The 55,394-nt window shown below is 72.2% G+C and carries 58 protein-coding genes and 3 tRNA genes (2 of these 61 running past the window's edge); 38 read left to right on the top strand and 23 right to left on the bottom strand.

The annotated features are described in order from the left end of the window. Window positions 1-764 carry the 5' portion of an NAD(P)H-quinone oxidoreductase gene (locus K415_RS0105565; RefSeq protein ID WP_024286098.1) on the bottom strand. The gene continues 220 nt to the left of window position 1, outside the view, so only the first 764 of its 984 coding nucleotides appear in the window; the start codon lies at window positions 762-764; its stop codon lies off the left edge, out of view. A gap of 192 nt (window positions 765-956) precedes the next feature. On the opposite strand from K415_RS0105565, the gene K415_RS22530 reads away from it, so the two are divergent. The 15 genes from K415_RS22530 (at window position 957) to K415_RS0105490 (ending at window position 13,111) form a co-directional block, all read left to right on the top strand. Beyond that, window positions 957-5,477, top strand: a complete 4,521-nt coding sequence (locus tag K415_RS22530; RefSeq protein WP_081784897.1) for a nitrate- and nitrite sensing domain-containing protein — start codon at window positions 957-959, stop codon at window positions 5,475-5,477. 49 nt (window positions 5,478-5,526) lie between these two features. Next, a complete protein-coding gene (locus K415_RS0105555) occupies window positions 5,527-5,976 on the top strand; it encodes a roadblock/LC7 domain-containing protein (RefSeq protein WP_024286096.1) in 450 nt (149 codons plus the stop codon). Between the two features lie 7 nt (window positions 5,977-5,983). Further along, entirely contained in the window at window positions 5,984-6,409 is a 426-nt protein-coding gene (locus tag K415_RS0105550) for a DUF742 domain-containing protein (RefSeq protein WP_051480409.1), read from the top strand. Then, the gene (locus tag K415_RS0105545; RefSeq protein WP_024286094.1) at window positions 6,390-6,998 is read left to right on the top strand and encodes an ATP/GTP-binding protein; all 609 of its coding nucleotides are present in this window, start codon (window positions 6,390-6,392) and stop codon (window positions 6,996-6,998) included. Before K415_RS0105550 ends, K415_RS0105545 begins: the two co-directional genes overlap by 20 nt. Window positions 6,999-7,119: 121 nt before the next feature. After that, window positions 7,120-7,530: a PIN domain-containing protein gene (locus K415_RS0105540; RefSeq protein ID WP_024286093.1), complete on the top strand. Its 411-nt coding sequence runs from the start codon at window positions 7,120-7,122 to the stop codon at window positions 7,528-7,530. 67 nt (window positions 7,531-7,597) lie between these two features. Next, a tRNA-Ser gene (locus tag K415_RS0105535) sits at window positions 7,598-7,687 on the top strand. 113 nt (window positions 7,688-7,800) lie between these two features. Then, window positions 7,801-9,030, top strand: a complete 1,230-nt coding sequence (locus tag K415_RS0105530) for an MFS transporter (protein ID WP_024286092.1) — start codon at window positions 7,801-7,803, stop codon at window positions 9,028-9,030. Window positions 9,031-9,109: 79 nt separating this feature from the next. Continuing rightward, on the top strand, window positions 9,110-10,381 hold the full coding sequence (locus K415_RS0105525; protein WP_024286091.1) for a threonine/serine exporter ThrE family protein: 1,272 nt from the start codon (window positions 9,110-9,112) through the stop codon (window positions 10,379-10,381). 78 nt (window positions 10,382-10,459) lie between these two features. After that, window positions 10,460-10,548, top strand: a tRNA-Ser gene (locus K415_RS0105520). Window positions 10,549-10,650: 102 nt separating this feature from the next. Then, window positions 10,651-10,723: transfer RNA gene (locus K415_RS0105515), tRNA-Arg, on the top strand. Between the two features lie 460 nt (window positions 10,724-11,183). Further along, entirely contained in the window at window positions 11,184-11,381 is a 198-nt protein-coding gene (locus K415_RS0105510; RefSeq protein WP_024286090.1) for a ribbon-helix-helix protein, CopG family, read from the top strand. Continuing rightward, window positions 11,378-11,764 carry a type II toxin-antitoxin system death-on-curing family toxin gene (locus K415_RS0105505; RefSeq protein WP_024286089.1) on the top strand — a complete coding sequence of 129 codons (387 nt, stop codon included), beginning with the start codon at window positions 11,378-11,380 and terminating at the stop codon, window positions 11,762-11,764. The genes K415_RS0105510 and K415_RS0105505 overlap by 4 nt, the downstream gene beginning before the upstream one ends. 14 nt (window positions 11,765-11,778) lie before the next feature. Then, window positions 11,779-11,991 (top strand): hypothetical protein, encoded by a 213-nt coding sequence (locus K415_RS23855; protein WP_024286088.1) that lies wholly within the window; start codon window positions 11,779-11,781, stop codon window positions 11,989-11,991. A 149-nt stretch (window positions 11,992-12,140) separates the two neighbouring features. Next, window positions 12,141-12,356 carry a hypothetical protein gene (locus K415_RS23850; RefSeq protein WP_024286087.1) on the top strand — a complete coding sequence of 72 codons (216 nt, stop codon included), beginning with the start codon at window positions 12,141-12,143 and terminating at the stop codon, window positions 12,354-12,356. Window positions 12,357-12,559: 203 nt separating this feature from the next. After that, window positions 12,560-13,111, top strand: coding sequence for a ferritin (locus K415_RS0105490; protein ID WP_024286086.1), 552 nt, complete (start codon window positions 12,560-12,562; stop codon window positions 13,109-13,111). A 379-nt stretch (window positions 13,112-13,490) separates the two neighbouring features. On the opposite strand, the gene K415_RS0105485 is transcribed toward K415_RS0105490, so the two are convergent. From K415_RS0105485 to K415_RS0105470, 4 genes are read right to left on the bottom strand one after another with little or no spacing between them, the layout of a single operon-like run. Then, window positions 13,491-14,252 carry an ABC transporter permease gene (locus K415_RS0105485; RefSeq protein WP_024286085.1) on the bottom strand — a complete coding sequence of 254 codons (762 nt, stop codon included), beginning with the start codon at window positions 14,250-14,252 and terminating at the stop codon, window positions 13,491-13,493. Next, on the bottom strand, window positions 14,249-15,076 hold the full coding sequence (locus K415_RS0105480) for an ABC transporter ATP-binding protein (protein WP_024286084.1): 828 nt from the start codon (window positions 15,074-15,076) through the stop codon (window positions 14,249-14,251). The genes K415_RS0105485 and K415_RS0105480 overlap by 4 nt, the downstream gene beginning before the upstream one ends. Further along, complete coding sequence (locus K415_RS0105475; protein ID WP_024286083.1) at window positions 15,073-15,441, bottom strand: DUF1048 domain-containing protein; 369 nt, start codon at window positions 15,439-15,441, stop codon at window positions 15,073-15,075. Before K415_RS0105475 ends, K415_RS0105480 begins: the two co-directional genes overlap by 4 nt. A gap of 1 nt (window position 15,442) precedes the next feature. Further along, window positions 15,443-15,784, bottom strand: a complete 342-nt coding sequence (locus K415_RS0105470; protein WP_024286082.1) for a PadR family transcriptional regulator — start codon at window positions 15,782-15,784, stop codon at window positions 15,443-15,445. Between the two features lie 117 nt (window positions 15,785-15,901). On the opposite strand from K415_RS0105470, the gene K415_RS0105465 reads away from it, so the two are divergent. The 3 genes from K415_RS0105465 (at window position 15,902) to K415_RS0105450 (ending at window position 17,935) form a co-directional block, all read left to right on the top strand. Next, window positions 15,902-16,648: an ion channel gene (locus K415_RS0105465; RefSeq protein WP_024286081.1), complete on the top strand. Its 747-nt coding sequence runs from the start codon at window positions 15,902-15,904 to the stop codon at window positions 16,646-16,648. 203 nt (window positions 16,649-16,851) lie between these two features. Then, complete coding sequence (locus K415_RS23315; RefSeq protein ID WP_081784896.1) at window positions 16,852-17,286, top strand: helix-turn-helix domain-containing protein; 435 nt, start codon at window positions 16,852-16,854, stop codon at window positions 17,284-17,286. A 64-nt stretch (window positions 17,287-17,350) separates the two neighbouring features. Beyond that, window positions 17,351-17,935, top strand: a complete 585-nt coding sequence (locus tag K415_RS0105450) for a hypothetical protein (RefSeq protein WP_024286079.1) — start codon at window positions 17,351-17,353, stop codon at window positions 17,933-17,935. Between the two features lie 65 nt (window positions 17,936-18,000). On the opposite strand, the gene K415_RS0105445 is transcribed toward K415_RS0105450, so the two are convergent. The 5 genes from K415_RS0105445 to K415_RS0105425 form a co-directional block, all read right to left on the bottom strand. Further along, window positions 18,001-18,681 carry a response regulator transcription factor gene (locus tag K415_RS0105445; protein ID WP_024286078.1) on the bottom strand — a complete coding sequence of 227 codons (681 nt, stop codon included), beginning with the start codon at window positions 18,679-18,681 and terminating at the stop codon, window positions 18,001-18,003. Beyond that, window positions 18,678-19,892, bottom strand: a complete 1,215-nt coding sequence (locus K415_RS0105440) for a sensor histidine kinase (protein WP_024286077.1) — start codon at window positions 19,890-19,892, stop codon at window positions 18,678-18,680. The genes K415_RS0105445 and K415_RS0105440 overlap by 4 nt, the downstream gene beginning before the upstream one ends. A 41-nt stretch (window positions 19,893-19,933) precedes the next feature. After that, window positions 19,934-20,809, bottom strand: a complete 876-nt coding sequence (locus K415_RS24995) for an ABC transporter permease (RefSeq protein WP_024286076.1) — start codon at window positions 20,807-20,809, stop codon at window positions 19,934-19,936. Beyond that, window positions 20,809-21,768: an ATP-binding cassette domain-containing protein gene (locus tag K415_RS0105430; RefSeq protein ID WP_024286075.1), complete on the bottom strand. Its 960-nt coding sequence runs from the start codon at window positions 21,766-21,768 to the stop codon at window positions 20,809-20,811. The genes K415_RS24995 and K415_RS0105430 overlap by 1 nt, the downstream gene beginning before the upstream one ends. A 141-nt stretch (window positions 21,769-21,909) precedes the next feature. After that, complete coding sequence (locus K415_RS0105425; protein ID WP_024286074.1) at window positions 21,910-22,443, bottom strand: hypothetical protein; 534 nt, start codon at window positions 22,441-22,443, stop codon at window positions 21,910-21,912. Between the two features lie 195 nt (window positions 22,444-22,638). Between K415_RS0105425 and K415_RS0105420 the strand changes: the two genes are divergently transcribed. Next, window positions 22,639-23,118, top strand: coding sequence for a hypothetical protein (locus K415_RS0105420; protein WP_024286073.1), 480 nt, complete (start codon window positions 22,639-22,641; stop codon window positions 23,116-23,118). A 172-nt stretch (window positions 23,119-23,290) separates the two neighbouring features. Beyond that, window positions 23,291-23,809: a Rieske (2Fe-2S) protein gene (locus K415_RS0105415; protein WP_024286072.1), complete on the top strand. Its 519-nt coding sequence runs from the start codon at window positions 23,291-23,293 to the stop codon at window positions 23,807-23,809. On the opposite strand, the gene K415_RS21455 is transcribed toward K415_RS0105415, so the two are convergent. Continuing rightward, the gene (locus tag K415_RS21455; protein ID WP_024286071.1) at window positions 23,781-24,206 is read right to left on the bottom strand and encodes a hypothetical protein; all 426 of its coding nucleotides are present in this window, start codon (window positions 24,204-24,206) and stop codon (window positions 23,781-23,783) included. The genes K415_RS0105415 and K415_RS21455 overlap by 29 nt on opposite strands. Before the next feature lie 131 nt (window positions 24,207-24,337). Here K415_RS21455 and K415_RS0105405 point away from each other — a divergent pair, with 131 nt between their 5' ends. Together K415_RS0105405 and K415_RS21450 are read left to right on the top strand one after the other, a co-directional pair. Beyond that, the gene (locus tag K415_RS0105405; RefSeq protein WP_024286070.1) at window positions 24,338-24,859 is read left to right on the top strand and encodes a sigma-70 family RNA polymerase sigma factor; all 522 of its coding nucleotides are present in this window, start codon (window positions 24,338-24,340) and stop codon (window positions 24,857-24,859) included. Beyond that, window positions 24,856-25,740: a zf-HC2 domain-containing protein gene (locus K415_RS21450; protein ID WP_024286069.1), complete on the top strand. Its 885-nt coding sequence runs from the start codon at window positions 24,856-24,858 to the stop codon at window positions 25,738-25,740. The genes K415_RS0105405 and K415_RS21450 overlap by 4 nt, the downstream gene beginning before the upstream one ends. On the opposite strand, the gene K415_RS0105395 is transcribed toward K415_RS21450, so the two are convergent. From K415_RS0105395 to K415_RS25095, 3 genes are all read right to left on the bottom strand, one after another. Then, entirely contained in the window at window positions 25,737-26,708 is a 972-nt protein-coding gene (locus K415_RS0105395; RefSeq protein ID WP_024286068.1) for an IS481 family transposase, read from the bottom strand. The two genes, K415_RS21450 and K415_RS0105395, sit on opposite strands and share 4 nt — an antisense overlap. 105 nt (window positions 26,709-26,813) lie before the next feature. Further along, window positions 26,814-27,557 carry a tRNA (guanosine(46)-N7)-methyltransferase TrmB gene (trmB, locus tag K415_RS0105390; RefSeq protein ID WP_024286067.1) on the bottom strand — a complete coding sequence of 248 codons (744 nt, stop codon included), beginning with the start codon at window positions 27,555-27,557 and terminating at the stop codon, window positions 26,814-26,816. Window positions 27,558-27,579: 22 nt separating this feature from the next. Further along, window positions 27,580-27,948, bottom strand: a complete 369-nt coding sequence (locus tag K415_RS25095; protein ID WP_024286066.1) for a heavy-metal-associated domain-containing protein — start codon at window positions 27,946-27,948, stop codon at window positions 27,580-27,582. A 233-nt stretch (window positions 27,949-28,181) separates the two neighbouring features. Here K415_RS25095 and K415_RS0105380 point away from each other — a divergent pair, with 233 nt between their 5' ends. Then, window positions 28,182-28,676: a septum formation family protein gene (locus tag K415_RS0105380; protein WP_024286065.1), complete on the top strand. Its 495-nt coding sequence runs from the start codon at window positions 28,182-28,184 to the stop codon at window positions 28,674-28,676. A 25-nt stretch (window positions 28,677-28,701) separates the two neighbouring features. On the opposite strand, the gene K415_RS0105375 is transcribed toward K415_RS0105380, so the two are convergent. From K415_RS0105375 to K415_RS0105365, 3 genes are all read right to left on the bottom strand, one after another. Then, window positions 28,702-29,646, bottom strand: coding sequence for an alpha/beta hydrolase (locus K415_RS0105375; protein WP_024286064.1), 945 nt, complete (start codon window positions 29,644-29,646; stop codon window positions 28,702-28,704). 38 nt (window positions 29,647-29,684) lie between these two features. Beyond that, window positions 29,685-30,080, bottom strand: a complete 396-nt coding sequence (locus K415_RS0105370) for a universal stress protein (protein ID WP_024286063.1) — start codon at window positions 30,078-30,080, stop codon at window positions 29,685-29,687. 141 nt (window positions 30,081-30,221) lie between these two features. After that, entirely contained in the window at window positions 30,222-31,172 is a 951-nt protein-coding gene (locus K415_RS0105365) for a DUF3153 domain-containing protein (RefSeq protein WP_081784895.1), read from the bottom strand. A 169-nt stretch (window positions 31,173-31,341) separates the two neighbouring features. Here K415_RS0105365 and clpB point away from each other — a divergent pair, with 169 nt between their 5' ends. The 5 genes from clpB to K415_RS0105340 all read left to right on the top strand — a co-directional run bounded on the left by clpB (window position 31,342) and on the right by K415_RS0105340 (window position 40,462). Beyond that, window positions 31,342-33,960 carry an ATP-dependent chaperone ClpB gene (clpB, locus tag K415_RS0105360; protein ID WP_024286061.1) on the top strand — a complete coding sequence of 873 codons (2,619 nt, stop codon included), beginning with the start codon at window positions 31,342-31,344 and terminating at the stop codon, window positions 33,958-33,960. Between the two features lie 41 nt (window positions 33,961-34,001). Beyond that, window positions 34,002-34,718, top strand: a complete 717-nt coding sequence (locus K415_RS0105355) for a beta-phosphoglucomutase family hydrolase (RefSeq protein ID WP_024286060.1) — start codon at window positions 34,002-34,004, stop codon at window positions 34,716-34,718. 65 nt (window positions 34,719-34,783) lie between these two features. Beyond that, the gene (locus K415_RS0105350) at window positions 34,784-37,192 is read left to right on the top strand and encodes a glycoside hydrolase family 65 protein (RefSeq protein WP_081785182.1); all 2,409 of its coding nucleotides are present in this window, start codon (window positions 34,784-34,786) and stop codon (window positions 37,190-37,192) included. Between the two features lie 7 nt (window positions 37,193-37,199). Continuing rightward, window positions 37,200-37,817, top strand: coding sequence for a TetR/AcrR family transcriptional regulator (locus tag K415_RS0105345; protein ID WP_024286058.1), 618 nt, complete (start codon window positions 37,200-37,202; stop codon window positions 37,815-37,817). A 119-nt stretch (window positions 37,818-37,936) separates the two neighbouring features. Continuing rightward, entirely contained in the window at window positions 37,937-40,462 is a 2,526-nt protein-coding gene (locus K415_RS0105340) for a beta-glucosidase (RefSeq protein WP_024286057.1), read from the top strand. 15 nt (window positions 40,463-40,477) lie between these two features. Here the strand turns inward: K415_RS0105340 and K415_RS0105335 are convergent, their stop codons facing one another. From K415_RS0105335 to K415_RS0105325, 3 genes are all read right to left on the bottom strand, one after another. Further along, window positions 40,478-41,143: a septum formation family protein gene (locus tag K415_RS0105335; RefSeq protein ID WP_024286056.1), complete on the bottom strand. Its 666-nt coding sequence runs from the start codon at window positions 41,141-41,143 to the stop codon at window positions 40,478-40,480. Next, a complete protein-coding gene (locus tag K415_RS0105330) occupies window positions 41,143-41,862 on the bottom strand; it encodes a DUF4190 domain-containing protein (protein WP_081784894.1) in 720 nt (239 codons plus the stop codon). The genes K415_RS0105335 and K415_RS0105330 overlap by 1 nt, the downstream gene beginning before the upstream one ends. Window positions 41,863-41,940: 78 nt before the next feature. Then, a complete protein-coding gene (locus tag K415_RS0105325; protein WP_024286054.1) occupies window positions 41,941-42,762 on the bottom strand; it encodes an exodeoxyribonuclease III in 822 nt (273 codons plus the stop codon). A 103-nt stretch (window positions 42,763-42,865) separates the two neighbouring features. On the opposite strand from K415_RS0105325, the gene K415_RS0105320 reads away from it, so the two are divergent. From K415_RS0105320 to K415_RS0105305, 4 genes are all read left to right on the top strand, one after another. Next, complete coding sequence (locus tag K415_RS0105320) at window positions 42,866-43,669, top strand: SDR family oxidoreductase (RefSeq protein WP_024286053.1); 804 nt, start codon at window positions 42,866-42,868, stop codon at window positions 43,667-43,669. Between the two features lie 116 nt (window positions 43,670-43,785). Next, window positions 43,786-44,391: an orotate phosphoribosyltransferase gene (pyrE, locus tag K415_RS0105315; protein ID WP_369795270.1), complete on the top strand. Its 606-nt coding sequence runs from the start codon at window positions 43,786-43,788 to the stop codon at window positions 44,389-44,391. Window positions 44,392-44,394: 3 nt separating this feature from the next. Next, complete coding sequence (locus K415_RS0105310) at window positions 44,395-45,072, top strand: hypothetical protein (protein ID WP_024286051.1); 678 nt, start codon at window positions 44,395-44,397, stop codon at window positions 45,070-45,072. Between the two features lie 16 nt (window positions 45,073-45,088). After that, a complete protein-coding gene (locus tag K415_RS0105305) occupies window positions 45,089-45,673 on the top strand; it encodes a LemA family protein (RefSeq protein ID WP_024286050.1) in 585 nt (194 codons plus the stop codon). Window positions 45,674-45,718: 45 nt separating this feature from the next. Here the strand turns inward: K415_RS0105305 and K415_RS0105300 are convergent, their stop codons facing one another. After that, window positions 45,719-46,456: a YwiC-like family protein gene (locus tag K415_RS0105300; RefSeq protein WP_024286049.1), complete on the bottom strand. Its 738-nt coding sequence runs from the start codon at window positions 46,454-46,456 to the stop codon at window positions 45,719-45,721. 104 nt (window positions 46,457-46,560) lie between these two features. Next, window positions 46,561-47,292: a VTT domain-containing protein gene (locus K415_RS0105295; RefSeq protein ID WP_231494833.1), complete on the bottom strand. Its 732-nt coding sequence runs from the start codon at window positions 47,290-47,292 to the stop codon at window positions 46,561-46,563. A 151-nt stretch (window positions 47,293-47,443) separates the two neighbouring features. Here K415_RS0105295 and K415_RS0105290 point away from each other — a divergent pair, with 151 nt between their 5' ends. The 5 genes from K415_RS0105290 (at window position 47,444) to fbaA (ending at window position 52,774) form a co-directional block, all read left to right on the top strand. Beyond that, a complete protein-coding gene (locus K415_RS0105290) occupies window positions 47,444-48,382 on the top strand; it encodes an ABC transporter ATP-binding protein (RefSeq protein ID WP_231494832.1) in 939 nt (312 codons plus the stop codon). Then, the gene (locus tag K415_RS0105285; protein ID WP_024286046.1) at window positions 48,379-49,626 is read left to right on the top strand and encodes an ABC transporter permease; all 1,248 of its coding nucleotides are present in this window, start codon (window positions 48,379-48,381) and stop codon (window positions 49,624-49,626) included. The genes K415_RS0105290 and K415_RS0105285 overlap by 4 nt, the downstream gene beginning before the upstream one ends. Beyond that, window positions 49,623-50,888, top strand: coding sequence for a formate-dependent phosphoribosylglycinamide formyltransferase (purT, locus tag K415_RS0105280; RefSeq protein ID WP_051480795.1), 1,266 nt, complete (start codon window positions 49,623-49,625; stop codon window positions 50,886-50,888). The genes K415_RS0105285 and purT overlap by 4 nt, the downstream gene beginning before the upstream one ends. A 39-nt stretch (window positions 50,889-50,927) precedes the next feature. After that, window positions 50,928-51,617, top strand: coding sequence for an RNA methyltransferase (locus K415_RS0105275; protein WP_024286044.1), 690 nt, complete (start codon window positions 50,928-50,930; stop codon window positions 51,615-51,617). Between the two features lie 137 nt (window positions 51,618-51,754). Beyond that, window positions 51,755-52,774: a class II fructose-bisphosphate aldolase gene (fbaA, locus tag K415_RS0105270; protein ID WP_024286043.1), complete on the top strand. Its 1,020-nt coding sequence runs from the start codon at window positions 51,755-51,757 to the stop codon at window positions 52,772-52,774. A gap of 72 nt (window positions 52,775-52,846) precedes the next feature. Here fbaA and K415_RS0105265 read toward each other — a convergent pair whose 3' ends face one another. Further along, the gene (locus K415_RS0105265) at window positions 52,847-53,251 is read right to left on the bottom strand and encodes an STAS domain-containing protein (protein ID WP_024286042.1); all 405 of its coding nucleotides are present in this window, start codon (window positions 53,249-53,251) and stop codon (window positions 52,847-52,849) included. A gap of 108 nt (window positions 53,252-53,359) precedes the next feature. On the opposite strand from K415_RS0105265, the gene K415_RS0105260 reads away from it, so the two are divergent. Then, on the top strand, window positions 53,360-55,394 hold the 5' portion of the coding sequence (locus K415_RS0105260) for a SpoIIE family protein phosphatase (RefSeq protein ID WP_024286041.1). 101 nt of this gene lie beyond the right edge of the window; 2,035 of the gene's 2,136 nt are visible here — the first part of the coding sequence; the start codon lies at window positions 53,360-53,362; its stop codon lies beyond the right edge, outside the window.

The following is a 55,394-nucleotide window of genomic DNA, read 5'->3' as shown; positions in this document are numbered from 1 at the left end:
AGCAGCGCTCCGAGGTCCAGCTCGCCCCGGCGGCCCTGCTGCAGGCCGATGACGGCCAGCCGTCCGCCCGTGGCCAGCACGTCGACGTTGCGCTGGAGGTAGGCGCCACCGATCACGTCGAGCACGACGTCGGCCCCGTGGCCGTCGGTGGCTTCCCGCAGGCGTGCGACGAAGTCCTCGCTCCGGTGGTCGACGACGACCTGCGCCCCCAGGGCCCGGCACCGCTCCGCACGCTCCGGGCCGCCCGCGGTCGTGGCGACCCGGGCGCCGAGTGCCACGCCGATCTGCACGGCGAGGGTGCCGATGCCGCCCGATCCGCCGTGCACGAGCAGCCACTCGCCGCTGCGCAGCCCGGCCGCCGTGACCAGCGTCGACCAGACGGTGCAGGCGGCCTCCGGGAGCGCGGCCGCGTCGACGAGGTCGACGCCGTGCGGCGCGGGCAGCACCTGCCCGGCCGGGACCACGACGCGCTCGGCGTACCCACCGCCGTCCAGCAGCGCGACGACGGGGGAGCCGCTCGCCGGCAGCGCCGCGTGCGCGGACGGCCCGACGGCGGCGACGCGCCCCGACACCTCGAGTCCGGGCCACGCCGGGGCGCCGGCCGGCGGGGGGTAGCGGCCGGCCCGCTGCAGCAGGTCCGCGTTGTTGACGCCGGCGCCGACGACCTCGATCAGCACCTCGCCGGGACCCGGGATCGGCTCGGCGGCGTCGGCCATCGAGAGCACGTCCGGCCCGCCGGGGACCGCAATCTTCACAACCTGCATGCACCAGATTGTTGCAGGCGGGTGAAAAACGCCCGATATCGTGTGCCGGGACTCACATGGCTGCCCGAACGGCCTAATGCCGGACGGGCTCCGAGCCGATGTGAGTTCGACGGCAGGAGACCACCCCGGTCCCAGGTCGTCGTCCAGCACCTCGTGCGGTGGTGCGCACTGCTGCACAGTGAAGGAGAGACCATGCTTCGCAGGTTGGGCATTCGCGGGAAGGTTCTCGCAGCCCTCTCCGTGCCTGTGCTCGTCCTGACCCTCTTGGCCGGCCTCGTCTCGTGGCAGTCCATCCAGGAGGCGCAGACGGCGCGGACGGTCACCACCCTGCTCAATGTTCTGCAGGAGTCGCGTGAGGTCGTCACCGCGCTCCAGGCCGAGCGTCGGGCCGCGCTGCCGTACACGAGCGCGAGCACGGACGAGAACCGCCCCGCCGGTCTGCCCAGCGCATCCGACCTGCGGCCCGAGGTCGACTCGTCCCGGCAGGTCACCACCGACTCGATCGTCCAGTTCAGCCAGGCCGTCTCGAACGTCGACTTCGACTCCCTCGACATCCTGATCGCCAACGCCGTTCGCGACATGCGCAGCGCGCTGCAGGGCCTTGAGGGTGTGCGCGGGCGGATCGACGCCCAGAACGTCCCGATGAGCGCGATCAACGCCAACTACACCGGCGTGATCGACGACGTCGTCTCCTTCCCCAAGCAGGTCGCCGACCAGCTCGACGACCGGCGTCTCGCGACAGTGATCTCCGCCAACGCCGAGCTGACGTCGCTGGTCGAGGACTACAACCAGGAGCAGGCGCTGGGTGTCGAGATCCTCGACGGAGCCCGTGAGCCCGCGCAGTTCCTCTCCCTCGCGCAGCTGTTCCCGGCCTCCAAGATCTCGCACTCGCAGACCGACACCACGATCCGAGCCCTCGACCTGGGCGACAGCGTGCTGCTGCCGCCGCTGGGTGCCTCGTTCAACGGCTTCCAGTCGTACGACAGCTACCGGACCCTGATGTCCACCGGTGACACCCAGAACTTCGACTTCATCGACTCCGCCGCATGGACCGTCGCCGCCACCGCTGAGATCGAGGCCTTCGAGCCCGTGGCGGCCGAGCTCCGCCAGGCTGCGGCCACCCGAGCGAGCGCCGTCGCGGCTGCCGCCCTGCGGACCAGTGTCGTGACCATCGGTGGTGCCACCGCCGCGCTCATCCTGTCCGTCATGGCGGCCCTCGCCATCGCGCGTCAGATCATCAACCCGCTGCGGCGCCTGACCGAGGCCGCCGCCATGGTCCGCGACGAGCTGCCACGACTGGTCGACCAGGTGGCCATCCCCGGCCAGGGCCCCGACCTGACCCTGACGCACATCCCGGTGGTCAGCAGGGACGAGATCGGCCAGCTCGCCGCGGCCTTCAACGAGGTGAACTCGACGACCATCCAGGTGGCCCAGGAGCAGGCAGCCCTGCGTGGGTCCATCGCCGAGATGTTCGTCAACGTGGCCCGTCGCGACCAGGTCCTGCTCAACCGGCAGCTGTCCTTCATCGATGCGCTGGAGCGCTCGGAAGAGGACCCCAGGACCCTCGCCGACCTGTTCCGCCTCGACCACCTCGCCACCCGGATGCGCCGCAACGCGGAGTCCCTCCTCGTGCTCGCCGGCATCGACACCGGCCGGCGGCTGCGCGAGACGCTCCCGCTCTCCGACGTGATCCGTACCGCCTCGTCCGAGATCGAGCACTACGAGCGCGTCCAGCTGGACCTGCCGGTCGACCCGATGATGCTCGGGCACACGGCCCTGCCGGCCGCGCACATGATGGCCGAGCTGCTGGAGAACGCGACGGTGTTCTCCGAGCCCGGCACCCCCGTGCACGTCTCGACCGGCATCGACGAGGACAGCGTGATCATCACGATCCTCGACCAGGGTCTGGGCATGACGCCGGACGAGCTCGTCGAGGTCAACCTCAAGATCCGCAAGACGTCCGCCGGCGACGTGCTCGGCTCCCAGCGCCTGGGCATGTTCGTGGTCGGCCGGATCGCCGCCCGCCTCGGTGCCTCAGCGGACCTCACCGCCGGGCCCGACGGCCGAGGCACGCTCGTGACCATCCGGATGCCGCGGGTCCTGTTCGTCGACCCGCGCTCCATCCCGCTGACCCCGCCGACCGCTCCGGCGGCGCGGGTCGAGACCTTCGTGCTGCCCGAGGAGGCAGCCGAGGTCGTGCACGACACCGCCTTCGCCCCGGCCCCGGCCGGTGTCCAGGACGTCGCTGCCGGCGCTCTGGGCTCGGCGGAGAACCCGGCCGAGGCCGTCGACCTCGATGCGCTGACCGACGGTGCGACCGGCCGCGGTCTGCCCCGCCGCCGTTCGCGTGGCGCCGACGCCGACGCACCGGCGCCCAGCATGCTCCAGCGCGAGGAGGACGATGCCGCTGCGGCACCGTCCATCCCCTTGGCGCCGAGTGCCGACGCCCTCGCCAGCGCCGCCGGGGTCGCCAGCCCGTCCGACGAGGCATGGGCTCCGCAGGTGGTCCAGTCCGCACCGCTGTCGGCCCGGCGCGGTGGCGACGCCGAGGCGCCGCCTCTGCCGAGCCGTGGTGGAGCGGAGCTGCCGTCGCGGTCGCCCGCTGCCAGCTCGCTGCCGACCCGCCAGCCCGCCGGGCCCGTCGCGGCCGCCGCCGCACCGACGTCGACGCCGGTCGCCGAGCCCGAGGGTCGCGCCGCGATGTTCTCCGGCTTCCGGTCCCGCCGTGCCGAGCTTGCCGCGGCAGCCGTCCACGTCGAGACCGGCGACTCGTGGTCGGACGTCCCGACCGGAGCCGACGGGTCCGACGGGGCAGAGCGCCTCGCCGCCGCCGCCGCCGGTGCAGCGGCCTTCTTCGGCCGGGGCGCAGGCCACGACACGGGCACCGGCCACGACCCGGACGCCCACCACGACACGCCTGCCGAGCCGGCGGCCCCGGGGCCGATGGCGATCCCGAGCCTCGTGGACGACGACGCCGAGTACGGCGACCCGGCCTTCGCCCCGCAGGCTCCGGTCGCCCAGGTCGACGACGCCGCCGAGCCGTTCGTTCCGCAGATCACCGCGCGGCAGCCCTTCGTGCCGGCTCCGTCCGAGCCGGCGCCCTTCGAGCCGGTCGCGCCGCGGCTCTTCGCAACGCAGCCCTTCGCCACGCAGCCGCTCGCAACGCCACCGGTCGCAGCTCAGCCGGTGGAGCGCGTCGCCGAGGCGGCCGCCCCGGCGTTCGCCGAGCCCGTCGTGGCCCCGGCGCCCCGGCGCAGCCCGCGGCACGCTCTTCCGCTCGACGAGTCGGAGGTCCACGGCCCGTGGATGCCCGCAGCGCCGGCACACGCCGCGGCCTGGCCGCCGGCCGCCCCGGCCGGTGCCGACCCGAACGCGCCGTCGGAGCCGGTCCAGGCCCCGCAGGTCGAGGCGTGGAGCACCCCGCAGCCGACCCCCGTGCTCGAGCCCGACTGGGCCGCCGAGCCCAGCCAGGCGGTCCAGCCGCTCGCCTGGGACGTCGACGACGCACAGCCGTGGACCGTTCAGGCGCCCCAGGAGGTGGCCCCCTGGGCTCCCGACTCCCGCGCGCCGGTCGCACCCGAGCCCGAGGCCGTATGGCCGCCGGCTCCGGTCGCCGTGCCTGCCGAGGTCGCCCCGGCCGCTCCGGCCGACTCCGTCCTGCCGGGAGCCGCCTGGCTCGCCGATCCCGCACCCGCTGCGGCGCCCGCCTTCTCCGAGCTCGTCCAGGGCAGCAACCAGTCAGCGTCTGCGCCGGCCAAGCCGCGGCGGGGTCTGTTCGGTCGCAAGCGCGCCAAGCGGGACGTCGAGCGCGCCGCCGAGGCGGCTCCGGTCGCCGCGCCGATCCAGCAGCCGTTCGTCGCGCCGCCGCTCGGGTTCCCGTCCGTCGCGCCGGTGCGTCAGTCGGCGTGGAACAACACCGACATCGGAGTCCACGCGCTGCCCGTCCCGGTCGCCCCGGCCGACGAGCCTCGCGTCGCCGAGGTCCCCACGTGGCAGGCCCCGGTCGAACCGGCAGCTCAGGCACCTGTCCAGGCCGAGCCGGTGTGGACGCCGCAGACCGCGTGGACAGCGCCGCCGGCGCAGGCGCCGGTCGTCCCCGCCGCGCCCGTGGCACCTGCCCCGTCGCCGGGCTGGGCCCCGACACCGGCCTGGTCGGCCAAGGCCCCGGCAGCGCCGTCGGCCCCGGCACCGGTCCGCCGACCCGAGCCGACGGCGGTCGTGCCGACACCGCACCACTCGCCCTTCTCGATCCCGACGTCGTTCACCCCGCAGTCCAGCTCGGGGTCGTTCGACGACGAGGTGACGAGCATGATGGCGCAGCGGGCCGACATCGCCCAGCAGGCGCTCGCCGAGCTGAGTCAGCTGTCGTCCTACCGGCCGAAGGCGGCCTCGAGCGACGGCCAGACGACACTCGTGCGCCGTACGCCGAACGCCATCCCAGCGGCACCCGCCATCGAGAGGCGGCCCGTCGGGCAGCGCACCGAGCGGGATGCCAACCAGGTCCGGTCGCTCCTGTCGAGCTTCCAGTCCGGGACGAGTCGTGGCCGGCAGGCCGCAGACGAGCCCGGCACGGTCCCGGCGGGGCAGCCCCACCAGGCCACCGGCAGCAACGGCGAGAGCCGTGCCGGCAACGAGGACGGTTCGGACGTCGATCACGGACAGCCCGTGACGACGCCGGACACCGACCTGACCCAGCGGAGCACCTCATGGTGACCGCATGCACCCCCAGCCGCCGCCAGGCCGGCAACCTCGAGGAGGACACGTGACAGCGCTCAGCTCAGAAGCAGCCAACTTTGGCTGGCTACTGGACAACTTCGTCAAGACCGTACCGGGCACCCAGCACACGCTGGTCGTCTCGGCGGACGGTCTGCTCATGGCGATGTCGGAGAACCTGGACCGCACCAGCGGCGACCAGCTCGCCGCCATCGTGGCCGGGATGTCGAGCCTCACCCGAGGTGCGGCGCGTCAGCTGCATGCGGGTGATGTCCGGCAGGCGATCGTCGAGATGGACGAGCTCTTCGTCTTCCTGATGAGCGTCTCCAACGGCTCGGTGCTCGCGGTGGTCGCAGAGGCCACGTGTGACGTGGGCCTGATCGGCTACGAGATGGCCATGCTCGTGTCCCGTACGGAGACGACCCTGACACCACAGCTCGTCACGGAGATGCGTGGCAACCTGCCGGTCGACGGTGCGGTCCGGACGCCGGTCGGGTGAACGCCAGATGACCAACATCGAGGAGACCTTCGGTATCGCGGGTCGTCATGGCCTGGGTGCCGACGACTCGGAGTACGAGGCCCGCACCGTCCGGCCCTATGCGGTGACCGGTGGCCGGGTGCGCGCCGCGAACTCCGACCTGCCTCTCGAGGCGCTGGTCGAGGTCCTCCCGGGGGCGGTCAGCGGCCAAGGCCTACCACCTGAGAAGCGCGCCATCCTGCAACATGCGGCGCACACGTTCGTGTCCGTCGCCGAGCTCTCCGCACTGCTGCGGTTGCCACTCGGCGTCGTCCGCGTCCTGGTCACGGATCTCTCCGAAGCCGGATTCATCCGAGTCCACACATCTACCCCGGTCAGTGTCCACACTGGCCAGTCCCCCGCCCTGTCCCTGAGCGTGCTGGAGAGTGTTCTCAATGGCATATCCGCCCTCTGACACCGCTGTGACCGACCGCCGTGCGGTCGGCGGGGGTGTCGCACCTACGGTTGTCAAGATCGTCGTCGCCGGTGGCTTCGCTGTCGGCAAGACGACGTTCATCGGCTCGATCTCCGACATCGAGCCGCTCAACACCGAAGCCGCCATGACCGAGCACTCGGTCGGCGTCGACGACGCCGGTGGCGTCACGGACCGCAAGACCACCACGACGGTGGCGATGGACTTCGGTCGTATCGCACTGCCCGGGTCGCTGTGGCTGTACCTGTTCGGCACACCTGGCCAGGACCGGTTCCTGTTCATGTGGGACGACCTGGTCCGCGGCGCGATCGGTGCTGTCGTGCTCGTCGACACCGAGCGCCTCGACCAGTGCTTCCCGGCCGTCGACTACTTCGAGAGCCGCGGCATCCCCTTCGTCGTGGCGGTCAACTGCTTCGACGGCGTCGCGCGCCACCAGCTCGACGACGTCCGTGAGGCGCTGTCGGTGCCGGCGCACGTCCCGCTGATGTACACGGACGCCCGGTCGCGTGCAGCGACCAAGCAGACGCTGATCTCTCTGGTCCAGCTCGCGATGGAGCGACTTCGCGGCTGAGGCACGGACGACGGCGGCGGCCCGGTCAGGACGACGGGGCCGCCGCCGTCCTGTGTCCGTCCACCCGCGGCTGACTAGGCTCATGCCACACGAGCGGTGCGCCTGAGCAGGACGGACGAGGATGCTGATCTACGCCGACGGCTCGGCGCTGAGCCGGGCGTTGTCGACCGGGGTCGAGTCGGCGTCGTGGCTGCGCTGGGCCGATCAGCATGCGGCAGAGCTCGTGACCTCGCCGCTCGGGCTGACCGAGCTGCGCAACGCCGCCGCCCCGCTCGGGTCGGTCGCTCGGAGCAAGGCGCACGAGATCGCCACGAAGATCGCGATCCTGCGGTTCTCCGACCAGTCGCTGAAGTCCGCTGCGATGGCCGCCGCGGTGCTCTCACCGTTCGGTGCGATCCATCTCGGCATCGCGGTGGCGCACCCCGAGATCGAGCAGGTCGCGACCTACGACCCGCTGCTGGCCCGGGTCGCGGCGATCTACGGCCTGTCCGTCGTCACGCCCGGTCGGCCCGACGGCTGGTGGAATGCCTGAGTCGCGACGCCGCGGTCCGGGCGTGGCTGGCACAATGGGCGCGCGTCGGCGTACGGACCGGCGTTCGGGAGGGCTGGCTGAGCGGCCGAAAGCGACGGTCTTGAAAACCGTTAGAGCGGTGACCCTGTTCTCACGGGTTCGAATCCCGTGCCCTCCGCGTCGAGCCCCTGATCTGCGGCCAAGGCCCAGGTCGGGGGCTCCGTCGTTCGGGGGTCCGCCGTTCGGGCGGCCCGTCGTCGTCGGGACCGCCGCCGCTAGCATCGGGCCATTGTGAGCCGACTCGTCGAGACAGTGGTGCCCGCGCGGCTCGGCGTCGGCTTCCGGTGGCTTCTCGCTTCGTCGTGGATCAGCAACCTCGGCGACGGCATCGCCCTGGCAGCCGGGCCGCTGCTGGTCGCCTCGCTCACCGCCGATGCGCGCCTCGTCGCGTTGGCGGCGACCCTGCAGTGGCTGCCGCCGCTGCTCTTCGGCCTGTTCGCCGGTGCCCTGGCCGACCGGCTCGACCGCCGGCTGATCGTGGTCACCGTCGACCTCGTGCGGGCCGGCTTCCTGGCGGTGCTGGCACTGACCATCCTCACGGACCGGGTGTCGATCGCCGTGGTCCTCGCGACGTTGTTCCTGGTCGGCACCGCCGAGGTGTTCGCCGACAGCACCTCGCAGACGCTGCTGCCCATGCTGGTGACGCGCGACGACCTGGCGATCGCCAACTCGCGGCTCCAGACGGGGTTCATCACGGTCAACCAGCTGGCCGGTCCGCCGTTCGGCGCCGCGCTCTTCGCACTGGGCACGGTCTGGCCGTTCGCGACCCAGTCGCTGGTCGTCGCGGCCGGCGCGGTGCTGGTCTCGCGGATCGCCCTGCCGCCGCACGGACGGGACCCGGCCCGCGACACCCACCTCCGCCAGGACATCGCCGAGGGCTTCCGGTGGGTGCGGCACCACGCGGCGGTCCGCACGCTGGTGCTGACGATCTTCACCTTCAACATCACCTTCGGCGCGGCGTGGTCCGTGCTGGTGCTCTACGCCACCCGGCGGCTGGGCCTGGGTGCCGTGGGATTCGGCCTGCTGACCACGATCGGCGCCGTCGGCGGACTGGTGGGGGTCGCGTCGTACGGGTGGATCACGCGGCGGGTGAGCCTGGGCAACCTGATGCGGATCGGGCTGATCGTCGAGACCCTGACCCACCTGGGCCTGGCGCTCACCCGGCAGGCCTGGGTCGCGATGGCCATCTTCTTCGTCTTCGGTGCGCACGCGTTCGTCTGGGGCACGACGTCGATCACGGTCCGTCAGCGGGCCGTCCCCTCGGCGCTCCAGGGGCGCGTCGGCAGCGTGAACCTCGTGGGGGTATTCGGCGGCCTGGTCGTCGGCTCCGGCATCGGTGGGCTCCTGGCCGAACGATGGGGCGTGACTGCGCCGTTCTGGTTCGCCTTCGTCGGCTCGGCCGTCTTCGTCGTCCTGATCTGGCGACAGCTGGCCCACATCGCGCACGAGGACGAGGCGTAGCCCGCGTCGTCGGCCCGTGCCGTGACCAGGGCGTGGCAGTCCTACGCGTCCCGGCCCGCGAGGCGTCAGGATGGTGCCCATGTCGACCCAGAGCGACGAAGACGCACTCGAGCCCGTCGAGCTCATCCGCCAGTCGAGCACCGTCCTGCGGATCGGCAAGGCGATGCTCGCGACCGGTACGGGCTCGTACCGCGTCAAGACCGCCATGCAGCAGGTGGCGCGTGCCCTGGGGCTGGACCGGCACGAGGCGCACGTGACCTTGACCGAGATCACCACGACCTCCCATCGTGGGCCGATCTTCCGTACCGAGGTCGCCGAGGTCCGCTCGATCGGGGTCAACGCCCATCGCCTCGGCGAGCTGACCAACCTGGTCAACGGCCTGCGACCGGGCGCGACGGTCGCCGAGGTGAACACCGAGGTGGATCGGATCGAGGCACTCGGTCCGCTCTACCCGGCTCTGGCGAACGCGCTGTTCGCAGCGATGGCCTGCGGGGCGTTCGCATACCTCAACAAGGGTGGCCCGATCGAGGTGATCGGCGTCTTCCTCGCTGCGGGCCTCGGCCAGCTCGTGCGCAGGTTCTTCCTGCATCGCAAGATCAACCAGTTCGGCGTGACGATGGTCGCCGCCGCTGTCGCATGCCTCGTGTACCTGCTGTTCATCATGGCCCTCGACACCTGGGCCGGCGGGGTCGGGCACAGTCACGAGGCGGGCTTCATCTCTGCCGTGCTCTTCCTGGTGCCCGGCTTCCCGCTCGTGACCGGATCCCTCGACCTGGCCAAGCTCGACTTCTCCGCCGGCGTGGCCCGCATCGTGTACGCGATGCTGATCCTGATCTCGGCGGCCCTGAGCGTGTGGGCGGTGTCGTGGATGACGGGCCTCAGCGCGGAGCCGGCGGTGGCCGCGGAGATCCCGGCCCTGCTCCAGCTGGGTCTGCGGCTGGTCGCCAGCGCGGTCGGGGTCCTCGGCTTCGCCCTGATGTTCAACTCGCCCCTGCGGATGGCGGTGGCGGCCGCCGGGATCGGGATGGTCGCGAACGTGCTGCGCCTCGAGCTCGCCGACGTCGGGGTCGCGGTCCAGGCCGCGACGATGATCGCGACCCTCGTCGTCGGGCTCCTCGCGGCGTACGTCGCCCCGACCATGGGTATCCCGCGGATCACCGTCTCGGTGCCGGCAGTGGTGATCATGGTTCCCGGCGCTGCCGCTTACCGTGCCGTCGTCGGGCTGAACAACGGCGACGTCGAGGCGGCCGTGACGTCCGGCGTGCAGGCGGTCTTCGTCACCATCTCGATCGCGATCGGGCTCGCTGCGGCACGTATGCTCACCGACCGGTCCTGGGCGTACGACCGCTGACGGGCGGACACGCGGGCCGCGGCGCGCGGGCGGCTTTGCTCGCGGGTCCGCCCGGCAGGTACCCTGACCTGCACGCTTGGAGACGTCGCATAGTCAGGTCTAGTGCGCGACCCTGCTAAGGTCGTGAAGGGGTAACCCTTCCGTGGGTTCAAATCCCACCGTCTCCGCTCTCCGACCGGTTCGATCGATGATCTTGCGTGCTGCGCCTGATCGCGATTGGGTCGATCGCTTGCGGGGCATGTATCCTCATGGCCGGTCCGAGTGACCACGCGCCCGTAGCTCAACGGATAGAGCATCTGACTACGGATCAGAAGGTTGGGGGTTCGAATCCCTTCGGGCGCACAGATGGCGAAGGCCCCCGATCAGCGGAGACGCTGATCGGGGGCCCTTGTTGTGGGCCGGGCGGCGAGCCCGCGGAGCCAGAGTGGGAGCCACGTTGGCTCCATGACCGAACGCGGGCGGACGGCTGTGTGGAGTCGGCGTCAAGACTCACAAGCCTGTGACCTGCACAAACGCGCACGAGCCTTCGCTGACCTCCTGATGCTCAGTCAGAAGGTGCCGCTTCGAATCCATCGAGGGGGCGGCGACGCCTCGTGTCACGCAGATGGCGGGCCCCTGGGGGCAGGCGAACTCGGGCCGGTGGGGTCCGCGGGGCCGAGGGGATGGACGGCGGTCAACCTGCTGGCCGTCCTACCAGCGACCCACGTCGCCCAGACGGTCCGGGCGTACGTCGACCCACCCGGGTGCTCGAGAGCCGCCGTCCCTCAGCGGCGGGGCGTGGTACCGAGCGATACCATGGGCCATGGCACAGACACTCCGCCTGCCCGACGAGGTGAAGGAAGCGTTGCGGGAGACCGCCGCCCGTGAGGGACGGTCCGAGCACGACGTCATCGTCACCGCCGTTCAGCGGTACACCGCGGACCGCACCAGTCGCCGGGATGCGCTCATCGACACCGTCATCGAGCGTGACGCCCGCCTGCTCGCGCGATTGGCGCAGTGACCGACTACCTCGACGTCGCCGACCTGCTCGTGATCGCCGACCGGATCGCCGGCGGGACGGCCGTCGTGCGGGATGTCGGCCTGCTCACCGGTGCCGCCGGGCGCCCGGTGACCACCTGGAACGGCGTGGAGATCTACCCGACCCTGGACGACAAGGCCGCCGCGCTGCTCTTGTCCCTGGTCACCGACCACGCCCTGATCGACGGCAACAAGCGTCTCGGCTGGGTCGCCGTGAACGTCTTCTACGGGCTGAACGCGTCCAGGTTGAGGGTCCCCGAGGACGACGCCTACGACGTGGTGCTGGCCATCGCGAAGGGTGTGGTGACCGACGTACCCGACGTCGCCGCGATCCTCGGGACCTGGCGCGAGGTGCCCGGGACGTAGGCGCGAGGTCGCGGGTGCTGGCCGCGCGCAACCGGCCGCGTTGGCCGCAGCAGGCTCCGAGCCGGCCCGCGATCCTGAGGCGTCGCCTGAACGAGCTCAAGCAATGGCGCGGCATCGCGATGCGCACCGACACGACCGTCCGCAGCCACCGCGCCGCGACCCACCTCGCCGCCACCCTCATCTGGATCAGGACCGACTTGATCAACACGCCTAGGGCGAGGCAGTGACTCCTCGCGAGGGCGCCGACAGGCCGGCGGCCAGGGCGGCGAGGTGTGCCGGCATCTTCGGGTATGGGTCGACCGGCCGGGCCGAGGGTCCCACCAGGCCGCGCACCTGGCGAAGTGCTCGTCCTGGGCCATGGCCAGTACGTATCCCCATGCTTGGCGGTGCCGCGGATCTCGGCGAAGGTGCGCTCGTCGGCGGTCTGGGGCTCTTCGTCGTCCAGGGCGGCGTCGGCGTCGTCGAGCTCGACGTGGTAGCCCTCGATGCTGTTGGACCCCTGGATGGCACGCGCGAGCGCGGTGCGGCGCAGGCGGCCGGTCCACCGACGCGGCACCCGCAGCCGGGCAGCACCATCAACAACAGTCGATAGATGGTCAGTCATCAACTATGGTTGATGGCACCGCGCTCCGCCCGCTCTACACCCGACTCGCAGAGTCCCAGGCGTAGCCGGCCGGCACCCGCCCCGGTGACGTCGTCGATGGGTTCGACACCCAGACACCCCAGAAAGTCACTCCAGGTCGCCTGGAGCGGCGGCCGGTACCGCGCGGCTGACCTCGGGCCTACCGTGGACCCATGACCATGGCTCCCGAGTCCGAGTTCCTCCGCCTCCTGCGCGAGCAGGTCGGGCACGAGTTCGATGCGCACCAGCAGTACGTCGCGATCGCCGTCTGGTTCGACTCGCAGGACCTGCCCCAGCTCGCGCGGCACTACTATCGCCAGGCACTCGAGGAGCGCAACCACGCAATGATGATCGTGCAGTACATGCTCGACCGGGACCTGTCCGTCGCGATCCCTCCCGGCAGCGCCGTCCGGCAAGACTTCACCCGGGTCGTCGAGCCCATCGCCCTCGCGCTCGAACAGGAGCAGCAGGTGACCCAGCAGGTCGAGGCGATCTTCCGCGCCGCCCGGGCGCAGGACGACGCGCTCGGGGAGCAGTTCATGCTGTGGTTCCTCAAGGAGCAGGTCGAGGAGGTCGCCGCCGCGACGACGCTGCTCACCGTCGCGGAACGAGCGGACGCGACCGGCGCGAACCTGTTCGACCTGGAGAACTACGTCGCGCGCGAACGGATCGGCGACCAGGGCCTCTCACAGGACGCACCCGAGGTGGCCGGAGGCGCGTTGTAGCGCGGTTGGAGTGGCGCGCGCGGGTTGCGCGACCGGGCCCTGCTTCCGGCCACGGGACCGAGGGGCACCGCGGCGCCGCACCTCGTCGGCCTTCGCCGATGGGAGCCGGAGCGGGAGCCACGACGGGCGCACTCGCCCGACCTGTGGCGGGCGGATGCGGACGGGCGTAGGGCTCTGACCGGCGCTGATCGACGCCCGCCGACACCCCGCACCCCACTCGGTCCACCTACGGATCAGAAGGTTGGGGGTTCGAATCCCTTCGCGCGCACAGGTGATGAAGGCCCCTGATCAGCGGAGACGCTGCTCAGGGGCCTTCGTCGCGGGTGTGAGGAGCGCCGGCATCGACCTCTGAGACGGTGTGTCCCGAACCGGCCGCGTGCTAGGAGATCTTGCGCCGGTAGGTGACCATCGCGAAGGCGTACGCGACCACGAGGACGCCGACGCACCAGGCGAGGGCGACCCAGATGTCGGTGCCCACCGGCTGCTCGGCGAACAGGGCGCGGATCGCGTTGACGATGGACGTCACGGGCTGGTTCTCGGCGAAGGCGCGCACCGGACCGGGCATGGTCTCGGTGGGCACGAACGCCGAGCTGATGAACGGCAGGAAGATGAGCGGGTACGAGAACGCGCTCGCGCCGTCGGTGGACTTCGCGGACAGGCCGGCGATGACGGCGAGCCATGTCAACGCCAGGGTGAACAGGACGAGCATGCCGGTGACCGCGAGCCACGCGGGCAGTCCCGCCCCCGAGCGGAAGCCCATGAGCAGGGCGACGAGCACGACCACCACCAACGAGATCAGGTTCGCGACGAGCGAGGTCAGCACGTGCGCCCACAGCACGGACGAGCGGGCGATGGGCATCGACTGGAATCGCTCGAAGATGCCGCTCTTCATGTCGAGGAAGAGCCGGAACGCGGTGTAGGCGATGCCCGAGGCGATCGTGATCAGCAGGATGCCGGGCAGCAGGTAGGTCACGTACGAGTCCGAGCCGGTCTCGATCGCGCCGCCGAAGACGTAGACGAACAGCAGCATCATGGCGATCGGCGTGACGGCGGTCGTGACGATGGTGTCGAAGCTGCGGGAGATGTGGCGCAGGGATCGTCCCAGCAGGACTGCGGTGTCGCCGTAGAAGTGCGTGGTCATCGCTGTTCCTCTCTCGTGTGCGCCTCGGGTGTGCCGGCGCTGCGGTCAGGGGGAGCCGGGGTGCCCGTGGCACCGCCGCCGACGAGGGCCAGGAAGACCTCCTCGAGGGTCGGCTGCTTCTCGACGTACTCGACGGTGGTCGGCGGGAGCAGCTGCTTGAGCTCGGCGAGCGTGCCGTTGACGATGATCCGGCCCTCGTGGAGGATCGCGATCCGGTCCGCCAGCTGTTCGGCCTCGTCCAGGTGCTGCGTCGTGAGCAGCACCGTCGTCCCGCGGGCGGCGAGCGTCTTCATGGCCTGCCACACCTCGATGCGCGCCTGGGGGTCGAGCCCCGCCGTCGGCTCGTCGAAGAAGATCACCGGCGGGTTCCCGATGAGGCTCATCGCGATGTCGAGGCGGCGCCGCATACCACCCGAGTAGGTCGCCACCCGCCGGCCGCCGGCGTCGGTCAGCGCGAAGCGGTCGAGCAGGTCGTCCGCGATCGCACCCGGGTCCGACAGGTGCCGCAGCCGGGCGACGAGCACCAGGTTCTCCCGCCCGCTGAGGATCTCGTCGACGGCCGCGAACTGCCCGGTGAGGCTGATGGACTCGCGCACCTGTGCCGCCTGCGTGACGACGTCGAAGCCGTTGACGCCGGCACTGCCCGCGTCGGGCTTGAGCAGCGTGGACAGGATCCTGATGGTCGTCGTCTTGCCCGCTCCGTTGGAGCCGAGGAGGGCGAAGATGCTGCCGGTCTCGACGTCGAAGTCGACACCCCGCAGCACGCGCACGTCCTTGAACGACTTCTCGAGGTCCCGCACGCGGATCGCCGGTTCCGTTGTCATTCCTCTTCCTTTCGCTCGGCGTCCTCGATCGCCTTGGTGAGGCGGGCGCGCTCCTTGTCGATCCACTGCTTGCCGGCGTAGGCCCGTGCGAAGGCCTCGGCGAACTCGACCGGGTCGTCGCCGACGATCTCGCGCACCGGCGTCCCGTCGATGGCGGCGCGCTCCCACAGGTCGGCCAGATCGCCGAACATCGTGACGAGGGTGTCGCCGTCGGTCATGCCACCGCAGTACATGAGGTACCGGTGCACTGCCTTCGCCGCGGCTCCGTACGGCTCGGGGAGGGCGTCGATGCGGGCCTTGTCCTGCTTGTACTGCTTCTTCTGCTCGAGCGACCCTGTGAGGGTCTCGATCCACCTGGCGGCCATGTCAGCTCTCTCCTTCTGCGGGTTCGGTGTGAAGCTGTTCCAGTCGTTCGGCGAGGAACGTCCAGGTCCGCCAGAACTCGTCGAGGTACTCCTGGCCGCTCGGGTTGAGCGAGTAGACCCTGCGCGGCGGACCCTTCTCGGACGGGACCTTCTCCACGTCGACGAGGCCGCGCTGCTCGACCCTGACGAGGAGCGCGTAGACGGTGCCCTCGGCGATGTCGGAGAAGCCCTGCTCCCGCAGCCGCGCCGTGATCTCGTAGCCGTACGCGGGCCGCAAGGCCAGGATCGCGAGGACGAGCCCTTCCAGAGTCCCCTTGAGCATCTCGGTGATCTGCTTGCCCACGGGACATCTCCTCCTGCTACTCAGTGCCGCTGACTACCAGTAGATAGTATCGCTAGATAGTGGTGGGTTGGCAAGTCCTGTCGGGCAGGAATGTCGTGCGCGAGACAGGATCGGCCCATGACCGATCAGGGGCGGCTCGAGCGTTACGAGGCCCGCACGTCCGGACCGTTGACGGTCCTCGCGCTGCTGTTCCTCGCCGTGTACGGGGCACCCGTCGTCTGGCCTGATCTCCCGGCGGTGGTGCTGCGGCTGTGTGAGTGGGCGAACCTGGCGATCTGGGTCGTCTTCGTCGTGGACCTGGCCGCCCGGATCGCCATGGCTCGGCGCCGCTGGTCCTACATCGCCCGGCACCCGGTCGACGTCCTGGCGGTCGCCCTGCCGATGCTCCGACCCTTGCGGGTCCTGCGGGTCTTCGCGGCCGGCCAGGCGCTCCTGACTCGCGGCCGGGGGCTCGTGCAGACCGGGCAGGCGATCGTGCTCGCCGCCGGCGTCCTGATCCTCATCGGTGCCCTGGCCATCCTGGACGCCGAGCGCGGGGTCACCGGTGCGAACATCACCACCTTCCCTGACGCGCTGTGGTGGGCCATGACGACGGTCACGACGGTCGGGTACGGCGACCGGTTCCCGGTCGGTGGCCTCGGTCGGGGTGTGGCCGCGGCGCTCATGGTCGTCGGCATCAGCCTGCTCGGCGTGGTCACCGCGACCGTCGCGGCCTGGTTCATGAGCAACGCCCGGGACGCAGAGAGAGCGGACCAGGGTGGTGCGGCTGATCGGCTCCGCGACCTGCACCTCCTGCACGCCGACGGGATCGTCACCGGCGAGGAGTACGCGACCGCCAGGCGACGTCTGCTCGAGGAACTCTGATGAGCTTGTCGGTGAACTGGTGCACCCCGGCCATCGGCGACTACCCCGAGGCCGGTCAGGGCGTTGGAGCTGCGCCCGCTGACCGCGCCTCTCGTGCGGCGGGTGGGAGTCCCGCGGCTCACCTGTTCGGAGGGTTGCATCTACAGGTGGAACACCTGACGTTTGCAGGTGAACTCGAAGCGGATGTCCTTGAAGGAGTTGTCATGGCGACGGTACTTGACGCCCAGAGTCGCGTGCTGGCGAGCGATGCTGAGGTGGCGCTGGCCCAAGAGGTGCTCGTGTCGCTGGACGGTCCGCTTGGCTACCTCTCCGTCGGTCACGGGAGTGCCGGTCCGCGGCCCCTTCCTCCGGACCTGGGCAGGCTCCTCCAGACGGTCCTGCACGCTGTGGCGTCGGGCTCATCGATCACCGTGATGACGACCCCGCGGGAGGTCACGACGTCCACGGCCGCGGCGATGCTCGGTGTCTCGCGTCCGACGTTGATGAAGATGGTCAAGGACGGCGCTCTCCCCGCCCACAAGGTCGGGACGCACACCCGCCTCCTCTCGGAGGATGTCCTCGAGGCCAAGAAGGCGCGGCGCGCGCGTGAGCGAGCGGCGTTCGCCGCGCTCCTCGAGGCCGAGGGCGACGAGGCCTGAGCTGAGACGCACCGGCGTTCCGTCGGCGCGTCTCAGCGGTCACCCACCTCCGTAGGGTCGACTCGTGCAGGGGGCCGGGCCGTACGCCGTCTTCGTGGATGCCGATGTGTGGTTCTCCCGTACCCTGCGGAACTGGTTCGGGATGCTCTGCACGACTCCCGAGAGCCCGTTGTTCGTCGTCCACTGGACCGAAGACGTCCTCGCTGAGCTGATCCACCACCTCCGCAAGACGCATCCGGACTGGCCCGGTTCGCGGATCACCGATCTGCGTGACCGCCTCTCGGGGACGTTCGAGGCCGGCCGTGTCGAGGAGTTCACCATCGACGCCACATACCGTGGCGACGACTCCGGCGACGCGCACGTTCATGCCGCCGCCGTCGCCTGTGGCGCCGATGTTCTCGTGACCTGCAACGTCGGCGACTTCGAGTGGGACGAGAACACGTCGCCGTACGAGGTCATGCATCCCGACGACATCCTGGTGCTCGTCGACGACAGCAGTCCTGAGCTCGTGGCCCGCGTCACCGCAGCGATGAGCGAGTACTGGGTGCGGCGCGCTGGTGAGGCGGACCTCCCGCAGCCGTTGCGGACGGCCGGGTGTCCGCAGTTTGCGGATCGAGTCCTCACACACCTGCAGCGGATGGCGTCCTGACGAGTTCGTCCCGAGGGCTCGCGGAGCTGCGTGACGAGCACGTGACGCAGCCCTGGTCGGTCGGGTCAGCCGTCGGTCGGGCCGATCCGCACGAGGCCGGACTGGTAGGCGGCGACGACCAGCTGTGCGCGGTCGCGTAGGTCGAGCTTGGTCATGGAGCGGTTGACGTGGGTCTTGACGGTCATCGGTGAGATGAACAGCCGGGTGGCGATCTGGTCGTTGGTCAGGCCCTCGGCGACGAGTGCGACGATCTCGCGTTCTCGTTCGGTGAGCTGCTCGAGCTGGGCGGGAGCGGCCGCGGCCGTGACCCGGCTGGGTTGGGCGAGGAAGGTCATGATCAGGGATCGGGTGGCGGCGGGCGACAGGAGGGCCTCGCCGGCCGCGATGAGGCGGATCGCGTCGAGCAGGTCGTCGGGGTCGACGCTCTTGCCGAGGAAGCCGCTCGCGCCGGCGCGCAGGGCCAGGTAGACGTACTCGTCCAGCTCGAATGTCGTCAGGATCAGCACCTTGACGCCGGCGAGGTCCTCGTCGGCGCTGATGCGGCGGGTGGCCTGCAGGCCGTCGAGGCCGGGCATGCGGATGTCCATGAGCACGACGTCGGCCCGTTCGCTCTTGGCCAGTGCCACGGCCTGTGCACCGTCGGAGGCCTCGGCGACGACCACGAGGTCGTCGGCGCCGTCGACCAGGACGCGGAAGCCGGCACGGATCAGTGCCTGGTCGTCGGCGATCAGCACACGGATGGTCATCGGTCCTCCTGGGCCAGGGGCAGTCGAGCGGTGACGCGGAACCCGCCGTCCGCGGTGGGGCCGGTCTCCAACGAGCCGCCGGCCGCCAGGACGCGTTCGCGCATGCCGACCAGGCCCAGGCCGGAGCCGGTCGGTGCGTCGTGCGGGCCGTGCGCGGCGGGTGTGTGGGGAGGTGGGGCGTTGGTCACCGACAGGACGACGGTCGTGCCCGTCGTCTCGACCTGGACCGTGGTGGGGGCTCCGGCCGCGTGCTTCTGGACGTTGGTCAGGGCCTCCTGGACCAGGCGGAAGCCGGCGCTGTCCGCAGCAAGGCTCAGGGACGGCATCGACGCCGGGGAGCGGACCTCGACCGCGGTGCCCATCGAGCGCGCCGAGCGGACGAGGCTGTCCAGCCCGGACAGCCCGGGTGCGGGGGCGGTGGGCAGCGCGCTCTCGTCCTGGCGCAGAACGCCGAGCACCGACTGAAGCTCGGTGAGGACCGACTTGGCCGATGTGCGCACATGGTGCAGCGCTTCGCGGGCCGCCGCCGGGTCACGCTCGACCAGGTGCTCGGCGACGCCGGACTGGACGCTGATCACGGCCACGTGGTGGGCGATCACGTCGTGCAGCTCACGGGCGATCCGCACCCTGTCCTCGGCGACGCGGCGGCGTGCGGTCTCCTCGCGGGACTCCTCCGCCCGGCGGGCGCGGTCCTCCAGCGCCGCGATCGTGGCCCGCCGGCCCTGGACGGCGACTGCAACGGCCGTTGCTGTCCACAGCCACAGGACGACGTCGTCGGGCTGCCCCCACCGCCCGCGCCACAGGCCCGCGACGAGCCCGGCGAGGACGACGGTGATCGACGTCGCCCCGGCGGCGACCAGGGCAGGGGCGCGCGGGGCGCGCACCGAGTAGCCGTAGACCGCCAGGATCAGGGCGGGCGTCGCGAGGAGCACCTGCCAGCCGCCGACGATCGATAGGGCCGCGACCGTCGCCAGCACGGTGAGCGTGAGTGCGGGGTGCCGCCGCCGCTGGGTCAGGGCCATCGCGGCCAGCACGGTCAGGGCGATCCCCGGCGCGGTGAGCGTCAGGTCGACGTGCGCGCGCTCACGCAGGCCGTCCCGCGCCACCACGGGACCCACCAGGAAGACCACGCCGGCCACCACCCCGAGGAGCGCGTCGGCGACCGCGGGACGACGCCGGAGCGGCTCCACGACCGATCGACCCAGGTCCATGGTCGTCACCCTACGGACCAGGCGGGCCCCGCCGGACCCGCTCACACGTCGCGGCGGGTGATGGCGACGACGGCCCCGCCGAGCGCGACGAGGACCCAGGCGGCCAGGACCACCGCACCGGCCCCCGCACCGAGTACCTCGGTCCCGGCGGCCCGGACGGTGGTGAAGGCCGCCGCCGCGGAGCCGGGCAGGTACTGCAGGATCGGGTCCCAGCTGTCGGGCAGAAGGGCGCCGGCCAGCGGAGGCAGGACCATGAAGACGGCGACCACGGCACCGATGGAGCCGGCGACGCTGCGCAGCAGGATCCCCAGCCCCATGCCGATGAGGCCGACCGCCGTGATGTACCCAGCCATGCCCAGGACCTGGCGCAGGACGCCGTCGTCGGTCAGGGCGACGGTGGCGGCGTCGCCGCCGGACAGGACGCCCATCCCGGCGGTGAACGCAGCCAGGACCCCGATCACCGACACGGCCAGCGACACCCCGGTGAACACCGTGGCCTTGGCGACCACCACCTGCCAGCGTCGAGGCACGGCCGCGACCGTCGCTGCGATCATCCGGGAGCCGTACTCACGCGCGCCGGCCAGGGCGCCCAGGATCCCCATGAGCAGGACTGCGAAGTTGGCGCCCATGAGGACCGTCGAGACCGGGTCCGAGCCGCCGAACGGCCCGCCGCCGCCGCCTCCGCCTTCGGGCGTCGCGACCGACCCGGTGGACACGGCGGCGGCGATCGCCCCGAAGCCCACCAGGACCAGAAGGGTCGAGCCCAGACCGACCCAGGTGGACCGCAGGGTGCGGAGCTTGACCCACTCCGAGCGGATCGCGGTGCCGAGGGTCTGACGTCGGACGGTTGTCGCGTCGCTCGGGCGAGATGCTGCTCCGACGGCGGCGGCGGGGGCCGCGAGGGTGGTGGCGGTCATCAGGCAGCCCTCCTGGAGGGGTCGGTCGTGGTGCGGGACGCGTGTGCGTGGTGCTCGACGGTGCCGGTGTACTCGACGCTGTCGCGGGTGAGCTCGAGGTAGGCCGTCTCCAGCGAGGTGGTGACCGCCACGAGCCCGTGCAGCCGCACGCCGTGCAGGGCGGCGAGGTCGCCGATGACGTCGGCCGTCATGCCGCGGACCTCGAGCCGGCCCGGCTGCGTCGCGGTCAGGGTCACGTCGGGCCCGACGAGCAGCGGTGCCAGCGCACCCGCGTCGGGGGATGTGACGACGACGACGCCTGGCGAGGACGTGGCGATGAACGCGTCGATCGAGGTGTCCGCGAGGATGCGGCCCAGCCCGATGACCAGCAGGTGCTCGGCCACCAGCTCCATCTCGCTCATCAGGTGCGAGGACAGCAGGACGGTGCGCCCTTCGGCGGCGAGCTCGGCGAGCAGGGCGCGGATCCACTGGATCCCGTCCAGGTCCAGGCCGTTGACCGGCTCGTCGAGGATCAGCACGCCCGGGTCGGCGAGCAGGGCGGCGGCGATGCCCAGCCGCTGGCCCATCCCCAGGGAGAACGTGCCCGCGGCCTTGCCTGCGACGTCGCTCAGGCCGACGGTGCCGAGCACCTCGTCGACCCGACGCGCGCCGATGCCGACGGTCGCTCCCAGGGCGAGCAGGTGGTTGCGTGCGGTTCGGCCCTTGTCGACACCCTTGGCGTCCAGCAGCGCCCCGACCTCTGCGAGCGGAGCAGGTGCCGTGACGTAGGGCCGACCGTTGACCAGCGCGACGCCGGATGTCGCCCGGTCCAGACCGACGATGACGCGCATCGTCGTGGACTTGCCGGCTCCGTTCGGGCCGAGGAACCCGGTCACCACACCTGGGCGGATCGTGGCGCTGACGGCGTCGACGGCGACCTGGTCGCCGTATCGCTTGGTGAGGTCCCGCAGCTCGATCATGGTCGTCCTTCACGTCGTCCGGTGTCTGGACCACGAGCATCGCGGCCGCGGCCTGCACTCGTCGTCGTCCAGCAGGACGGACCTGGGCGTACCGCAGCGGCGGTACGGTGCGGCGGCGGTACGGTGCGGCCGACCAGGACGTCAGGCGAGTGCGGCGTCGGTCCGTGGGCGGCGACCGAAGAGGCCCTTGCCCGACGACGGGGCCGCGGGTGACGTCGTGCACGCCTCAGCACGGTCCGCGACCTGAGCCTGGTCCGGACGTTTGATCGGGGCGGCGCCGTCGTCCGAGGTGAGAGCCGCCTGGATCGCGGCCACGACACCCCGCGCCCGGTCCGCCTCGGTGTGTGCGCGCACCGACTCGGTGCGCACGTCGTCGAGCTGGGCCGACAGGTCCGCGAGCCGTGTCTCCAGGCGGGTCAGCTCGGCGTCGTGCTCGGTGTTCCGGCGGGCGATCTCGGCATCGCGCTGCGCGAGCAACCCGGCCAGCTCGTCGGCGCGGGCCGCCCGGGCACCGAGGTCGTCGATGACTGCCGCGATGCCGGAGTCGTCGAGCGCCTTGCGCGCGACCTCGATCCGGGCGGCGCGCTCGCCCTCACGGAGATCTGTCCATGTCTGCCCGCGCAGCTGCTCGTAGCGAGCGCGCTCGTACGCCTGCGCGACCTCGTCGGGGGTCATGTCTGCACGGTACCCACGGCGGCTTGCGCAGGGGAGGCCCGAGGGCAGACTCCACCTCCTGTTTCACCCGCTCGACGCGGGTCCCCGCCGTGCGGGTGCGGCCGCAACGGTGAACCGGACGCCTCGCCGAACCGTACTCAAGGCAGGGCGGTGAGCGCACGGGCGCCACCGGGAACCCTGGCAACGGGAGGCATCATGCGCGCACGAACTGCTCTGGCCGGGACCGTTCTGCTGCTCCTCGCGGGCTGCGGCTCTGCCGACGACGACCCGGGCGGAGCGACCCCGACCGTCGAGGAGACCGCCGGCTCCGGCGACGACGCGATGGCGGCGACGAGCGTGATGGTCGCCGCGTCGACGCTGGGTGACGTGCTGGTCGACGGCGAGGGTCTGACCCTCTACATGTTCGACCCGGACGCCCAGGGCGCGAGCACGTGCTACGACGACTGTGCGACCGCCTGGCCGCCGCTGGTCACCGACGGCACACCGGGAGCGGGGGACGGGGCCGACGACTCGCTCCTGGGCACCGTCGAGCGGGACGACGGCGCCGTCCAGGTCACCTACGACGGCTGGCCGCTGTACTACTTCGCCCAGGACGCGGCCCCGGGCGACGTCAAGGGGCAAGGTCTCAACGACGTCTGGTGGGTCCTGGACGCCGACGGCGAGCCGGTCCACTGACCTGCTCCGGTCGAGCGAGGTTCCTGGGGTCGTGGACCCCGGAAACCTCGCCCGACCGACGCGGCCGGTGGTGACGGGGTGAACCATGGGGGGTGCGGGTGCGTCTACTCGGGAGAGGAGCCGTCGCCCGCACCGGTACGCCAACGCGTCGCCGTCACGTGAGAGGTCAGCCATGACGAACCGCACCGCCAGCACCGTCAGCACACTCAGCCCGGTCAGCCCGGTCAGCCCTGTCCAGACGTCCACCGCCTCGGCAGTCGGGGGTGCTGGGCTCGGCCGGCGGCACTTCCTCGTCGCCGGGGCCGGCGTCGCAGGGGCGTGCGTCCTGGTCGCCTGCAGCCCGGGGGCCGGCAGCCCGGAGCCCACCGGCGGCACCGGCGGGTCCCAGGCCACGCCAGGCGGTCCGCTCGTCGCGCTGGCCGACGTACCCGTCGGCGGGGCGGTGTCCGCGAAGACCGGCGCGGGCGACGACATCGTCATCGCGCAGCCGCAGGAGGGCACCGTGGTGGCGTTCAGTGCGATCTGCACCCACCAGGGTTGCGTCGTGGCGCCGGACGGTGCCGAGCTCGTCTGCCCCTGCCACGGATCGGTCTACGAGGCTGCGACGGGTGCCAATGTGAGCGGACCGGCACCGCTGCCGCTGCCGGCGTTCGCCGTGGAGGTCAAGGACGGTCAGGTCGTCGAGGCCTGACCCGACGCTCGGCGGCAAGTGCGACGACGGCGAAGACGATCGCGGCGATCTCGGAGACCGCCGAGAGCATCTGCGGGACGCCGTCCCAGCTCTCGTGCACGCCGAGCAGGCCGACGGTCACCGACATCACGAACGCACCGAGCGTGGCCACGCCGAAGCCGATCGAGCCGAGCAGCGGCAGCCAGTGCCGCCAGAGCAGGACGGCCAGGGCGAGCCCGAGCCCGCCGACCGCATTGAGCAGGAAGGCCGGCCCGACGATCGCGACACTGCTCATGCCCTGCGCCCACAGGTCGAGGTGCACGACGGCGGAGAGCAGCACGGCGGCCGCGGTGAGTGCCCGTGCGACGGTGCTGAGCGTGCCGGCGTGCTGTCCGTCGGTGGTGCGGTCGGCGCCCATGCTGTGCTCCTCGGTTCGTGCTCGGCCACCGGCCGGTCGGCCGCTGTCACCGGAGAGGACGAGACGCCGGGTCGTCTGGTTCACTGAACCTGACCGGTGCCGTGGTCGTTCCTCTGGGTGGGAGGTGCGGCATGACCGTGAGCTCGGCAGATCTCATGATCGCCCTGCACAGCGAGCACGCCAGGGCGCTGTGGGGCTACGCGCTGCGCCTGACCGGCGGCGATCGCAGCCATGCGCAGGACGTGGTCCAGGAGACCCTGCTCCGGGCCTGGCGGACGCCGCGGGTGCTCGAGGGTCCGGCGACCAGCACCCGGGCCTGGCTCTTCACGGTGGCCCGGCACCTGGTCATCGACGAGTGGCGGTCGAGCCGCTCCCGCCGCGAGATCGCGGTCGCCGAACCGCCGGAGCCCCGCGCGGAGGCGGGCGGCTCGGCGGCGACCGACGACCTGCTCGAGTCCTGGCTGGTCGCCGACGCCCTGGAGCGGCTCTCGATCGAGCACCGTCAGGTGATCGTGCTGTGCCACTTCCAGGGACGCTCGGTGGCCGACGCCGCACGCATCCTCGGCGTCCCGGAGGGCACCGTGAAGTCCCGTACCTACTACGCGCTGCGTTCGCTGCGACTGGTCCTGCAGGAGATGGGGGTGACCCGATGAGGCTCTCCCGACCCGACCGGTCCGGACGTGACGACGACGCTCGCCGAGAAGAGCCCGGCGAGCCCGGTGCCGAGCACCGGACCGCCGTCGACGCCGGCCCGTACGTCCTCGGCGCCCTCTCCGTCCCGGAGCGGCTCGCCTTCGAGGCTCATCTGGCCACGTGTGCCGAGTGCCGGCGAGCCGTCGATGACGTCGCCGCCCTTCCCGCGCTGCTGGACCTGGTGCCGGCCGACGTCGTGCGCTCGCTGCCCGCGGCGGCCGGGCCGGCCGCGGACGCCGCCGTCGACCCGGTCGACGACGACCTGATCCTCGGCGTCGCGCCGGTGACGTCCCTGACCCCCGACCTGTCGCGCGACCCCGGGCCGCCACCGATGCTGCTCGCCGACCTCCTGCGGGTCGCGCGGCGGGAGGAGTCGACCCGGCTGCGCCGCCGTTGGCTCGGCGGCTCGCTCGCTGCCGCCGCCGTCACCGCGATCGCCCTCGTCGTCTCCGGCGGACCGGCCGGGCTCCCGTGGCGCTCGCCGGTCCCCGCACCGACGATCGCCGCCGAGGCGATCGAGCTGGCACCGTTGCTCGACGTACCGGTGCGGGCCAGCGTGCAGCTCGATGCCGTGGCCTGGGGGACCCGGATCGACCTGCGGTGCAGCTACGACGCGTCCGAGGTCGCACCGGGTGGTCCGTATGGCGGTGACCCTGCCGGAGCTGCGGAGTACTCGCTCGTGGTGCGGGACGCCGAGGGCAAGGTCGAGGAGGTCGCGACCTGGACGGCGGTGCCCGGACACGAGGTCACCGTCCCGGCAGCCACCGGGATGCCGCTCGACGAGATCGTCGAGGTCGAGCTGCGCTCGGGCGGGACTCCCGTGCTGCGGGCGGAGACCTAGCTGTAGTTCCCCGTGAGGTTGTGAACGCGGTCTGAGGGGACGGCGCCGCCGATGCCGGTGTGGGGTCGGTGGTGGTTGTAGTGGTGCAGCCAGGCATCGTAGGTCGCGGCGCGGGCCGCCTCGGAGGTGTAGGTGGCGGCGTAGGCCCACTCGGTGGCCAGGGTGCGGTTGAACCTCTCGACCTTGCCGTTGGTCTGGGGCCGGTAGGGGCGGGTGCGCCGGTGCTTGACACCCTCGCCGAGGGCCGCGGCGAACGCTCGAGACCGGTAGCAGGAGCCGTTGTCGGTCATCACCGCGGTCACCGTGACACCGATCCCGCTGAAGAACGCGTTGGCCCTGCTCCAGAACCCCGCCGCGGTCTCCTTGCGTTCGTCGGCCAGGATCTCGGAATAGGCCAGACGGGAGTGATCGTCGACGGCGTGGTGCAAAAACGCATAGCCCGGACCGCGGCCGTGGCCCGGGCTGTTCTTCTTGCCGGCCAGGCGGCCCAGCACGCGGTGCCCACCGCCGTCGGGGATCCGGCCGAGCTTCTTGATGTCCACGTGCACCAGATCCCCGGGCGCGCTGGCCTCGTAGCGGACCGCGGCGGCCTTGCGCACCGGGAGCCCGGTGGCCTGGTCCAGGTGGGCCAGCAAGGGCATCTGGTAGCGGGCCAGGACCCGGCCCACCGTCGAGCGCGGGACGTGCAGGTGGTAGGCGATGCGGTGCGGGCCCCACCGGCGGGTGAACCGCAACGCCACGATCCGCCGCTCCGTGCGGCGCGGGCACCGGCCCGGGGACCGGCGCGGCCGGCAGGACCGGTCCGTCAGCGGCTGCCCAGCTCGATACCGGTGCGCCCACTTGCTCGCTGTTGCCGGGGAGCACTGGAACCGTTCGGCGGCGCGGCGCACCGCCCACCCGTCCTCGACGATCACCTTGGCCAACCGCAACCTGCCGGTCGGGGTCAACGGGGCGTTAGCGTGAGTCACGAGGACCTCCGGGTGTTCGAAGACGGTCTGGTAACCCCTTCGATACCGGAGGTCCTCGCCTCCCCGCTCACGCCACGCTGATCACAACGTCCCGAGGAACTACACCTAGCCGACCCTGACGAACACGAGGTCGGCGATCTCGTGGCCGAGGGCGAGGCCGCGCCGCTCGAACTTGGTCACCGGTCGGTGTGCCGGGCGTGGCGCGTAGCCGGCGTGGGTGTTGACGAGCTCGGGGTCGGCGGCGAGCGTCTCGAGCATCGCCACGGCGTACGGCGCCCAGTCGGTCGCGCAGTGCAGGGTGCCGCCGGGTCGCAGGCGCGAGCGCAGCAGGGCGACGTGTGCCGGGGCGATGAGCCGCCGCTTGTGGTGCTTGGCCTTGGGCCACGGGTCGGGGAAGAAGACGTGCACGGCGTCGAGGCCGCCCGGTGCGATCCGGCGCCGGACGAGTTCCAGCGCGTCGCCGTGCGCGACGCGGAGGTTCGTCAGGCCCCGCCGGTCGATCAGGCCGAGGAGGTGCGCGATGCCGGGCAGGTGGGCCTCGACCGCGAGGTAGTCGCGCACCGGGTCGGCGACGGCCATCGCGACCACCGTCTCGCCCATCCCGGAGCCGACCTCGAGCACGAGCGGGGCGCGCCGGCCGAAGAGGGTCACGGTGTCGAGCAGACCGTCGGCGGTCAGCGGCGCCGGTCCGGTCGCCTCGTCGTGCACGGAGAAGCCCAGCCGGGGCCACAGCGTCTCCAGGGCGTCCAGCCGGGCGGGACCCAGGGGGCTGCGCCGGGGATGGAAGGTGCGGATCTCCTCGTGCGCGGAGGCGGGGAGGTGCTCGAAGCGATGCCTCGGCGCAGTCACCGCGGCATCCGCCGGCCCGTCGTCAGGCGTTGTCGACGAGCGCGTAGCCGGCCTCGTCGACCGCCGCGCGCACGGTGTCGACGTCCAGCGGGGCGGCGCTGCGGACGGTCACCGTCGAGACCCCGTCCTTCACCAGGGTGATGTCCACGTCGGTCACACCGGGCACGGTCGAGAGCTCCTGGGTGACGGCCGAGACGCAGTGGCCGCAGGTCATGCCCTCGACGCCGTAGGTCGCCGTCGTCGCGCTCGCCAGGTCGACGGACCCGACCGTCGCCTCGTCGGTCGCGCCGTTCCCGCCGCCGCAGCCGCAGCCGCCGCAGCCGCAGCCGCCGGACGACTCCTGGACGGCGGGGGCGGGTCGGTCGCCGATCGAGACGGGGTTGATGACCATGGGGTTCCTCCAGGGGCGGCACGGGGGGCAGCCGTGCGACGACCGCAGGGCGCTCGGATCACGGTAACCCGGGATCGGCCGGCACGCCGAACCCGTGCGGCGGGTACGTCCGACCGGATGGTGGACGGATCGCCGCCGTACGCCACGCACCCGGGACACTCCGGCTGCGCCGACGCCCAGCGCGATAGCGTGCACGCACCAGACCCCGCACCCCGCCGTCGAAGGACCTCCCTATGCGCGCCCTGCCCCGTCGTGCCGCCGCCCTGCTCATCGCGACAGTCATGGTCGGCGGGTTGACCGCCTGCGGCCCCGGCGACGCCGTCCGCGACGAGGAGTCCGGCGAGATCGTCGAGGGCAGCGACTCGGACGTCTTCTCGCTGCGGATCGGCGACTGCCTCAACACCGCCGAGGCCGAGACCGAGGTCCAGAGCGTGCAGACGATCCCGTGCGCCGAGGCCCACGACTCCGAGGTGTACGCGACGACGGATCTGGCGGACGGCGAGTTCCCCGGTCAGGACGAGGTCTTCGCACAGGCGGACGACTTCTGCTATGCCGAGTTCGAGACCTTCATCGGCGTCAGCTACGACGACTCCGAGATCTACCTGCAGTCGATGGCGCCGACGCAGGAGAGCTGGGACAACATGGACGACCGCCAGATCCTCTGCCTCGCGGTCGACACCACCACCAAGGGCGGCGTCACGGGCACGATGGCGAACGCCGGGCGCTGACCGCTCGGGGCACCGGCCGACCTGCCTACGGCAGGCGCCGGCCGACCCACGCCCGCACGGCGTCGAAGAACGCCGTGCGCGCGGGCTCGGGCGACAGTGTCAGGTCGTGCACGCCGTCGGGTATCTGGACGATCGTGACGTCCCCGCCGAGGAACGGCGCCCTGGCCACGATCTGCTCGGTCGAGAGCACGCTGTCGGTCCGGTCGAGGGCGTCGTGCCACCGGTCGTACGGGCCGCTCGTCCCGGCCGCGCACACCAGGACGGGCACGTCGATGTCCAGCCCGCGCGCGACGGCCCGGTGGCCACGGCGCACGGTGCGCAGCCAGCCGGCCCGGACGCCGAAGCCACGGTCGGGCTTCCACCGCTGGTCGAACGTCCAGCCGCCCTGAGGGCTGTGCAGCCACTCGCCGTAAAACCGCCCGACCTGCCCGACGACGGCGTGCGGGGCCACGCGTCCGAGCAGGTCGACGGCGTGGGTGGTCACCACGCGGTCGAACCAGCCACGGTTCAGGTCGAACCACGGGCTGTTCAGGACGAGGGCGTCGGCCACCGGTCCCGCGGGTCGGTCCCGCCGTGCGTGCGCCCACAGGCTCAGGACGAGCCCGCCGGTGGAGTGGCCCATCACGACGAGCGTGTCGTGGCCCTCCTCCTCGCGGATGATCCTGGCGGCCAGGTCGAGCTCCTCGCTGTGCACGGCGAGGTCGGTGCAGTAGTTCGGCACCTGGTGGTCGAGCAGCGCGCGGCCGTGCGTCCGCAGGTCGATGGCATAGAAGTCGTAGCCGAGGTCCGCCCAGAAGTCGCCGAGGTGGGTCTGGAAGAAGTAGTCGACGTAGCCGTGCACGTAGAGCACCGCCCGCCTGCTCCCTGCGGACCTGGTGCGGCGGACGAGCGTCGCGATCGCCGGGCCCTGGGCGTCCGGTCGCAAGGGCAGCGTCAGCGTCTGCCAGCCATCGCCCAGGAGGTCGGGCAACCAGGCCCGGACCGGTGCGTCGGTGACCCCGTCGGCGTTCAGCGGGGTGCCTTCACCGCGACGACCGGGCAGGCTGCGGTGAGCAGGATCTGCTGGGAGTTGCTGCCGAGCAGGAGCTTGCCGACCGGTGAGCGGTGCCGCAGCCCGATGACGATGAACGCCGCGCCGGTCTCCTCCGCCACGTCGATGATCTCCTCGGCGGCGTCCTTGCCACGGACCAGCTGACGGACCGCGTACGGCACGCCGCTCGCGTCGAGCGTCGCCCGTACCGCGGCCAGCTCACCCTCGGTCGCGAAGGTCTTCTCCGGCGGGTCGCTGGTGGCCGAGACGTTGACCACGACCAGGTCGTGCCCGTGGACGGTGGCCTCCGTGACGGCGTGCCGCAGGGCCGCCTCGCCCTCCGGTGTGGGTGTGTACCCCACGACGATCGACATGGTGCGCTGCTCCTCCGGGACGGGGCCGCGTGCCCGTGGTTCGACCCTGAGCCGATCATGCCAGCCGGGCGACCCGCGGGACAGGCCCGCCCAGGGGACGCCGATGGCCCGGCCCGTGGTGGGCCGGGCCATCGGGTGAGGTCACTGCTCGGGCGCCTGCGGCGGGACGGGCGGCTCGGTCTGGACCGGCGGCTCGACCTGGGCCGGCGGTGCCGCAGGCGGTGCCGGCGGTGCGGCGGGTGGTGCCGGCGGTGCGGCGGGTGGTGCCGGCGGTGCCGGTGGCACCTGTGCCACGGGCGGTGCCTGCGGGGTGAACTGCGCCGGCGGGACGGCACCGGCGTCGCCCGGCAGGCCGCCTGCGTAGCCGACGTTCGGGTCGCCGTACCCGCCCGGCACGGCCGGAGCCGGCGCTGCGCCGGCCCTGCGGCTGCGCACGACGAGGAAGACGACCACGCCGATCGCTGCGAGAGCCACGAGGGCGATGAGGCCGATCAGCAGGGGCTGGAGACCGCCGAGGCCGCCACCCTCCACGGCGCTGCCGCGGGCATTGATCTCGGTGCGCTCACCGATGACCGGCTCCCAGACGACCGTCTTGCCGTCGAGGGTCCCGTCGTGGTCGCCCACCGCACCGGGGAACGTGATCGCGATCCTGACGTCCATCGCGCCGCCGACGTCGCCCATGTCCTCGGCGCCGGCGTCGGTCAGGTCCATCGCGCCGCTGACGACGAACTCGTCGCCCTCGCGCACGATCTTCAGGGCATCCGGGTCGTCGGACGACGCGCCGAAGTAGTCGAGCGTCTCACCCTCGAAGTACGTCGTGCTGCCGATGTACTCGCCGTCGTCGTACGGCTCGGTCCTGGTCGTACCGGAGTCGTCGCCCTCGGTCATGTCCTGCTGCATCTGCTCCGCCAGGGCCTCCGGGTCCTGACCGGAGAGCTCGGCGAGCTCGGAGGACACGGCGAAGAGGAGTGAGCCGTCGACTGTGTCGTCGGACTGGAGCTGGATGTCCATGTCCACCTTGACGCAGCCCGTCAGGGCGAGCAGGAGTGTGGCGGCGAGCGCGGAGGCTCCCCATAGTCGTCGTGTGCGCATGCTTGACCCTCCCACAGGCGCGGGCCGACGGGGTGCGTTTTGCCGGCCGTCCACCGGATGACGCAGAGGAGAGCATCGGCGGCTCGCGCATGAGACTTGAGCGGAATACGCTCAACTTTGCAGCGGTTGCGCTGAGTGTCGATCACGACAGTCACGGAGGCAGGCACAGATGGAGCCCAAGTTCACGACGAGGTCGCAGGAGGCCCTCGCGCAGGCGGTCGGGTCCGCGACGACGGCAGGCAACCCCCAGCTCGAGCCGGTGCACCTGCTCGAAGCCCTGCTCGCCCAGGAGGGTGGCGTCGCGACCGGTCTGCTCGACGCGGTCGGCGCCGACCGGTCCGCGCTCACCCGGCGGGTCGCGGCGGCCCGAGCCACCCTCCCCGCGGCGTCCGGCGGCTCCGTCGGCCAGCCGAGCCTGTCGCGCGCGATGAGCGCCGTGATCACGTCGGCGCAGGCCGAGGCGCAGGCCCTGGGCGACGAGTACGTGTCGGCCGAGCACCTGCTGCTCGGCATCGCGGCCGGCTCGTCGAGCGCGGCCGAGGCGCTGCGGGCCGCCGGTGCGACCCGGGAGGCCCTCGCTGCGGCGCTGCCCGCCGTCCGGGGTTCCGCGCGCGTGACGAGCCCCGATCCCGAGGGGACCTACCAGGCCTTGGAGAAGTACGGCATCGACCTGACCCAGGCGGCGCGGGACGGGCGGCTGGACCCGGTCATCGGTCGCGACGCCGAGATCCGCCGGGTGGTCCAGGTGCTCTCGCGGCGCACCAAGAACAACCCGGTCCTGATCGGTGAGCCCGGCGTCGGCAAGACCGCCGTGGTCGAGGGCCTGGCGCAGCGGATCGTGGCCGGCGACGTGCCGGAGTCGTTGCGTGGCAAGCGCCTGATCGCCCTCGACCTGGCCTCGATGGTTGCCGGGGCGAAGTACCGGGGCGAGTTCGAGGAGCGGCTCAAGGCGGTCCTGGAGGAGATCAAGGGCGCCGAGGGTCAGGTCGTGACCTTCATCGACGAGCTGCACACGGTCGTCGGCGCCGGGGCGGCCGAGGGTTCGATGGACGCCGGCAACATGCTCAAGCCGATGCTCGCGCGGGGCGAGCTGCGCCTGGTCGGGGCCACCACCCTCGACGAGTACCGCCAGCGGATCGAGAAGGATCCGGCCCTGGAGCGGCGCTTCCAGCAGGTCTTCGTCGGCGAGCCGAGCGTCCCGGACACCGTCGCCATCCTGCGCGGCCTCAAGGAGCGTTACGAGGCGCACCACAAGGTCGGTATCTCGGACGCGGCGCTGGTCGCCGCCGCGACCCTCGCCGATCGCTACATCCCGGCCCGGCAGCTGCCGGACAAGGCCATCGACCTGGTCGACGAGGCCGCGTCCCGGCTGCGGATGGAGCTCGACTCCTCGCCGGTCGAGATCGACGTCCTGCGCCGCGCGGTCGACCGTCTGACGATGGAGGAGTCGTACCTGTCCGAGGCGGACGACGACGCCTCGCTCGAGCGGTTGGACAAGCTGCGGGCCGAGCTCGCGGACAAGCGGGAGGAGCTCGCGGCCCTGACCGCGCGGTGGGAGCGCGAGAAGGCGGGCCAGAACCGGGTCGGTGAGCTGCGGGTGCGCCTCGACGAGCTCAAGGTGGCCGCCGAGCGTCTGCAGCGCGACGGCGACCTCGATGCCGCCTCGCGGCTGCTGTACGGCGAGATCCCGGCCGTCCAACGTGAGATCGCCGACGCCGAGGCCGCCGAGCAGGGCCGCAGCCACCGCGACGGCAGCTCGCCGACCGAGGCGCCGATGATCGCCGAGAAGGTCGGCCCGGACGAGATCGCGGAGGTCGTCTCGGCCTGGACCGGCATCCCGACCGGGCGGCTGCTCGAGGGCGAGACCGCCAAGCTGCTGCGGATGGAGGACGTCATCGGTGCACGGCTGATCGGCCAGGACCGTGCCGTCCGGGTGGTCTCGGACGCGGTGCGGCGGGCGCGGGCCGGGATCTCCGACCCGGACCGGCCCACCGGCTCGTTCCTGTTCCTCGGCCCGACCGGGGTCGGCAAGACCGAGCTGGCCAAGGCCCTGGCCGACTTCCTGTTCGACGACGAGCGGGCCATGGTCCGTATCGACATGTCCGAGTACTCCGAGAAGCACACCGTCGCGCGGCTGGTCGGGGCGCCGCCCGGGTACGTGGGCTACGAGGAGGGTGGTCAGCTGACCGAGGCGGTGCGCCGACGGCCGTACTCCGTCGTGCTCCTCGACGAGGTCGAGAAGGCTCATGCGGAGGTCTTCGACATCCTGCTGCAGGTCCTGGACGACGGTCGGCTCACCGACGGCCAGGGCCGCACCGTCGACTTCCGCAACACGATCCTGGTGCTGACGTCGAACCTCGGCTCGCAGTTCCTGGTCGACCAGACCCTCGACGACGCGACCAAGCGAGAGGCCGTGATGGCCGCGGTCAGGGTCGCGTTCAAGCCCGAGTTCCTCAACCGGCTCGACGACGTCGTCCTGTTCGACGCCCTGACCCTCGAGCAGCTCGGCCAGATCGTCGACCTGCAGATCGGCTACCTGGCCGCACGGCTCACCGACCGTCGGATCACCCTCGGGGTGACCCCGGCCGCGCGCGAGTGGCTGGCGATCGAGGGCTTCGACCCGGCCTACGGCGCCCGGCCGTTGCGCCGCCTGGTCCAGCGCGAGATCGGCGACAAGCTGGCCCGGCTGCTCCTCGCCGGCCAGGCTCATGACGGGGTCACCGTCACCGTCGACCGAGCCGCCGACGGGGCCGGCGACGGCCTGGTCCTGACCACCCGGACGGGGTGATCCGAGGCTCGTCACGACGGCCGGAGGGCTAGCGTTGGGTCATGGTCTGGGACCGCTTCGACGGGGTGCTCTTCGACCTCGACGGCGTCCTGACCCCGACCGCTGAGGTACACATGCGCGCCTGGCACCAGGTGTTCTCCACGTATCTCGCTGCGCGGGGCGTGCTGCCCGCCTACAGCGGGGCCGACTACTTCGCCCACATCGACGGGAAGCCCCGGTACGACGGCGTCCGGGCGGTGCTGGCCTCACGCGGCATCGTCCTGCCGGAGGGTGAGCCGGCCGACGCGCCCGGGACCGGGACGGTCTGCGGCCTCGGCAACACCAAGCAGGAGGTGCTGGACCGGCTGCTGGCGCAGGAGGGCGTGACGGCCTACCCCGGGTCGGTAGCGCTGCTCGACGAGCTCGCGCAGCGGGCCGTCGCCGTCGCCGTCGTGTCGAGCTCACGCAACACCCGGGCGGTGCTGCGGGCCGCTCGGCTGGCCGATCGGTTCGTCGTCGTCGTCGACGGCGAGCTGGCCCACGACGAGGGTCTGCTGGGCAAGCCGTCGGCCGAGACCTTCCTGCGCGCCGCCGAGCTGCTGGGTGTGCCCGTCGACCGTGCCGTGGTGATCGAGGACGCCGTCGCCGGCGTCGCCGCGGGCCGGGCGGGCGGGTTCGGCCTCGTCGTCGGCGTCGACCGCGGAGCCGGCGCACAGGTGCTGCTGCAGGCCGGAGCGGACGTCGTCGTCGAGGACCTCGCCGAGCTGGTGACCCGGTGACCGGGCTCCGCGACCCCCTGGACCGCACGCGGTTCCCGGTCCACCCGTGGCGGCTGACCGAGAGCATGTTCGACGCGGACGACCTCGGACGGACCGAGGCCCTCTTCGCGGTCGGCAACGGCTACCTCGGGCTGCGCGGCAACGTCGAGGAAGGGCGCGACCGCTATGCGCACGGCACGTTCATCAACGGCTTCCACGAGACGTGGACCATCCGGCACGCCGAGGCCGCCTACGGCTTCGCCCACACGGGTCAGACGATCGTCAACGTCCCGGACACCAAGGTGCTGCGGCTGTACGTCGACGACGAGCCGCTGCTGCTCTCGGTCGCGGACCTCGTCGCGTACGAGCGCACGCTCGACCTCGCCGACGGCGTGCTCACCCGCGACCTGGTCTGGCGCACGCCCTCGGGCAACCGGGTGCGCGTGCGCTCGCGGCGGATGGTCTCGTTCACCCAGCGGCACCTCGCGGTCTACACCTTCGACGTGACGGTGCTCGACGCCCCGGCACCGGTCGTCGTGTCCTCGCAGGTCATCAACCGTCAGGACGGGCTCGACGAGTACCGGACGAAGCCGAAGTCCGGTGGGGTCCCGGACCCGCGTCGGGCCTGGGCGTTCGAGGAGCGCGTCCTGCAGCCCATCCTGCAGTGGGGCGGGGGCGACCGCGCCGTCCTCGGGTACCAGTGCACCCACTCGGGGATGACGCTCGCGGTCGCGACCGACCACCGGATCGAGACCGAGAACGAGTACGAGGTGCTCACCCAGGTCGAGCAGGACGTCGCCAAGCACGTCTTCCGGATCCGTGCCCAGCCGGGCCGGCCGATCCGGATCACGAAGACCGTCAGCTACCACACCTCGCGCAACGTGCCGGCGCGGGAGCTCGTCGACCGGTGCCGCCGCACGCTCGACCGGGTCCTGGACGAGGGCGTCGAGAAGCAGTTCGCCGACCAGCGGGGCTGGATGGACGCGTACTGGGCCCGCTCCGACGTCGAGGTCGAGGGTCAGCCGGAGCTGCAGCAGGCGATCCGCTGGAACCTGTTCCAGCTCGCCGCCGCAGCAGCGCGGGCGGAGGGCACCGGCATCTCGGCGAAGGGTGTGACCGGGTCGGGCTACGGCGGCCACTACTTCTGGGACAGCGAGATCTACGTGGTCCCGTTCTTCGTCTACACGTCGCCGGTGGTGGCCCGCAACGCGCTGCGCTTCCGCTGCACCATGCTTCCCGCGGCGCGGGACCGGGCCCAGGAGGTCACCCAGCGCGGGGCCCTGTTCCCGTGGCGCACGATCAACGGTGAGGAGGCGTCCGCGTACTACGCGGCCGGTACCGCGCAGTACCACATCGACGCCGACATCTCCTACGCCGTGAGCAAGTACGTGCAGGCCACCGGCGACGAGGAGTTCATGGCCCAGGACGGCGTCGACGTGCTCGTCGAGACCGCGCGGATGTGGGCCGACCTCGGGTTCTGGCGGGGCAACGGCGCCGACACGTTCCACATCCACGGCGTCACCGGCCCGGACGAGTACACGACAGTGGTCAACGACAACCTCTACACGAACGTGATGGCGAGGTTCAACCTGCGGCGTGCGGTCCGCGCGGTCACCGAGCTCGAGCGCGACCGGCCCGTGGAGCACGCGCGGATGGTGGCCCGGCTCGGTCTCGTCGACGACGAGGTGCTCGAGTGGTCGAGGGTGGCCGACGCCATGGCCATCCCGTACGACGCGAACCTCGGCATCCACCCGCAGGACTCGAGCTTCCACGAGCGTGAGGTGTGGGACCTGCGCAACACCCCGGCCGACAAGCGGCCCCTGATGCTGCACTACCACCCGCTGGTCATCTACCGCTTCCAGGTGCTCAAGCAGGCCGACGTCGTGCTGGCGCTCTTCCTGCAGGGCGAGTACTTCACCGCGGAGCAGAAGCGCGCCGACTTCGAGTACTACGAGCCGATCACCACGGGCGACTCGACGCTGTCCGGCATCGTGCAGTCGATCGTCGCGGCCGAGGTCGGCTACCACGCGCTCGCCCTGCGGCACTTCCACGAGTCGCTCTTCGTCGACCTCGCCGACCTGCACGCGAACACCGCGGACGGGGTGCACGTCGCCTCGGCCGGTGGGGTCTGGGGTGCACTCGTGCACGGCTTCGGCGGGATGCGGGACGACGTCCCCGAGCTCTCCTTCGATCCACGGCTGCCCGACGCGTGGCCGTCCCTGACCTTCCGGCTGACCGTGCGCGACACCCGGCTGCTGGTCACCGTGCGCGCCGACTCGATCACCTTCGCGGCCGAGACGGGAGACGGGGCAGCGGTGACGGTCCGCGGCCGACGGGTCGTCGTCGACTCGCAGGACCCGGTCACGGTGCTGCTCGACGGCCAGGGTCCGCGGCTGGAGGGGGAGCCGGGAGCGGCCGCACCGCCGGGTACGCACCGAGCCGACGGCACAGTGATCACGGCGTCGGTGCCGCACGACACCGGGTCCGACAGTTAGCGCCGGGATGACGTCGGGCCCCCGAGCGGGCGGTGCGGAGCTGCGCGGGTACGCCCGCGGCCGTGCCACCCGTCGACAGATCCTCGACGAGGCGGTGCGTCTGTTCGCCGAGGTGGGCTACCGCGCGGCGTCCCTGCGCGAGCTCGCGGCGCGGTGCGGCATCTCGCACCCGGGTCTGCTGCACCACTTCCCGAGCAAGGCCGTCCTGCTGTCCGCGGTGCTCGCCCAGCGGGACGAGCTCGACAGCGCGCGCTACCTGGCCAGCGCCGGGTCGGGGCTCGACCAGCTGCGGGGCATGGTCGCCCTGGTCGAGCACAACGTCGAGGTCCCGGCCTTGGTCGAGCTGCACGCGAGCCTGTCCGCCGAGGCGACGGACCCCCTGCACCCTGCCCACGCGTGGTGCGTCCGCAGGTACGAGACCACCAGGCGTCAGTTCGAGCAGGTCCTCGTGCAGGCGAGGGCCGACGGCATCCTGCGATCGGACGTCGACCCGGCGGTCGCGGCGACCGCGCTGGCCGCGCTGATGGACGGTCTCCAGGTGCAGTGGCTGCTCGACCGGTCGGCCGTCGACATGGTGGTGGTCCTCCGCGACCACCTGGGTCGGCTGCTGACGTGTGAGCTGTGACGCCCGAGCGCGTCGCGCACACGCGCGGATCGCTGCCGGAACCGGTCACCTGGACCGGATAGTGCCTGTAATACTGACCGTGCGGTAGGGATTCCACCTCGAGCACGGACGGACCGACGATGGCGCGCACCCCACGGAGAACTCTGACCCACCACGACGTCGAGGAGCAGGTGAAGGAGCGCCTCGCCGCGCTGACCACCGAGCAGAAGGTCCGGCTGCTGACGGGCGCCGACTTCTGGGCGCTGCACGCCGAGCCGGACGCGGGCCTGCGCGTGATGGTCGTGTCCGACGGGCCGTCCGGCGTGCGCGGTGCGCGGTGGGACGAGCGGGAGCCGTCGCTCAACCTGCCGAGCGCGACAGCTCTCGGTGCGACCTGGGATCCCGAGATCGCCTACCGGTACGGCGTGGCGATGGCGCACGAGGCACGTCGCAAGGGCGTCGACGTCGTGCTCGGCCCGACGATCAACCTGCACCGCAGCCCGCTCGCGGGCCGCCACTTCGAGGCCTACTCCGAGGACCCCCTGCTCACGGCGGACATCGCCGAGGCCTTCGTCCGGGGCCTGCAGGACCACGGCGTCGGTGCGTGCCCCAAGCACTACGTCGCGAACGACTTCGAGACCGACCGGTTCACGGCGTCGGTCGAGCTGTCCGACCGTGCCCTGCGCGAGCTCTACCTCGCACCGTTCGAGCGGACAGTCGTCGACGGCGGCGCCTGGACGATCATGTCCGCCTACAACGCCGTCCGCGGCGTGACGATGACCGAGAACACGCTGCTCGCCGAGCCGCTCAAGGGTGAGTGGGGCTTCGACGGGGTCGTCATCTCGGACTGGACCGCCGTGCGCACCCTCGCATCGGCGGCGGCTGCGCAGGACCTCGTGATGCCGGGGCCGGACGGACCGTGGGGAGCCGCGCTGGTCGCGGCCGTCGAGGCCGGCGAGATCCCGGTCGAGGTGCTCGACGACAAGGTGCGCCGGCTGCTGCGGCTCGCAGCGCGGGTCGGCGCGCTCGACGACGTCACGCCTGCGGCACCGCTGCTGCCGTCCGGCGGTCCGACCGACGCGGCGGACATCGCGCTGGCGCGGGAGGCCGAGGTGCGGGCGATCGTGCTCGTGCGCAACGACGGCGTCCTGCCACTGGCGCCACCGCGCGAGCCGGGCACCCCGGTGCGGATCGCCGTGCTCGGTCAGAGCGCCCAGCGGCCGCGCACCCAGGGCGGCGGCAGCGCCACTGTCGTGCCGCAGGCGACGGTCTCGCCCCTGGCCGGGCTGCGGGCGGCCCTGCCGGGCGCGACGATCACGCACGCGATCGGCGCTTTGGTGCAGGACGGCGTCCTGCCGTTCGACCTCGACACCGTGCGGCACCCGGACACCGGCGAGCAGGGTGTCCGCATCCGCTTCATCGATGCGGCCGGCACCGTCGTGCTCGAGGAGGCTCGCCGTGCGACCGACCTGATGTGGCTCGGCGACGCCCCGACGGGTGTCGTCGCCTTCGAGCTCGTCACCGACTGGACCCCGACCGAGACCGGGCCGATCGAGCTCGGGTTCGAGGTGCTCGGCCGGACGGTCCTCGAGCTCGACGGCGTCACCGTGCTCGACGCGACCGCCGGCCACGACGACGTCGAGCTCGGTGCCGCCCTGATGGCACCGCCGAGCTCGACCGTCCGGCTCGACGTCGAGGCGGGACGCACCCACCGGCTGCGTTTCGACCACCGCATGGTCGCGATCCCCTCGATGCCGGACGGGTCCTCGATGCCGGGTGTGCTCGGCTTCACGGCAGGCTGGCGACCCGTCGCCGAGTCCGCCGAGGCCCTCATCGCCGAAGCCGCAGCCGTCGCCGCGGCCGCTGACGTCGCCGTCGTCGTCGTCGGCACCAACGAGAAGGTCGAGTCCGAGGGCTTCGACCGCACGTCGCTCGACCTGCCGGGGCACCAGGACGCGCTCGTGCGCGCCGTCGTCGCCGCCAACCCCCGCACCGTCGTGGTGGTCAACTCCGGTTCGCCGGTCGTCATGCCGTGGCACGACGACGTCGCAGCCCTGCTGATCACCTGGTTCGGCGGCCAGGAGTACGGCCACGCGCTCGCCGACGTCCTGACCGGTGCGGCCGAGCCCGGCGGACGGCTGCCCACCACGTGGCCGGCCCGCGCCCAGGACGTGCCCGTCCTGGACACCACGCCGGTCGACGGCACTGTCCGCTACGACGAGGGCATCCACATCGGGTACCGCGCCTGGCAGCGCGCCGGAGCCACTCCGGCGTACCCGTTCGGCTCGGGGACCGGGTACACGACCTGGTCCTACGACGCCGTCCGGGTCGACGCGGGTGCGCAGGACCACGGCAGCACCGGCCCGCTCACGGTCCGGGTCGACCTGACGAACACCGGCGCACGCACCGGACGGCAGGTCGTCCAGGTCTACCTGACCCGGCCGCTCTCCGATGTCGAGCGTCCGGTCCGCTGGCTCGCCGGCTCCGCCGTCGTGGCGGCCGACGCCGGGTCGTCGGTCACCGCCGAGGTCACGCTGCGGCGTCGGGCCTTCGAGCACTGGGACGAGCCGGCCGGTGGGTGGGTGACCGAGCCGGGCGTCTTCGGCGTCGTCGTCGGACGGCACGCGGACTCCACCGAGCTGACGACGGAGGTGCGCCGAGGCTGAGCCGGTCTGAGCCGGTCAGGGAACCGTGACGTCGTCGCCGGACGTGAACGAACCGGTCGCGCCACCGCCGTCGAGCCATGCCAGGCACAGCCCGCGCCGGTCGCCCTGGCCCCAGCCGGCCGCGCTCGGTGACCAGACGACGGCCTGGAAACCGGCCTCGCGCTGGACGGTGTCCATCTCGCAGTACGCGGTGACCAGCTCGTCGACCTCGTCCTGACCCGGCCAGTCGGCCCCGCGCAGGGCCAGCACGCCGACCACCTCGGCCTCGTGCGGCTCGTCGCACGGCACCACGGTGACGCGGACGACCGCGCCGTCGGCCGGCAGCGGGTCGACGCAGTGCCCCGGCGCGAGCTGGCGGGCGGTCGCGGACCGGGCCCCGTCGACGTCGCCGAGCGGCCGGATGCCCAGGTAGTAGCGCCCTGCGGTGACGAGGCCGGCGACCAGGCCGAGCACCAGCACGCCCCCGACCACGGCCAGGACGGTCCTGGTGCGCCGCGGCACGCGCTGCCCGGGCGGAGCGGGCGGTGGCACCGGGGCCTGCCAGCCCGGGGCGTAGTACGCCTGCTGCGGGTAGTAGCCCTGCTGCGGTCCCGGCGCCTGGGGGTAGCCCCGGGGGTAGCCCTGCGGGCCCGGACGCTCGTAGGGACCGGGAGGACCGGGAGGGCCGGGAGGTGCGCTCATCAGAAGCCCATCTCCGGGTCCATCAGGATGGCGAACACCATCAGCGCGAGGAAGAGCGTCGAGAGGCCCCCGACGACGATGCCGGCGATCGCCAGCCCGCGCCCCTGCGTCCCCGTGCGGGCGATCCTGCGGAGCGCGGCCACGCCGAGGCCGACCGCCACGATGCCCGGCAGACCCATGAAGATGAGCAGTCCGCCCAGCGCCGTCGCCAGGGAGGCGATCGCCATGCCGTCGGTGGCCGGCGGTGCAGCACCCCAGACGGGCCCGTACCCCGCCGGCGAGGGGTATCCGTAGGCGGGCGGTGGGCCGTACCCGTAGGCCGGCGCCTGGGGGTAGCCGTGGGCGACCGGCTGGTCGGGGTAGCCATACGCCGTTGCCGGCGGGCCGTAGGCGACCGGCTGGTCGGGGGCGTGCAGGTACGCGGGGTCGTACCCGTACGCCGCTGGCGGCGGGGCGAAGGCGTAGCCGACGGGCTCCTCCTGCGGGAGGTACCCGCCGGCGGGGTAGGTCAGTGCCAGATAGCCCGACGGGGAGCGCGGGACGGCGGGGCCCGGTGCGGCCGAGGGAGCCTGCGGCGCCGCGTACGGGTCGCCCCGGCCGGACCGCGGGACGGTGCCGTACGGGTCGCCCGGCGCCGGCTCATCCGGCACGAAGCCCACGTCACCAGGGAGGCCAGGCCGCACGGGCTCCGGTCGCGCCCAGGTCGGGGGAGTGCTCATGGCCGAAACCTAGCGTCCGGGAGCCCAGGCGTGTGGGTGAATCCGGGAGTCCTGACCGCGTGCGTCGGCCGCATGCGATCAGACGACGGTCGCCGGGTCGTCGGCGAGGTCGACCACGACGGGCACGTGGTCGGACGCGCCCTTGCCCTTGCGCTCCTCGCGATCGATCGACACGCTCGCGACCCGCGCGGTCAGGGCCGGCGACGTGTACGCGAAGTCGATCCGCAGGCCCTTGTTCTTGGGGAAGGCGAGCTGCTGGTAGTCCCAGTAGGTGTACCTGCCCTCCTGGGGCAGGTGAACCCGGGACACCTCCGTGTAGCCGACGTCGGCGAAGGCGAAGAAGGCGGCGCGCTCGGCCGGCGTGACGTGCGTCTGCCCCTCGAACTGCGTGACGTCCCAGACGTCGCTGTCCAGCGGGATCACGTTCCAGTCCCCGACCAGGGCGATCTGCGCCGACGGGTCACCCGTCACGGGGTCGATCCAGCCCGCGGCGGCCCGCCTGAGCTGCTCGAGCCAGGCGAGCTTGTACGTGTAGTGCGGGTTGTCCGGCGAACGCCCGTGCGGCACGTACAGGCTCCACACCCGGACGCCGCCGCACGTCGCACCCAGGGCACGTGCCTCGACGACGGGTGTCTCGGCGCCGAACTCCGGCTGCTCCGGGAAGCCCACCTCGACGTCCGCCAGGCCGACCCGCGAGACGATCGCGACGCCGTTCCACTGGCTCAGCCCGACATGGGCGACCTCGTAACCGGCTGCTTCGAAGACCGAGTACGGGAACTGCGCGTCGGCGCACTTGGTCTCCTGCAGCGCGAGCACGTCCGTCCCGGTGCGCTCGAGCCAGGCGACTGCGCGGTCCGCGCGTGCCCGGACCGAGTTGATGTTCCACGTCGCGATCCGCATGACAGGAACGCTACCCGGAGCCCCCGACGCCGCTGCAGTCCGTCATCGGCGGAGCAGGCCGGAACGTCCGTGTCTGCCCGCGCGCGGCACGTAGGGTGGCGTCATGGCTACGGCACTGATCACAGGGGCGAGCGCCGGGCTCGGCCTCGAGTTCGCCTGGCAGCTCGCCACCGCACGGCACGACGTCGTCCTGGTGGCTCGCAACGAGGAGCGGCTCGAGCGGCTCGCCGGGCAGCTCCGCGCCGCCGCAGGGATCCGGGCGGAGGTGCTCCCCGCCGACCTCGCCGACCGCGCACAGGTCGAGCGCGTCGCCGAGCGGCTCCGCCAGTCCGACCGGCCGGTGGGCCTGCTGGTCAACAACGCGGGCTTCGGCCTGGGCCAGCCCTTCGTCGGCGGTGACCTCGCCGCGCACGAGAACGGCCTGGACGTCATGGTGCGGGCCGTCATGGTGCTCTCGCACGCCGCCGCCGTCTCGATGGTCGAGCGGGGCCGCGGTGCGATCCTCAACGTGTCGTCGATGGCGGCCCTGTCGGCGATGGGCACCTACTCGGCGGACAAGGCCTGGGTGCGCGTCTTCACCGAGGGCCTCGCCGTCGAGCTACGCGGCACGGGGGTCACGGCGACGGCCCTGTGCCCCGGGCTGGTGCACACCGAGTTCCACGAGCGGGCCGGGCTCGAGCGCGACACCTACCCGGAGCTGGCCTGGCTCAACGCCGACAGCGTCGTGACGGCCGCGCTCGCCGACGTCCGCCGCGGCGCCGTCATCTCCACCCCCAGCCTGCGCTACGGGCTCGTCGCCGAGGTCGCCCGGATCCTGCCCCGCGCCGCGATCCGCGCCCTGTCCGCGGGCGACCGACGTCCCCGCGACCCGTCGACATCGCCGGCTGAGCCCGACCCCTCCGTCTGACACCTCCCTCGGCCCGTCCGACAGGTGAGCCCGTCCGACAGGTCGGCCCGTCCGACAGGTCGGCCCGTCCCACCGGTGGGCGGGTCTGGCGGGGTGGGGGCGTGGGGGCAGTAGCGTTGTGGGCCGTGACCCCGACCGAGCCCGTCGTCCTTGCCCCCACGCCCCGTGAGCAGCTGCGCGCGCTGATCGCCGAGCTCGCCGTCGTGCACGGGCGCGTCACGCTGGCCTCCGGCAAGGAGGCCGACTACTACGTCGACCTGCGCCGGATCACCCTGCACCACCGGGCTGCGCCGCTGGTCGGTCACGTGCTGCTCGACCTGCTCGAGGAGGCCGGCCTCGGTGTCGGCGAGATCGACGCCGTCGGCGGCCTGACGCTCGGCGCCGACCCGGTCGCCGGGGCGCTGCTGCACGCCGCCGCCTCGCGCGGGCAGGACCTCGACGCCTTCGTCGTCCGCAAGGAGGGCAAGGCGCACGGCATGCAGCGCCGGATCGAGGGCCCCGACGTCGCGGGCCGTCGCGTGGTGGCCGTCGAGGACACCTCGACGACCGGCGGGTCCGTGCTCGCCGCCGTCGAGGCGCTGCGCGAGGCCGGCGCCGACGTCGTGGGCGTCGCGGTGATCGTCGACCGCGGCACCGGCGCCAGGGAGCGGATCGAGGCGCAGGGCCTGCCGTACCACTACCTGTTCGACCTGGCCGACCTCGGTCTCGGACCGGTCGCCTGACCCATGGACGCCGGCTTCCTGCTCGTCGTGCTCCTGCTCGTCCCGGTGCTGATCGGGCTGGGGCTGTGGATGAGTGCCCAGCGCGTCAAGGCGGTCAAGGCGTGGGCCGCCCAGGTCGGCTGGACCTACCTCGGCTCGGACCCGTCACTGATCGGCTGCTGGCAGGGGCAGCCGTTCCGCATCGGGCACTCGAAGCGGGTCTCCGAGCTCGTCGTCGGTCCCTTCCAGGGGCGGAACGCGGCCTCCTTCTGCTACCGGTACACGACCGGCTCGGGCAAGAACCAGTCGACGGTGACCTTCCACGTCCTCGCGCTGCAGCTGCCGGCCTACCTGCCCACCCTCGAGCTGACGCCGGACGGCATCGGGGCGAAGCTCGCCAAGACCTTCGGCGGCCAGGACATCGAGTTCGAGTCGGAGGACTTCAACCGGGTGTGGCGGGTCGAGGCGCCGGACGCGAAGTTCGCGCACGACGTCGTGCACCCGCGCCTGATGGAGCGCCTGCTGCGACCGGATGCGACCCACCTGTCGCTCCGCATCGAGGGCACCGACCTCCTGTGCTGGGACCCTGGCACCCCGAGGCTCGACGCCGTCGCGTCGCGGCTCCAGGTGATGTGCGCGATCGCGGATGCCGTTCCGCGCTACGTGTGGCTCGACCACGGCTACGATCCCGCCAGTACCTGAACAGGGAGGAACCCTCGTGGAGCCCATCTCGATCATCCTGATCGCGCTCGTCGCCCTTGTCGTCATCGCCGGTCTGTGGGCGGTCGTGACGTACAACGGGTTCGTCCGGCTGCGCAACCTCGTGCAGGAGTCCTGGCGGCAGATCGACGTCGAGCTGCACCGACGCCACGACCTGATCCCGAACCTGATCGAGACCGTCAAGGGATACGCGGCGCACGAGCGCGCGGTCTTCGACGAGGTCACGACGGCCCGGGCCGCCGCCGCCCAGCCGGCATCGGGGCCCGCGGAGCAGGCTGCGCACGAGAACCAGCTGACCCAGGCCCTCGGCCGCCTGTTCGCCGTCGCCGAGGCGTACCCGCAGCTGCGCGCGAGTGAGAACTTCAGCCAGCTCCAGGCCGAGCTGACCAACACCGAGGACCGGATCGCTGCCGGCCGGCGCTTCTACAACGCCAACGTGCGCGGGCTCAACACCAAGGTCGAGAGCTTCCCGGCCAACGTCGTGGCCAACGCGTTCGGCTTCACGCGGGCCGAGTACTTCGAGGTCGAGGACGCCGCCGTCCGGGCCGCGCCCCGGGTCGACTTCGGAGGCACCGGCGCCTGACCGGGCGGTCGGTGACCGGCGCCGGCGCCGGCTGGCCGGCGCCGCTCAGACGAGCGTCACGAGCATGACCGCCAGCACGACGCTCGCCACGATCTCGCCGTAGCCGATGGTCCTCGGCGTCGCCGTGGGCCAGGTCCGTGGCACGACGGCGGCCCGGGCTGCGAGCAGCGCGAACAGTCCGCCGAGCCACGGTGAGGCGAGGGCGACGACGATCGTCGTGACGCCGTGGTACGCCACCGACGTCACGTACATCCCGCGGTTCCCGCGCTCGCGGATCATCGTCTTGACGTAGAAGACCGTCCCGGCGAAGTAGCCGAAGAGCACGCCGGCGACCACCCACACCTGCTCGGCGCCACCGCCGGGCAACCAGCCCGGGAACGCCGTGCTCCCGGGTGCCGCCGGTGCGTGCGCGACGACAGCCATCAGGCAGGCCGCGGCGACCGTGACCAGGCCGTTGGCCAGGGAGCGCTCGTCGCGTCGCCAGGAGAACCACAGGCTCACCGCGAGCAGCGGCGCGTAGACCACTGCCCACCGGAGCAGCGACGGCTGCGCCGCGAGGGTCGCGACACCGAGCGCCGTCGTCGCGGCGCCGTAGGCCAGGACCGGTGGGCGGTAGCGGGCCTTGCGGTGGGCCTTGAGCCACAGCCCGGTCGCGTAGAAGGCCAGGTAGGCGACGAGCCACGTGACCAGCAGGAGCAGGTGCCACCAGCGCGCGCCGGCGTGCAGCGCGCCGACCAGGACGGGCACGACGAGCATCGCCCACGCGCCGTGCTGGTTGGGCACCCAGCCGGGTCCGCGTCGTCGTCGCCCGGGCCCCGGCGGGCGACGGCCACCGGGCGCGGGAGGAACCGGGACGGCGCCGGACGGCACCGGTGCGGGCGCCACCGTCAGGGCTTCGCGGTGCCGGTCGCCTCGGCGCTGCCCTCGACCGCGAGGTTCTCCACGACGGTGCCCACCGCTCGTCGCTTGCGCCACAGCTCGATGACCACCGGTGCGACGGAGACCAGGACGACCCCCATGAGCAGGATCTCGATGTTGTTCTTGATGAAGGTGACGTTGCCCAGCGCGTAGCCCAGCAGGGTCACGCCCACGCCCCACAGCAGGGCACCGACGACGTCGTAGGCGACGAAGTGCCGGTAGCGCATCTTGCCGACGCCCGCGGCCACCGCCGAGTAGGTCCGCACGAACGGGATGAAGCGCGCGATGATGATCGTGCGTCCGCCGTACCGCTCGAAGTAGGCGTTCGTCTGCGCGATGTGACTCTGCTTGAAGATGCGGGAGTCCGGTCGGTTGAAGATCCGTGGCCCTGCCGTGTGCCCGATCAGGTACGCCGTCTGGTCGCCGAGGAAGGCCGCCGCGAAGAGCAGCGTGCACAGCAGCCACAGCGGGAAGTCGAGCTTGTCCTGGGCGACCAGCGCACCCGCGGTGAACAGCAACGAGTCGCCGGGCAGCAGCGGGAAGAGCAGGCCGGTCTCGATGAAGACGATGACGCAGACACCGATCAGCGCGTAGGCGCCGAAGGACTCGATGAGGTAGTCGGCCTTCAGCCAGTCGGGCCCGAGGGTGACGAGCGGCCCGCCGGCGGTCAGGGTCGCCGCGAGGGCGGAGGTGATGGTCACGCCGTCAAGGGTACGGGTCTCGTGTGGATGTCGTGTGTGGGCGCCGTGGGGCCCCGGACGGGTGAGCCCCGTCCGGCCTCGCGAAACGCACGCCGGCATCGGTGCGGCCGATAGGGTCGACCGGAGTCGGCGCACCTCGGGAGGGATCACCGTGCAGGACGAGCTGACGCTCACCGGTGTCACGCGGACGTTCGGGGACCGCACGGCCCTCGACGACGTCGGGTTCACCGTCCGCCCCGGTCGCGTGACCGGCTTCGTGGGGGCCAACGGTGCCGGCAAGACGACCGCGATGCGGATCATCCTCGGGGTGCTCGCGGCGGACTCCGGCCGGGTCACCCTCGGCGGGCAGGACCTCACGCTCGAGGTCCGACGGCGCTTCGGCTACATGCCCGAGGAGCGTGGCCTGTACCCGAAGATGAAGATCGCCGACCAGCTCGTCTACCTCGGTCGCGTGCACGGCGTCGACGCGCGGACGGCTCGCCGGCGGACCGCCGAGCTGCTCGACCAGCTCGGCCTGGCCGACCGGGTCCACGACCAGCTGCACACGTTGTCGCTCGGCAACCAGCAGCGCGTCCAGGTCGCTGCGGCGCTGGTGCACGACCCGATCCTGCTCGTGCTCGACGAGCCGTTCTCCGGCCTCGACCCGCTCGCCGTCGATGCGATGGGCGAGCAGCTGCGCGCCCGCGCCGACGCCGGCATCCCGGTGCTCTTCTCCTCCCACCAGCTCGAGCTCGTCGAGCGGCTCTGCGACGACGTCGTGATCATCGACCGCGGCACGGTGGTGGCCGCCGGGGAGGCCCGCGAGGTCCGGTCGGAGAAGGCCGGCCGCCGGATGCGCCTGGTCGTCGAACCCTTCGGCACCGAGGCCGGTTCCGTGCCGCCGGGCGGCCCGACCGGTGTCGCGTCCTTCCTCGACCAGGTGCCGGGGGTGAGCGTGCGCAGCCAGGACGGGCAGCGCGTCGTCGTCGACCTCGCGCCGGACGCGGACGACCAGGCCCTGCTCGCGGCAGCGCAGGCGCACGGTGCGGTCCGCGAGTTCGCGCCCGTCCTGCCGACCCTTGCCGAGATCTTCCGAGAGGTCGTGCGATGAACGCGTGGACCGCCGTCGGCGTCGTCGCCGGCCGCGAGATCATGGTCAAGCTCCGCGACAAGGCCTTCATCGGCTCGACAGTCTTCATGCTCCTGCTGGTCACCGCGGCGACGGTCGTGCCGGTCCTGATCAGCCAGCAGACGCCGAGCATCCGGGTCGCCGTGCAGGGCGACGCGGCACGCGCGGCGGTGGAGCTCGCGACCCAGCTGGGGCTCGAGGCGCAGGACCCGGACAACGAGGTCCCGCCGGTGCTCTCGCTGCTCGGGGCGGGTGGTCTGCCGCCCGCCGACATCTCCAGCGTCGAGGTCGAGCCGGGAGGTGACGTCGAGCGGCTGGTCCGGGACGAGGACGTCGCGGCAGCCGTGGTGGGCGACGACCTCGGCTCGCTGCGGGTGCTCGGGGCGGAGTCCGTACCCGACGAGATCGACGTGCTCGTCCGGGCTGCGGCGACCCAGCTGCAGGTCGCCGAGGCGGCCGAGGAGGGTGGCCTGACCCCGCAGGAGGTCGCCGCACTGACCAGCCCGACGCAGCCGACGACCGAGCTGCTCGACAGCCGGCCGGCCGGCTCGATGCCGCCCGAGCTCCTGGTCCTCGTCTTCGCGTTCCTCTTCTACATCTCGGTGCTGACCTTCGGCATGTCGATCGCCCAGAGCGTGGTCGAGGAGAAGCAGTCGCGGGTCGTCGAGCTGCTGGTCGCCGCGCTGCCGGTGCGATGGCTGCTGGCCGGCAAGGTCGTGGGCAACACCGTGATGGCGGTCGGCCAGATCGTGGTGATCGGCGGTGCGGGTCTGCTCGGCGCGATGGTCGCAGGCCAGGGCCAGCTGATCGGGCAGGTGCTCGGCGCCTCCGGCTGGTTCCTGCTGTTCTTCCTGCTCGGCTTCGTCATGCTCGCCTGCCTGTGGGCCGTCGCCGGGTCGCTCGCCTCACGCATCGAGGACCTCAACTCGACGACGATCGTCATGCAGGTGCTCGTCATCGTCCCGTTCTTCGCCGCGATCTTCGCGATCGATCCCGGGCCCACCCAGCGGATGCTGTCCTACATCCCGTTCACCGCACCGCTGCTGATGCCGGCCCGGGTCGTGCTGGGCAACGCCGCGCCGTGGGAGCCGCCGTTGGCCGCCGCGATCGTCCTCGCGACGGCTGTCGTCTTCGTCCTGCTCGGCGCTCGTCTCTACGAGGGCTCCGTCCTGCACACGTCGAACAGGCTCAAGGCGCTGCAGGCGTGGCGCGGAGCCGGACGGTGACCACGACGTCGAGCTCCGGGTCGAGCGCCGGCCCGAGCGTCGGCCCGGTCAGCCTCGGCACGCCGCTGACACCCGGCGCCACGCGCGTGCTCCTGCTGGGTTCCGGCGAGCTCGGCAAGGAGGTGGCGATCGAGCTCCAGCGGCTCGGCGCCGAGGTGATCGCGGCCGACAGCTACGCCCACGCCCCGGCGATGCAGGTCGCGCACCGGTCGCACGTGCTCGACATGCTCGACGCCGATGCGTTGCGCAGGCTCCTGGCGGACGAGCGGCCGGACGTCGTCGTGCCTGAGGTCGAGGCGATCGCCACGCACGTCCTGGTCGAGGCTGAGGCGGCCGGCGCGCGCGTCGTGCCGACCGCCCGGGCGACGGTGCTGACGATGGATCGCGAGGGGATCCGCCGCCTCGCCGCCGAGGAGCTCGGCCTGCCGACGTCGGCCTACCGCTTCGTCGACTCCCTCGACGACCTGCGTGCTGCCGTGGCCGCGCTCGGGATGCCGGTCGTGGTCAAGCCCGTGATGTCGTCGTCGGGCAAGGGTCAGTCCGTCCTCCGCACGCCCGACGACGTCACGCCGGCCTGGACGCTCGCCCAGACCGGTGGCCGGGCGGTCGCGGCGCACGACGGTGGCCCGACCCGGGTGATCGTCGAGGCGTTCGTGCCGTTCGACTCCGAGATCACCCTGCTGACCGTCCGGCACCGCGGCGGCACGACCTTCTGCGACCCGATCGGGCACGTGCAGGTCGACGGCGACTACCGCGAGTCCTGGCAGCCGGCCGAGCTGCCGTCCGGGGTGCTGGCCGAGGCGCAGCGGGTGGCCGCGACGGTGACGGATGCGCTCGGCGGCTGGGGCCTGTTCGGGGTCGAGCTGTTCGTCGTCGGGTCGACGGTGCTGTTCTCCGAGGTGTCGCCCCGCCCGCACGACACCGGGCTGGTGACCCTGATCTCGCAGGACCTCTCGGAGTTCGCCCTGCATGCGCGCGCCGTTCTCGGCCTGCCGGCGGGGGAGCCGCTGCGCAGCGGCGCCGGCCAGGGGCAGCCGGCCGCCGCGTCGTGCGCGGTGCTGGCGACGGGGCACGGCGTGCCGCGGTTCACCTGCGTCGACGCGGCCCTGGCCGTCCCGACCGCGCAGCTGCGGCTGTTCGGCAAACCCGTCGTCGCCGGCCATCGACGGGTCGCTGTCACGCTCGCCCGCGGTGGCGACGTCGAGCAGGCCAGGGCGCGCGCCCGGTCCGCGGCGGAGGCGCTGGGGGTCGAGCTCGCGTGAGCTCTCGCGAACCAGACCGCGCGTGAGCCAGGATCGCGCGTGAGCCAGGACCACCCCGGCGGGGTCGATGGCAGGGACGACGACGCCACCGGTGACCGGGCCGAGGTCGGCGTCGGTCCGTGGCCGGGTGGCGAGCCGGTGTGGCCGCGGCTCGGCACGGGGCCCGAGGCGCCGCTGGACCCCCGCTACGACCCGCAGCTGCTCGCCGAGGGTGACCGGCGCAACGTCGTCGACCGCTACCGCTACTGGACCGTCGAGGCGGTGGTCGCGGACCTGGACACCCGACGGCACCCGTTCCACGTCGCGATCGAGAACTGGGCGCACGACCTGAACATCGGGTCGGTCGTCCGGACGGCGAACGCCTTCGCCGCGGAACAGGTGCACATCGTCGGTCGGCGGCGCTGGAACCGGCGCGGCGCGATGGTCACCGACCGCTACCAGCACCTGATGCACCACCCCGACGTCGAGCACCTCACCGCGTGGGCGGCCGAGTCCGGGCTGCCGCTGGTCGGGGTGGACAACCTGCCGGGCTCGGTCCCGATCGACGACTACCCGCTGCCGCGTGCGTGCGTGCTGCTGTTCGGCCAGGAGAGCGTCGGGCTGTCCGACGCCGCACGCGAGGCCTGCGTCGACGTGCTGCACATCCGTCAGTTCGGCTCGACCCGCTCGATCAACGCCGGGGCGGCGGCGGCGATCGCGATGTACGCCTGGATCGGCCGGCACGCCTGACGGGCTGCTCGGCCGCTCGGCCGCCGGCACGGGCCGCCCGGTGAGACGTGGTGTCAGGGGGCGAGAGGTCCCGCCCCACGCAGGGCGATCCGTGACACGATGGAGCGCGAAAAAGCCCCGCGACAACAGGAGTCTTCATGGCCATCGCCACCCCCGAGGTCTACGCAGAGATGATCGACCGGGCGAAGGCGGGCAAGTTCGCCTACCCCGCCGTCAACATCACCTCGTCGCAGTCGATCACCGCGGCACTGCAGGGTTTCGCCGAGGCTGAGTCCGACGGCATCATCCAGGTCTCCGTCGGTGGCGCGGAGTACGCGTCCGGCTCGACGATCAAGGACCGCGTCTCCGGCTCGCTCGCGCTCGCCGCGTACGGCGCCGAGGTCGCGAAGAGCTACCCGATCACGGTCGCGCTGCACACCGACCACTGCGCCAAGCAGAACCTCGACACCTGGGTGCGCCCGCTGCTCGCCCTCGAGATCGAGCAGGTCAAGGCCGGCAAGCTGCCGACGTTCCAGTCCCACATGTGGGACGGCTCGTCCGTGCCGCTCGCCGAGAACCTGATCATCGCCGAGGAGCTGCTCGCGCTCTCCGTGGCCGCGCGCACCATCCTCGAGGTCGAGATCGGTGTCGTCGGTGGCGAGGAGGACGGCCACATGGCGGAGATCAACGAGAAGCTCTACACGACCGTCGCGGACGGCATGGCCACGATCAAGGCGCTCGGCTCCGGCGAGAAGGGCCGCTACCTGACCGCCCTGACCTTCGGCAACGTGCACGGCGTCTACAAGCCGGGTGCGGTCAAGCTGCGTCCGGCGATCCTCGCCGAGATCCAGAAGGCTGTCGGCGACGCGATCGGCAAGGAGAACCCGTTCGACCTCGTCTTCCACGGCGGCTCCGGCTCGACGGCTGCCGAGATCACCGAGGCCGTCGACAACGGCGTCATCAAGATGAACATCGACACCGACACCCAGTACGCGTTCACGCGTCCGGTCGTCGGTCACATGTTCGCCAACTACGACGGCGTCCTGAAGGTCGACGGCGAGGTCGGCAACAAGAAGGCCTACGACCCGCGCGCCTGGGGCAAGCTCGCCGAGGCCGGCATGGCCAAGCGCCTGGTCGAGGCCGCTCAGCAGCTCCGCTCGGCCGGCAACAAGCTCTGACCGTCCGGCACCTCGGACGCGCACGAACAAGCACGAACAGCACGAACGAGCACGACGGCGTCGTACCGGCCCTCAGGGGTTCGGTGCGGCGCCGTCGTCGTCGACGATGTCGAGGAGCTCGCCGATGCGGGTCACCCCGAGCAGGAAGCGGACGGTCTCCGGTGCACGCAGGACGCGCACGCGCTCGGTGGTCCGCGTCGCGATGCGGGCCAGGAACGCGATGCCTGACGAGTCCATGAACGTCACGTGCTGCGCGTCGATGTCGATCGGCAGCCCGGTGGCCTCGGCGTCGTCGGTGGCCTCGGCGAGCTCCGCCGCGAGGTCGGCGTCGACCTCGCCCGACAGCACGATCCGGGTGCGCCCGTCACCGACGATCACGTGCACCGAGGCGGGCTCGCCGGGGATCTGGGGTGCACGCCGGTCCGGCGTGGTGAGCTCGACAGGCCCGTCCGGCGTCCGGCTGTTAGCGTCGCGCACGTCGCTCCCTTCGACCACGCTGTCGGAGGGTGGGTCCAGGTTCGGCCGACCGTCCCGCGGGGTGTCTGGACGAAACCTAGACGATCGGAGGTGGTGATGGTCAATCGCATGATCGACTCCGCCACGTCCGACGACCCGCTGGACGGTGTGCTCCAGCGGTCGCTGCGCGCGACCGACGTGTCCTTCGTGATCACCGACGCCAACGCGCCGGACACACCGATCGTCTGGGTCAACGACGCCTTCACGCGGACGACCGGCTACCCGCTCGCCGAGGTCCTCGGGCGAAACCCGAACCTGCTGCACGGGCCCGCGACGGACCCGGCGCAGTCCGGCGTGCTCGCCGACGCCGTCGCCGCCGGGCGTCCGGCCACGGTCATCCTGCTCAACTACCGTCGCGACGGCAGCGCCTTCTGGAACCAGGTGTCGGTGTCCCCGGTCCCGGACGACCAGGGTCGCGTCACGCACTGGGTCGGCATCCAGGTCGACGTGACCGAGCAGGTCGAGCACTCCGATGCCCAGCAGCGCTCGATCGACGTCGAACGGCGGGCCCGCACCGGTCTGACGCTCGTCGCGCAGGTCTCCGAGCTGCTCTCGGACCTCGAGGACCCGTACGTGCTGCGGGAGATCGCCGGTCTGCTGCGCGAGCAGGTCGTGGCCTGGGCGGCCTTCTTCGTGGACGACGCCGGCCTGCGGGCGGCCGAGGGGATCGACGCGAGCTTCCACGAGCCGGCCATCTCCGGACGCCGCCGCGCGCGGACGCACGCTGGTCGGGGCTCGACCGGCGTGCACGACGTCGTGCAGGACCTGCTCGACGGCGGGTCCGACGACGCGATCGAGCTCCCGCTCGCGGTGGACGCCGGCGGGCCGAGCACGCGGCGGCTCGTCGAGCTGGTGCGTGCCGCCCTGGACGGGCACGGTGACCTGCCGGACCTCGTCGTCGTCCAGGGGATCCCGGGTCGGCGCGGTGCGCGGGGCGTCCTGGTCACGCTGCCGCGGGACGGGCAGGGGCTGGCCGGGCTGGACGAGAGCGATCGCACAGTGCTCTACCTGGTGGTCCGCCGGGTCGGCATGGCGGTGGACAACGTCCGGCTGTACGCCCGCGAGCACCGCCTGGCCGAGACGCTGCAGCGCGCGATGCTGCCCGAGCAGGACGAGGTCAAGGACCTCGACGTGTGGACGTACTACGCGCCGAGCTCCGGGCACGCCCAGGTCGGCGGCGACTGGTACGACGTGCTCCAGGTGAACCCCGACGTGATCGCCCTGGTGATCGGCGACGTCGTCGGGCACGACGTCGAGGCCGCGGCCGCGATGGGTCAGCTGCGCTCGGTCGTGCGGTCCTACGCGTTCGAGGACACCCAGCCCGGTGCCGTGCTGGACCGCGTCGACCAGCTCGTGGCCGGGATGCGGATCCCGCGCTCGGCCAGCCTGGTGTTCGCGACCCTGACCCGCAGCCCGACCGGCTGGTCGCTGAGCTACTCGCGCGCGGGTCACCTGCCCCCGCTGGTCGCGCGCGGGTCCGAGGTCGTCCAGCTGTCGGAGGCCGGCGGTGCGATGGTGGGCTTCGGCTACACCGGGCGGTCGACCGGGCGGCACGAGCTGGCACCGGGCGACGTCCTGGTCCTGTACACCGACGGGCTGATCGAGCGCCGTGACCGGACGCTGCGCGAGGGTCTGCGCGCACTGGTCGAGGTGACCGGTCAGGTGGGCGCCCTCGACGCGGCCGGCGTCGGTGAGGAGCTGCTGTCCCGGCTGGCCGACGAGCCCGAGGACGACGTCGCCGTCGTGGTCGTGCGCATCCCTGACCCCGACGCGGTGCCCACCCCTGGTGCGCCGAGCCCGCGGCGGCGCCGCTGGTCGCTGCCGAGCGAGCCGGCATCGATCGGCCGGGCGCGGCACGCGGTGCTGCGTACCTGTGCGGCCTGGGAGATCCCCGGTGTGGCCAGCGCCGAGCTGGTGGTCTCCGAGCTCGTGGCGAACGCCGTCCTGCACGGCTGGGGCCACGTCGTGCTGCGTCTGTTCGACACCGGAGAGGGACTGCGGATCGAGGTCGAGGACTCCAACCCGGCACCGCCGGTGGCGACCGACGGGCACCCGGGACGGGTCGGCGGCTACGGCATCCAGATCGTCGAGCGGCTCGCCGACT

This window comes from Cellulomonas sp. KRMCY2, from assembly GCF_000526515.1.
Classification (GTDB): Bacteria; Actinomycetota; Actinomycetes; order Actinomycetales; family Cellulomonadaceae; genus Actinotalea.
This window is presented reverse-complemented; position numbering and strand designations above follow the sequence as displayed.

Bases quoted from the DNA above. Each gene is read 5' to 3' on its own strand.
- K415_RS22530 (WP_081784897.1), top strand. From the start codon at position 957: ATGCTTCGCAGGTTGGGCATTCGCGGGAAGGTTCTCGCAGCCCTCTCC.
- K415_RS0105550 (WP_051480409.1), top strand. From the start codon at position 5,984: ATGACCAACATCGAGGAGACCTTCGGTATCGCGGGTCGTCATGGCCTG.
- K415_RS0105545 (WP_024286094.1), top strand. From the start codon at position 6,390: ATGGCATATCCGCCCTCTGACACCGCTGTGACCGACCGCCGTGCGGTC.
- K415_RS0105540 (WP_024286093.1), top strand. From the start codon at position 7,120: ATGCTGATCTACGCCGACGGCTCGGCGCTGAGCCGGGCGTTGTCGACC.
- K415_RS0105525 (WP_024286091.1), top strand. From the start codon at position 9,110: ATGTCGACCCAGAGCGACGAAGACGCACTCGAGCCCGTCGAGCTCATC.
- K415_RS0105510 (WP_024286090.1), top strand. From the start codon at position 11,184: ATGGCACAGACACTCCGCCTGCCCGACGAGGTGAAGGAAGCGTTGCGG.
- K415_RS23850 (WP_024286087.1), top strand. From the start codon at position 12,141: ATGCTTGGCGGTGCCGCGGATCTCGGCGAAGGTGCGCTCGTCGGCGGT.
- K415_RS0105490 (WP_024286086.1), top strand. From the start codon at position 12,560: ATGACCATGGCTCCCGAGTCCGAGTTCCTCCGCCTCCTGCGCGAGCAG.
- K415_RS0105485 (WP_024286085.1), bottom strand. From the start codon at position 14,252: ATGACCACGCACTTCTACGGCGACACCGCAGTCCTGCTGGGACGATCC.
- K415_RS0105480 (WP_024286084.1), bottom strand. From the start codon at position 15,076: ATGACAACGGAACCGGCGATCCGCGTGCGGGACCTCGAGAAGTCGTTC.
- K415_RS0105475 (WP_024286083.1), bottom strand. From the start codon at position 15,441: ATGGCCGCCAGGTGGATCGAGACCCTCACAGGGTCGCTCGAGCAGAAG.
- K415_RS0105465 (WP_024286081.1), top strand. From the start codon at position 15,902: ATGACCGATCAGGGGCGGCTCGAGCGTTACGAGGCCCGCACGTCCGGA.
- K415_RS23315 (WP_081784896.1), top strand. From the start codon at position 16,852: ATGGCGACGGTACTTGACGCCCAGAGTCGCGTGCTGGCGAGCGATGCT.
- K415_RS0105445 (WP_024286078.1), bottom strand. From the start codon at position 18,681: ATGACCATCCGTGTGCTGATCGCCGACGACCAGGCACTGATCCGTGCC.
- K415_RS0105440 (WP_024286077.1), bottom strand. From the start codon at position 19,892: ATGGACCTGGGTCGATCGGTCGTGGAGCCGCTCCGGCGTCGTCCCGCG.
- K415_RS24995 (WP_024286076.1), bottom strand. From the start codon at position 20,809: ATGACCGCCACCACCCTCGCGGCCCCCGCCGCCGCCGTCGGAGCAGCA.
- K415_RS0105430 (WP_024286075.1), bottom strand. From the start codon at position 21,768: ATGATCGAGCTGCGGGACCTCACCAAGCGATACGGCGACCAGGTCGCC.
- K415_RS0105425 (WP_024286074.1), bottom strand. From the start codon at position 22,443: ATGACCCCCGACGAGGTCGCGCAGGCGTACGAGCGCGCTCGCTACGAG.
- K415_RS0105420 (WP_024286073.1), top strand. From the start codon at position 22,639: ATGCGCGCACGAACTGCTCTGGCCGGGACCGTTCTGCTGCTCCTCGCG.
- K415_RS0105415 (WP_024286072.1), top strand. From the start codon at position 23,291: ATGACGAACCGCACCGCCAGCACCGTCAGCACACTCAGCCCGGTCAGC.
- K415_RS21455 (WP_024286071.1), bottom strand. From the start codon at position 24,206: ATGGGCGCCGACCGCACCACCGACGGACAGCACGCCGGCACGCTCAGC.
- K415_RS0105405 (WP_024286070.1), top strand. From the start codon at position 24,338: ATGACCGTGAGCTCGGCAGATCTCATGATCGCCCTGCACAGCGAGCAC.
- K415_RS21450 (WP_024286069.1), top strand. From the start codon at position 24,856: ATGAGGCTCTCCCGACCCGACCGGTCCGGACGTGACGACGACGCTCGC.
- K415_RS25095 (WP_024286066.1), bottom strand. From the start codon at position 27,948: ATGGTCATCAACCCCGTCTCGATCGGCGACCGACCCGCCCCCGCCGTC.
- K415_RS0105380 (WP_024286065.1), top strand. From the start codon at position 28,182: ATGCGCGCCCTGCCCCGTCGTGCCGCCGCCCTGCTCATCGCGACAGTC.
- K415_RS0105370 (WP_024286063.1), bottom strand. From the start codon at position 30,080: ATGTCGATCGTCGTGGGGTACACACCCACACCGGAGGGCGAGGCGGCC.
- K415_RS0105365 (WP_081784895.1), bottom strand. From the start codon at position 31,172: ATGCGCACACGACGACTATGGGGAGCCTCCGCGCTCGCCGCCACACTC.
- clpB (WP_024286061.1), top strand. From the start codon at position 31,342: ATGGAGCCCAAGTTCACGACGAGGTCGCAGGAGGCCCTCGCGCAGGCG.
- K415_RS0105355 (WP_024286060.1), top strand. From the start codon at position 34,002: ATGGTCTGGGACCGCTTCGACGGGGTGCTCTTCGACCTCGACGGCGTC.
- K415_RS0105350 (WP_081785182.1), top strand. From the start codon at position 34,784: ATGTTCGACGCGGACGACCTCGGACGGACCGAGGCCCTCTTCGCGGTC.
- K415_RS0105345 (WP_024286058.1), top strand. From the start codon at position 37,200: ATGACGTCGGGCCCCCGAGCGGGCGGTGCGGAGCTGCGCGGGTACGCC.
- K415_RS0105340 (WP_024286057.1), top strand. From the start codon at position 37,937: ATGGCGCGCACCCCACGGAGAACTCTGACCCACCACGACGTCGAGGAG.
- K415_RS0105335 (WP_024286056.1), bottom strand. From the start codon at position 41,143: ATGAGCGCACCTCCCGGCCCTCCCGGTCCTCCCGGTCCCTACGAGCGT.
- K415_RS0105330 (WP_081784894.1), bottom strand. From the start codon at position 41,862: ATGAGCACTCCCCCGACCTGGGCGCGACCGGAGCCCGTGCGGCCTGGC.
- K415_RS0105325 (WP_024286054.1), bottom strand. From the start codon at position 42,762: ATGCGGATCGCGACGTGGAACATCAACTCGGTCCGGGCACGCGCGGAC.
- K415_RS0105320 (WP_024286053.1), top strand. From the start codon at position 42,866: ATGGCTACGGCACTGATCACAGGGGCGAGCGCCGGGCTCGGCCTCGAG.
- K415_RS0105310 (WP_024286051.1), top strand. From the start codon at position 44,395: ATGGACGCCGGCTTCCTGCTCGTCGTGCTCCTGCTCGTCCCGGTGCTG.
- K415_RS0105285 (WP_024286046.1), top strand. From the start codon at position 48,379: ATGAACGCGTGGACCGCCGTCGGCGTCGTCGCCGGCCGCGAGATCATG.
- fbaA (WP_024286043.1), top strand. From the start codon at position 51,755: ATGGCCATCGCCACCCCCGAGGTCTACGCAGAGATGATCGACCGGGCG.